Origin of the sequence: Idiomarina sp. UBA3162, assembly GCF_002364475.1 — a bacterium.
GTDB lineage: Bacteria > Pseudomonadota > Gammaproteobacteria > Enterobacterales > Alteromonadaceae > Idiomarina.
The window spans coordinates 57,672-99,683 of sequence record NZ_DEYI01000046.1 but is presented as its reverse complement, the minus strand read 5'-3'; the positions used below and the strand labels follow the sequence as shown (position 1 = coordinate 99,683).

Below are 42,012 nucleotides of genomic sequence, written 5' to 3'. Positions count from 1 at the left end.
ACTTCAAATAGAATGACCCCAGCCGATTGGCTGGGGTTTTTTTATGCCTGCTCGCCGGAGTACGTCGCGCATCCTGCGCGACCATCGACACCGCCCCGTGCGCCCAAGGCGCACGCTACGACGGCGCCACGTACGTCGCGCATTGTGCGCGACAATCCACATCGCCCAGTGCGCAGAATGCGCACGCTACAAGTAAATCGAACGTTATATCCTAAATTCGCTGCTTTTATTTCTATATATTCATACTATTATCTATGTATCGTGCAATGGCACAGTAGCGAAATAGTGAGGAAATATGAAAGAAACAGGGTCGAAAGGTTATGATGCCCTCATGATCATCATTCACTGGATGAGTGCCCTGCTTGTATTTGGGCTGTTCGCACTCGGTTGGTGGATGGTAGACCTCACCTATTATTCTAATTGGTACACAACAGCACCTTGGTGGCATAAGTCCCTCGGTTTGTTGGTACTCTTCATTACTCTTTTTAGAGTTGTTTGGCGGCTTATAAAAGGCACCCCGACAATCGATGGTTCTGCATTTGAGAAAAAAGCTGCGAAATTCGGTCACTTACTACTCTACATCAGTCTACTCGCGGTTGTTTTTAGCGGTTATCTAATCTCGACCGGCGAAGGTAAACCTATCAGTTTTTTTGGTTGGTTTGACGTACCCGCGTTGCCGTTTCAGATAGAGCAACAAGCCACATTGGCAGGAACTATTCACGAATATGCTGCTTACGTATTAGTGATCCTAGCGCTAGGTCATGGCGTTATGGCATTAAAGCATCATTTTATTGATAAACGCTCAACACTTATTCGAATGATAAAACCTTAAGAGGAAACTAAGCTATGAAAACACAACTATTAGCATTATCTGCCATTGTAGGCAGCGTATTAGCGGCTCCCGCAGTAGCAGACGACTATGTGATTGATACTGAGGGTCAACACGCCTTCATTCAGTTCAAGATCAAACACTTAGGTTATAGCTGGTTGCTAGGTCGCTTTAATGACTTTGAAGGCAAATTTAGTTACGACGAGGCAAATCCGGGCAATGCCTCGGTCGAAGTGACAATCGACACGGCAAGTGTGGATACCAACCACGCGGAACGCGACAAACACCTCCGTAGCGACGACTTTTTAAACACGGGAGAATATCCTGAAGCGAGCTTTGTCAGCACACGTTACGTGCCTGATAGTGATGATGAAAATGAAGGTACGCTGTACGGCAACTTTACGCTGAATGGTGTAACCAAGGAAATTGCTATCGAAGTAGAACAGGTTGGTGCCGGTGAAGATCCTTGGGGTGGTTTCCGCCGCGGTTTCGAAGGTGAAGTCGACCTTACGTTGGCCGACTACAACATTGATTACAACTTAGGCCCTGAAGCCAAAGAGGTTGAATTGTACCTTTCTATCGAAGGTGTCCGTCAGTAATTAACTTGCTTTAGCGGTTAGTGCTTGCTTATAAGCATTAGCCGCTAAGCGGTTATCGCCTAACGCAGCGTATGCGTCACCCATCCGGATGTAATCGTCCTTATTACACGCATTCAAATCGCTCAGTTTCTTTAACGCCCGCTGGGCCAGCGAATAGTCTTTGTTACCCAACGCTAGCACAGCAAGTGCGCGGATATATTGACTGTCGTTAGGCTTCCGCTTCAAATGAGACTGAACCCAATCGATGATGTTGGGATCGGTGCCAACTAGCACATGCTCGTTAACACAATCGTTTAAGTTAAGCTCACCACGTTCTAAACCATTTTTGACGACCTTAGTACATGCACTATGTTGGCCATAGTAGTTCAGCGCTTTAGCATAGGCTAAACGGATAGCCGGGGTGCTACGTTGTGTTCGGCTAAGGCTCTTCCAGTCTTTAAATAATGCCTTGGCATCATTACGCGCAATACGGATAAAGTGTTGCAGATAGACTGATAATACCAACTGGTCAAAATCAACTTGTGTTAGTTGTGATTTCTCACGGATTTGATTGAGGTGTGGCTGTAAATCATCTAGGCGCTTTTCCCCTTTATAAAGCTCAATCGCCTGTGTCCAAAGATGTGGTGGGAATTCGCCTCGGTCGAGTTGGGTTTCAACTTGTTGAATCGTTAGCCCTTGATGATCATCGTTGCGCTGAACTGCGCTATGTACGGCCAGAAATTCGCTTGCGGGCTCGAAGTCTGAACCTGCTGTATCGAGCCAGTATTTTGCTTTGCCAGGCTCACCGGCTTTGTTTGCAGTGAAGGCTAATAAAGCCGCCAAATTTTCCGAGCGCTGCTGCTTATAAAGCAGCTCAAAGTCGACTAATGCCGAAGTATAATCGTGTTTTAACATCGCGAGGAGCGCGCGCTTTTCGCGTTGCTTTAGTTTGCGAGCTTTTCGTCGCGAGAACCATTGCCCACCTGCACGCGTTTTACCTAGTAACGCCTTAATAGCAGCAATGACTAGGCTCAATGCCAATATCGCGATTACCAAGAAAACAACCAAGCCAATAACCGTGCTTTCTATTGTGTAGCCAGCAAAATTAATTAACAGATAACCAGCGTTGCCAGCAGAGATAGGCCCTAAAATAGCGCCCGCAATTAAAACGACTAGGACGTACACCCACCATCTCATTGTAAACGCCCTCCTAACTGACTCGCTGCCACAGAAAGAGATGACACCTCTGGCAGCTCCGCTGCTTGTTGAATACCATCTTCTAACTGCGCTAGCTTGTTCAGTACGCGTTGTTGCGCAGGACTAGCAGCTTTTATATCGCTAATTAATGCGCTCGCTTCGTTCAGCTTGGTTTTGGCTAGTTCAACTTGACCTTTTAATGCCGCATTCTCTGCAACGCTCAGAATGAGATCGAGTTGTTGTTGTTTTAGCGTGATGGTTTCGTTAGATATAACGGGTTCTATAGGCGCCGACGACTTTTCAATACGGAAAAAGTTATCCATAAAGGCGTGCCAATTGTATGCGAGATGCTCACGCCAGTTAGTTGGTTCGGTTGCTTGCTCACTTTCAATTGAGAAGTCATCGGTTGGTGTTTTATTCGATAGCGAGAGCGCTTGGCGTTTTAAAGCGGCAAGTTCAACCACCCATTGGGTTGCATCGCTTTGTTGGTATTCCAAAAGGGCTTGCTTGTCTTCTTCAATCGCCTGACGAATTTGTAAGGCACCGGATGACTCAATGCCTGCTAACTGCTGACTCGCTACATCAAGCAGTTGAATAGCGGTTTGCGCATCGGCATTAAAAATGGCCGAACGAGCTGCCGCCGATAAGGTTTGTTTAACCTCAAACAAACGCCACTCGCGTATTCGTTCTGCCTGTTGTTGAGGTAGTTGATTAGCTAATTGTTGTAAGGTTTGCTGTTGTTGGTTCAGCTTGATCTCTAGCTGCTGAATACGTTGCTCTAGCTGATCGACTGAGCGATTATCTGAGTTCTGCTGAATTTGCTGTTTTGCCTGCTGGAGCTCAGCTTGTAGCTGCTCAAGCTGCTTTTGTGCTCGCTGCATTGTCGCTTGCTGAGCATATTCAATGGTTGGCTCTTGAGCCTGAGTCGTTGGTGATGACTCCGACCAAAATGGTAGCTGTTTATAGGGTTGTTTAAAGTAAATCCAAGCGGCGAAAGCTACTAGAGCAAGCAGTACGATAATATAAAGGATACCTTTGAACCGCGAACGCGCGTGACCCGACGAATCATCCGAATTTAATGAAGTGGTCTGTTCAGCGTCATGTATTTGCTTTGCAGTTTCTTGAGCTTCGTTGTTATCTTTATCCATGTTTTATAATCGCCTCAATCATCTTGCTCTCAGTTGCACTGCCAGTCACAGTAATGGTATCTGCTGCAACAAAAGGTATTAAGTCTCTTAATCGTTCACTAGGTACAATCCAATCACAGCGAGACAACCAGCTCCCGGCTTCGCGCGGCAAGCTGGATAAAAAGTAACCTAACTGTTCAGCACTTGTCACTACAATTAGATTAACCGTATTCATCCACTGCGTCACTTGTCTATCGTCATTTAATACGCGTTTTACTCGTCGGTATACATCAATACTATCGACTTTAGCACCGCGAGCTCGCAATGTATCAAATAGCAAATCGCGGCCCTTCTCACCCTTGATAATCAACCAGTGTTGATTATCAACGTCTAGCAGTTCAGGCAAGCCCAGTAACGACTCGCTGTCATGTTTAAAGGTGGGACAACGTGTCGAGGTCCCGAACGTATTAGCGGCCAGCCGAGCAGTCGTCGGACCCACTGCAAACATCGATGTTGCTGGATGAAAGCTAAAGCCTGACTGAGCAGCAAACCTCACTGCGTTCTTACTAATCCAAATAACACCGTCATAGTCATTAAAGGTTTTCGGTTTTACCGAAATGGGTTCAATGTCGATAAAACTGTGTTGGGTAAATTCAATAGAAGAGCGAGACAGCGCATCAATAACACGCTGTCGTGAATCATCGGGTTGTAATATCAGCGCCCTAGTCGTGCTGGTCATACACCGCCTTCAAAATTTTACCTGCACCCCGTGCGAGAAGCTTCTCGGCGAGTTCGATACCTAACGCTTCGGCTTGTTCGATAGGCCCTTCAATTTGCTCTCGAATCACCTCGACGCCGTCTGGGTCACCGACTAGCCCTCGTAAACTGAGATGTTCACCATCGACCACAGCAAACGCGCCTATAGGTACTTGGCAACCGCCTTGTAGTCGGCGGTTCATCGCACGCTCGGCTAATACGCGATAGCGCGTGGTAGAGCACTGAAGTGGCTCGAGTAGCGTTTTTATCTTGTCATCATCGCTACGTACCTCAATACCCAATACACCTTGACCATTTGCGGGCAAGGAATCTTCAACCGGGATAAAGGAAGTAATACGTTCGCCGAGTTCTAATCGAATAAGACCTGAAGCCGCTAAAATAATCGCGTCAAATTGCCCTTCATCGAGTTTGCGCAAGCGCGTTTGGACATTGCCGCGTAAATCTTTGATTACGAGATGTGGGAAACGCTCTTTAACCTGACAACGACGGCGCAGGCTGCAGGTGCCAACAACAGCGCCTTCTGGTAATTCATTCAATGATTGGTACTGATTAGAAACAAAAGCATCGCGCGGATCTTCACTTTCGCAGATGGTATGAAGTTCTAACCCTGGTGGAAACTCAACGGGCAAGTCTTTCATCGAATGTACGGCGAGGTCGGCCCTACCCTCTAACATCGCAGCTTCAAGCTCTTTTACGAATAGGCCTTTGCCACCGATTTTAGCTAATGGCGTATCAAGGATAATATCACCGCGTGTGGACATCGGTACAAGCTCAATCGTGAGCTCTGGATAGAGCGATGCTAAACGCGCTTGTATATGTTCTGCTTGCCACATGGCGAGTTTACTTTTTCGCGTGGCAATTCTGACCGTCTTTGACATGTCTACCCCTTACTACTTAATGACATTTCGCTTTGGTGGTGCGATGATAGGCGCCACAAGCATACTCAATATAAAGATATAGTTTAGCGATGTTTAAGCGAAATGTAACCAAGCCATTGATTCAACTCTGCGTCATTTTGACCAGTGTATGCGCGCTTGCGGCCTGCGGTCAAAAAGGACCTCTACAACCAGCGCCTATGCCAGAGAAAAACGAACAGCAGCCACAGCAACCACAACAACCAAGTAATGCCGATGAGTCAGTTAAGTTATAAAGCAGCACAACTTCATATCGAATCTGTCGCTCTGCCAACCTTAGCCGAGCGATTCGGTACGCCACTTTATATTTACTCGAAAAGTCAGATTCTTGCGAACTGGGAAAAGTTTCGTGCCTTTTGGCCGAGCCAACATAAGTTGTGCTACGCGGTGAAAGCAAATAGTAACTTGGCTATCTTACAACTGCTGGTCAAGCAAGGAGCTTGGTTCGATATTGTTTCGGGCGGTGAGCTGAAGCGCGTGCTTGCAGCAGGCGGGAAAGCTGAGCACGTGGTGTTTTCGGGCGTGGCCAAGTCAGAAGCAGAGATTCGGTTTGCATTAGAACAAGGTATTGGGTGTTTTAACGTTGAGTCTGCAGCAGAGCTCGAACGTATAGAGCAAGTTGCGCAAGCGCTGAAAACGCGCGCACCAGTGTCGTTGCGCGTTAATCCCGATGTCGATGCGAAAACACATCCCTATATTTCAACGGGCCTAAAAGCTAATAAGTTTGGCATCCCGATGGATGACGCGATGGCGGTGTTTCGTAGAGCTCATACGCTTAACCATATCGAACTATTAGGCGCAGACTGTCATATCGGTTCACAAATTATGACCGACGCGCCATTTTTGGATGCTGCAAAGCGCATGTTTCGATTATTAGAGCGCTTGAGAGACGAAGCGATTGAGCTTTCTCACCTCGACTTAGGTGGCGGTTTTGGTATCGACTATCAAGGTAAACAAACATTGGACGTGCAAGGCTACCTTGAGAGTGTCATTGAACTGGCGAAAGACTACCCTCAACTCACGTTAATGTTGGAGCCTGGACGTGCCGTTGTTGCCGACGCAGGTGTTTTGCTCAGCCAAGTTGAGTACACCAAACAGTCGGATGATAAACGGTTTGTGTTGGTTGATGCGGGTATGAACGATCTGATGCGTCCTTCGCTTTATCAGGCATGGCACGATATTCTACCTGTTAATGAGAGCAATAGTGTTGCCGATGCCATTGTGGATGTTGTGGGTCCGGTATGTGAAACAGGATGTTTTTTAGGCCATGCGCGACACCTCAATGTGCAAGCGGGCGACCTGATTGCGGTTAACCATGCAGGCGCTTATGGATTTACCATGGCCTCAAACTACAATACACGCATGCGCCCAGCAGAAGTACTGGTAGAAGACGATCAAGTATGGTTAATTCGTGAGCGTGAAACGTTTGATGATCTGATCCGCGGTGAGCGGCTTATCGCTGAGGAGTAGAACGATGTTACTGCAGTTCTCTAAAATGCACGGATTAGGTAATGATTTTGTTGTGATTGATAACGTCACACAGAACTTCTATGTGAACCCTGAGCAAATTAAGCAGTGGGCAGACAGAAACCGTGGTATTGGCTTTGATCAGCTCTTATTAGTCGAGCCGCCCTATGATCCTGACCTCGATTTTCACTATCGCATTTTTAACGCGGATGGAAGCGAGGTCGCACAATGCGGTAATGGAGCGCGATGCTTTGCAAAATTTGTTAAAGCGAAGGGTTTATCAAATAAAAACCACCTAAAAGTGAGTACCAAAGCCGGCACTATGGTGTTGCATATAGAAAAGGATGGTCAAGTAACCGTCGAAATGGGTGAGCCCATGTTTGAGCCAGCCAGTGTCCCTTTTAAAGCTCAGAAGCCCGAGCATACTTATGTATTGAGAGTCGCCAATGAGACTGTGTTGTGTGGTGTAATGGGGCTTGGAAATCCACACTGCGTTATCGAAACTGATGATGTAAATACCGCGCCGGTCGCGTCTTTAGGCGAAAAAATTGCTCAGCATGAACGCTTCCCTGAAAGCGTCAATGTGGGCTTTATGCAGATTGTCTCGCGTCAACACGTCAATTTGCGAGTGTTTGAGCGGGGCGTTGGCGAAACTCAAGCCTGTGGTAGCGGTGCTTGCGCGGCAGCGGTCATCGGTATGCAGCAGGATAAGCTCGATCGTCAAGTCAAAGTCTCTCTGCCCGGTGGCGACTTAATGATTCGTTGGCAAGCGGGTCAGGCGGTAAAAATGACAGGGCCTGCAACACTTATTTTTGATGGACAAATGGTGATATGAACAATAACAAACAAGCGCTCGATACGCCTGTCATTGATGACTCGCTGATCCGCGCCTATTTGGAAGAGAATCCGGATTTCTTTGAGCGACACGATGATTTGCTCAATAGTTTAACGGTCTCACACGAACGTAAAGGCACGGTATCTTTAGTTGAGCGACAGCAGCAAAAGCTACGTGAACGTGTTAATCAACTCGAAGAGGAAATTACTGAGTTAATGATTAATGCACGCCGTAACGAGGCGATTTTCAAAGCATATAGCGAATTATATGTGCGACTATTGAAGTGCCGTACGCTACAACAGGCTATCGATGCCTTACGAAATACATTTGAAGAAGATTTAGGCTTGTCGGCGTTAACGCTTAAACTATTCGACAGTCCAATAGAAGTCAGTGATCAGCTGGTGTTTGCAGCCGATACTCACCGCCAGCTGTTAAGCAAACGCTTTGACGACAGCCCCATTTATCTTGGGCGATTGACTGAACAAGAACGGAGACTACTGTTTCAAGATGAGGCGGTGCATTCGGTGGCGCTGATGTCGCTGGGTGAACAAGGTGAAGTGGGGATGTTTGCGGTAGGCAGTGGTCAGGCTGACCATTTTGAGCCAGCGATGGATCCGTTGTTAATTAATCAATTGCAAGCTTTGCTAAGCGCACTATTGCCACGTTTACTCGTAGAAAATGAAGCTGCGTGACATTCAACAGCGGTGGTTACAACAACTCGAGGGTGAGCGCGGGTTAGCTCAACTGACGATTAAAAACTATAATCGTCTGACCGGGATTGATATTGAACTCCTCGAACGACAAGGTATCGAGGCGACAGAACAATTGACGCGCCCCGTATTTGAACGTCTGCTAGTAGGTTGGCGTCGCGAAGGCTTAGGTGAACGCTCTATTGCCCTTAAGCTGTCAGCGTGGCGCACCTTCGTGCAGTATATGCTCGATTACCAACATCTAAGCGATGACCCTCTGAGTGGCTTGAAAGCACCTAAAATTCCTAAAAGGTTGCCTAAAAATCTCGATGTCGACAGTATCTCCCACCTTTTAGAATTACCTCTTGATGACGAGATAGCGATCCGAGACTCGGCGATGATGGAACTATTATATTCGAGTGGTTTGCGTTTAGCTGAGTTAGTGAGTTTGGATATGGATAGTATCGACCTCCGCTATGGGCAATTACGCGTTGTGGGTAAAGGAAGTAAGACACGGATTGTGCCCGTGGGTAAGGTCGCCATCAAAGCCATTCAACGCTGGTTAAAAGTGCGCGCTACGTGGTTGGCTACGCGCCCAGAAGTTGCATTATTTATAAGTCAGCGTAATCAACGCATAAGTCAACGTACCGTACAGCAACGGCTCAATTATTGGGGAAAACAGCAAGGGGTGGTGGGTAATTTACATCCACACAAACTGCGTCACTCTTTTGCTTCACATATGTTGGAATCCAGTGGCGACCTAAGGGCCGTACAAGAACTACTTGGCCACGCAAACTTGTCGACCACACAAGTCTATACACATTTAGACTTTAAACGTTTAGCAGAAGTTTACGACTCGGCTCATCCACGTGCAACTAAGGGTAAGAAGTCTTAATGATACGTTTCCATCGACGCTTTCATCTGCCAAAAGTCATTAGTTTCGATTTAGATGACACTTTGTACGACAACGTTCCGATTATTAAACGTACTGAGGAGCGCACCCATTCGCTTATTACTGAACGTGTTCCCGCGACGCGTGAGTGGGATATTGAACACTGGCGGCAGCGCCGGTTAGATTTAATGCAGCGCGATGATGACCTAGCTGACAATATGACTGCGCTACGTCGTGCCACCTTGCTACAGGGGTTTCGTGAACTTGAGATCGATGATGCGGAAACGATAACTGATGAGATTATGGATGCGTTCCTCGCTTTTCGTAGCGACTTTAGTGTCAGTGAAGACGTTCATGACTTGCTCGATCGGCTGGCATCGCGCTATCGCTTAGTGGCTGTAAGTAATGGCAATGCCGATGTTAAGCGTGTGGGAATCGGGCACTACTTTAAACTTGCGTTACAACCGACGCATGACTTCCGTGGTAAACCCAATACCGACATGTTCGAGTACGTAAAGCAGGCAATGAATTGTGCCCCCGAGGCTATTCTGCACGTCGGTGATTCGCCACAGTCAGATGTTTTTGGCGCTCACCGCGCGGGAATGCAAAGTGTTTGGCTAACCAGTGGCTTAGGGCGTTCGCACCAGTTGCGAGTATTGCCAACGGTGACCATCGATGAGTTACAGGAGCTTAGCGCGTTACTCCTGTAAGATAACTGGTTGCTTATACAGTATTGGATCATTACACTGAGCCTCATTCAGTTAGCCAAGGAGTCATGCATGAGCACGCACCCGTTAATTTCCGGTTTAAATGAGAAGCAAGCCACGGCGGTAAGCGCTGATGATCGGCCTATGCTGGTATTGGCTGGCGCCGGGAGTGGTAAAACTCGGGTTTTGGTGCATCGAATTGCTTGGCTCATTCAAGAACGTCGTTATTCTCCTTACAGTATTTTAGCCGTAACCTTCACTAATAAGGCCGCCTCGGAAATGCGAGGTCGCGTCGAGCAACTCTTGGGTTCATCGGTTAGAAATATGTGGATAGGCACGTTCCACGGTCTGGCTCATCGCTTGTTGCGCGCACACTATATGGATGTAGGCCTACCACAAAACTTCCAAATATTGGATAGCGACGATCAGCAGCGTTTAGTTAAGCGCTTAATTAAGTCAATGAATTTGGATGAAAAGCGCTGGCCCGCCAAGCAAGCACAATGGTACATCAATGGTAAAAAAGACGAAGGTTTAAGGGCACAACATATTGAAACCTTTGATCCCACCGAGCAAACCTTGAAACAGATTTATGAGGCGTATCAGGAAAGCTGTGACCGTGCCGGTTTAGTTGATTTTGCTGAGCTGCTTTTGCGTGCGCACGAGCTATTGCGTGATAACAAAACCGTGCGCGAGCATTACCAAAAACGCTTCCGTCATATCCTCGTAGACGAGTTTCAAGATACTAACTCGATCCAGTATGCATGGATTCGTTTGCTTTCTGGGCAAGATAATATCGTCACCATTGTCGGTGATGATGACCAGTCAATTTATGGATGGCGTGGGGCTCGCGTCGAAAATATTCAGCAGTTTTTAGACGATTACCCTACAGCGATGACGATTCGCCTCGAGCAGAATTATCGTTCGACCGGAAATATATTGCGTGCCGCGAATTCAGTGATAGCAAATAATTCAGACAGGCTTGGCAAAGATCTTTGGACAGAGGGTAATGAGGGCGAGCCTATTAGCCTCTATGCTGCGTTTAATGAAATGGACGAGGCGCGCTATATCGTGGGTCGTATTGAGGAATGGCGCGATCAAGGTGGTGCTCTGCAAGATGTCGCGCTGCTGTATCGCAGCAATGCGCAGTCACGCGTGCTGGAGGAAGCGCTGCTGCATGCGCGTCTCCCTTATCGAATTTATGGTGGCTTGCGATTCTTCGAACGGCAAGAAATCAAAGATGCACTCGCCTATTTACGTTTAGTTAGTAACCGTGATGATGATGCGGCGATTGAGCGCGTCATTAATACACCGACGCGCGGTATTGGCAATCGTACTTTAGACATTATTCGGCAGACGGCTCGAGAGCAGAAGAAGTCTCTCTGGCAGGCGGCTATCCAGCTTGTAGATGAAAAGCAACTGGCGGGTCGAGCGCGAAATGCAGTGGCGAGCTTTATTGAACTTATCAATACCACTGACGATGAAACGGAAGACTTCACTTTGGGTCGTTTAAGCAATGAAGTGATCTCGCGCTCTGGCTTATTAGCAATGTACGAGGCCGAAAAAGGTGAGAAAGCAGAGACACGTGTTGAAAACTTAAAAGAGTTGGTCAGTGCCTGCGAAAACTTTACTCAAGACGAGACTGAAGAAGACCTTACACCACTTAATGCCTTTCTAGCGCATGCCGCATTGGAAGCCGGCGAAGAGCAAGCCGATGAATACCAAGATGCGGTTCAGCTGATGACGCTACACAGTGCGAAAGGGCTCGAATTTCCGATGGTCTTTATGACTGGCGTTGAGGAAGGCGTATTTCCTTCGCAACAGTCGATGGATGAGCCGGGTCGCTTAGAGGAAGAACGTCGGTTGTGCTATGTCGGTATGACACGAGCGATGCAAAAGTTAGTTATCACATACGCCGAACAGCGGCGTATTTATGGACAAGACTTTTTCCACAAAGTGAGCCGTTTTATTAGCGAAATGCCGGCAGATGCACTGCATGAAGTGCGCTTGCAAACTCAGGTGCAAAAGCCAACAAGCTATGGACGCTTCAATACCGGTGCAAGTCATGAGGCCTTTGAGCAAACTGGGTTTTCATTGGGACAGCGCGTGCGTCATGCGAAGTTTGGTGATGGAACCGTGCTTAATTATGAAGGCACAGGCCCGCAGAGTCGTATCCAAATTAACTTCGACCAAGTCGGCACTAAGTGGCTTGTCGTCGCCTATGCCAAACTTGAACCATCTATCAGTTAGTTGATCGACATACGCGTTATACGCGTAATCCATAATACACTCTCATTAATGAGGAAGTCGTTATGAAACGCAGTGCAAACGCAGTTTGGAAAGGAAGTATTAAAGAAGGTTCAGGTGTTGTATCAACTCAAAGTGGCACCTTGGATGAAACGCAGTATTCGTTCAAAAGTCGTTTTGAATCAGGCAAAGGTACTAATCCAGAAGAGTTGATAGGTGCTGCCCATTCAGGCTGCTACGCCATGGCTTTTTCGCTGATGCTCGGCGAAGCCGGTTATGAGCCTAACTCGATTGATGCAAAAGCTGAAGTGAGTTTAGTTGAAGCCGACGGCGGTTTTAAGGTCGATAAAATCCACTTAACGGTGCAAGCCGACATTGAAGGTATCGGGCAGGACGAGTTTGAGAAGCTCGCTGAAGAAGCCAAGAAGGGCTGTCCTATCAGCAAACTTCTCAATGCAGAAATTACGATGGAAGCTACGCTCAACTAATCGGTTCCTGCACCGCTGACTTTTTCAGACGGCGGTTTCGCTGGCGCTGTATCACCGAGTCGAAGGTATATAGCGCCAACGCACTCCATATGATCACAAAAGTAATGAGCTTGCTCTCCGCTAATGGCTCGTCATATAAATTCACGGCAAGAATAAACATCAGGCTTGGCGCGATATATTGGAAGAAACCGAGCGTTGCATAACGGATGCGTTGCGCAGCAGCCGTAAAGCAAAGGAGCGGTATTGTCGTAACTAATCCTGCGGCCATCAGCAACAAGTTAAGTTGCCATGAATTCGCGGTCATATCAGCACTGGTTGAATCTGCGAAAAACAGTAAATATCCCAGCATTACCGGCACAAGCAATGTCGTCTCTAACCACAGGCCCGAAATCGAATCTACAGGCAGACGCTTTCTTATCGCCCCATAAATCGCAAAACTGCTCGCTAAAGCCAGCGCTACCCAAGGGACTGAGCCAAATGTTACGACTTGTATTCCCACACCAACAATGGCTAACCCAATGGCAAATAGCTGTAACCGCCTCATCTTCTCTTGGAAGAAAGCCATGCCAATGGCGACATTGAGTAGTGGATTAATATAGTAGCCCAAGCTCGCATCTAACATATGGTTGGCATTGACGGCCCATATAAATAGAAACCAGTTACCTCCTAATAGACAGGTGGCAACGGTGAGACGAAACATCATTTTTGGTGAACGGATAATCGGCTTCAAGCGATGGAGTCGTTTTAAGCCTACGATGAGAATAAAAACTAATATAAACGCCCAAATAATTCGATGTGCCAGAATTTCGAACGCCGGCACCTGTTGGACTGATTTAAAATAGATGGGCGCGAAACCCCAAAATGAATAGGCGGCCAGTGCGAAGAAAACGCCCTGACGCGCTCGAACAGCATCTTCGGTCATGATGTTACCTAGTGATTATCCGACGAGATAAGTGCCTGTACCAAAGGCGATATGCGTACCATCTTCATTATGAAGTTCCATTCGTGCTACGGCAACCTTGTTGCCAGAACGGATTATCGATGCATTTGCAATAAATTCTTTACCCCGACCGGGACGCAGGTAGTCGACACGAAGATCAATCGTGCCACAACGACTCAAACGTTCCATCAGGTAATGCTCTGAAGGCTCCTGTAAACGTTCAATCATGCCAGCGATGGCGACCAATCCTCCGGCGGTATCAAGAGCGGTTGCGGTTACACCGCCGTGTAACATACGTTGTGGAACATTACCCATGAGTGGATCTTGCCAACGAAACTTCACTTGGCCGCGCTCGGGGGTGAACTCGGTAATTTCAAAGCCAAGTAACTTTTGAAAAGGTACTTGTTCGTTCATAAAAGCAGATACGCGTGTGAGAATTTCTTGGGTATTCATTATTTATCATGGTGCAAAGAGACTAGGACGCTTACAATAGAGTGATGCGAATCATTAAGTCAATAACAGCTAGCCGATTTTATTATGACGTTAAGTGAAGCTCAGCCGACAACATCTAGCTTGCAGCAGACGCTCGCCAAGGTATTTGGTTACACCGAGTTCCGATCTGGCCAAGAGGCGGTTATCGAACACTTGCTCTCGGGTCGAGATACCTTAGTACTGATGCCAACGGGGGGTGGTAAATCGCTCTGCTATCAGCTACCGGCTGTGCACGAGCCTGGACTGACCGTGGTTATTTCACCTTTGCTGTCGTTGATGCAAGATCAGGTGGAAGCGCTTCAAGCGATGGGGGTTGCTGCTGAGGCACTGCATTCAGGCCTCTCTTCTGAGCACGCATTAAGTGTTTTAAGACGCTTACAAAACGACGAAGTATCTTTACTGTATGTCAGTCCAGAGCGAGCCTTGCAGAGCGCCTTTATTGAGCGATTACAGGCGTATCAACCCCGGTTTATCGCGATAGATGAAGCGCATTGTATTAGCCAGTGGGGCCATGACTTTCGTCCAGAATATGGTCAATTGGGACGCTTACGAGATGTTCTTCCCCATGTTCCGTTTATGGCGCTAACCGCTACAGCCGATGCGGCAACGCAACAAGACATCATCGAGCGGTTAGGGCTGAGACAGCCATACTGTCACCGTAGCTCCTTCGACCGACCTAACATTCGCTATGTAGTACAGGATAAATATAAGCCTTTTAAACAAGTTAAAGACTACGTACGCAAACAAAAAGGCGCGGCGGGTATCATTTACTGTGGTAGCCGAAAGAAAACTGAGGATATTGCTGAAAGTTTGCAAGATGCGGGTGTTAGAGCAGCCCCCTATCACGCGGGCCTGGCGAGCGAACTTAAAGAGACGACGTTGAGGCAGTTTCTGCGCGATGACTTAGATGTAGTGGTTGCAACGGTGGCGTTTGGTATGGGTATTAATAAACCCAACATCCGCTATGTCATACACTTTGATATCCCGCGTAGCATTGAGTCCTATTATCAGGAAACCGGCCGAGCCGGTCGGGACGGTTTGCCGGCGGAAGCGTTACTATTGTACGACCCAAGTGATGCACAATGGATACGACGCATTCTAGATGAACATGATAATGAGCATCGAAGTATCGTCGAACGTCAAAAGTTTTCTGCAATGCAAGCGATGGCAGAAGCTCAAACTTGTCGACGTTTAGTCCTGCTTAATTACTTCAATGAGTTCTCGGAAAAAGAATGTGGTAACTGTGACTTGTGTCTTGACCCACCTACACGCTTTGATGCGCTTGAGGACGCGCAAAAAGCCTTGAGTTGTGTTTATCGTGTTGGGCAGCAGTTTGGTATTTCTCATGTAGTCGAAGTATTACGTGGCTCAAAGAATCAAAAGGTACTTGAGCATCATCATCATGAATTAAGCACTTATGGTCTCGGGCGTGAGCAAACTCACGAATATTGGTATTCGATTTTACGGCAGTTGATTCATCGCGGCTTTCTAGTCCAAGACATTCGTCGTCATGCGGCTCTACAATTAACCGAGGAAGCGCGTCCCATACTGCGCGGTGAGAATACTTTAGAGTTGGCAAAGCCTCGACTCAACTTAACTTCTAGCCAAAGTAAAATCACTGATCGTGGTGACTACAACAAAGTATTGTTTAGGCGCTTACGTAAATTACGAAAAGACATAGCTGATCGAGAGAGTGTGCCACCTTTTGTTGTATTCAACGACAATAGTTTGGTAGAAATGTGTCAGAAATATCCAACATCAGCACCGGAAATGCTGATGATAAGTGGTGTTGGACAGGTGAAATTAGAGCGTTATGGCGAGGCGTTTATCGATGAGATCGAGGCGTTTCTGACGCTAAGCTCTGAGAAGGATGTGCTCGATGGATGAAGTTATCATACTAACCAAATTGCCTGACAATGATACGGACAAAGAAATTAATGCTTGGTTAGTTGATGTGACCACGGTAATTGATGCCACTGTTAAAGAGCACGAGTGCAGTGCAGATTTATGGAGCTGGCGCCTCGCAATATTAGGAAAACATTGGCTATTACATTATTCGTCGTTGTGCGAGGCGGCGTGGTTATTGCCACTTGAGGGAACAGAGCAATGGGTCGAGGAACGAATAAGGGATTTATAACATCATGAAATTCGCTAAGCAGAGCGGGTTTTTGTTGAGCATTTTGACTGTGTTGCTGTGGCTAGGAAGCGCCACGGCAAATGATATCGTTACCGTCTCCGCGCAAACTGATCGTTTGACGCTATCACAACATATGACATTCCGAGTATTGCCTGCAAATACGTCATTGCAGCAGTTGGATATCAATCGGGCCCGTTACTGGCAGTCATTCAACGCTTTGAAAAAGAGCGCTCAGGCTAACTTGGATACCACGGTTTGGGGACTGGCGACGCTTTACAATCGCAGTGCCATAAACCAATCCTTTGTGATTGATCTGGGTGGTTCCTACATCAAATATGCACAAGTATTTGTCATCGATCGCGATAATGAGGTAATTGACTCCGCCGATGTGCGTTTTAATGATGGCTTGATTCAACGCCCTTACCTTGCGCAGCAGATGATGTTACCTATTGAGGTACCAGCACGTTCCACTGTGCGTTTATTGGTATCGGTCGAAACACCACCGGAATACGTAAATCCGATAAAGCTTTGGAATCCCGGCTCACTGCAGTTGCACCTACAGCAGAAACAAACAGCACTTGGTATTAATGTCGGCTTAATGGTGCTGATTGCTGTTGCGGCATTCAGTATGACACGAGGCAATCGGCGTCGATTGCAACTGAGCATTGCCTTTGTGTGTGTCAGCTTAATTTTAGTCGTTCTATTACACAGTGGCCTATGGATTACTTACTTTTCGCCGCTAAAACCCAGTATTGCCCAATTATTAATGCCCTATTCACAGCAATGGCTTTTGGTCATGATGAGTTGGGCCAGTGTGGAATTGTTTAGTCGATCCGCCCGGCAATCCAATATCGTTCGCTTTTTGATGTTACTCACGGTCGTATCGCTGTTGAGTGCTATCGCTCAGCCTTGGTGGTCCGCCTTGCGAAGTCCTTGGTGGCTTGCTGTTCAAAGTGCGCTGCTAGCGATTACCGATATTCTAGCCGTCTTTTTTGTGACATCGAGTAGAGCAAGGAACCGAGCGTTTTGGGAGGCATCGCTGCTTACCACGCTAACGCTACTCGCATTACAAATTATTTGGCCGACAATGGCTGCCACTTGGATTGGGCAAAACACCATTGTGGTTTACTGTGCCATGACCGCCGTATTGCTCGCGCTTTTAATTGCCAACTTCGAACGTATTTCTGAGCAGTTGGGACATAAAGTACATCGATTGAAGTCGGCGAACCGTTCAATACGCCGGCGTATGCGACTTTTTCAACAGCGCAGCTCTGAAGGATGGTTTGAGCTCGACCGCAAAATGCAGTGGCTTCGCACTAACAAACCCTTTTTATCAATGCTTGCTTGCACTAATAAGCAGATGCTTGCCCAGCAATGGCCTACGGCCGAAGATTTATTCGGCGATGCCGCGTTAAGCTGGCGTGAGCCTGGACGTTCAGAACCGTGGCAACAGCTAATTAATATTACTTTGATGAGTGGTCAGCGGCGTTGGTTTTCTGTCGCTATCTATCCCGATGGCTTGGGTCATGCGATGGATGTATCTAAGCAAGTGGATGCAGAGATGCAACTGAATTACTTGGCTAAGCATGATTCGTTAACAGGGCTACTCAACTTTGATGAGTTTAAGCGACTTTTTCAAACACAGCTCGATAAACAGAAGCCATGCACGGTGATGTTAATCGATATCAAAGGCTTTGATGTATTATGCGATCAGGTGGGTGGGCATCATCGTGATCAGGCATTGCTACAACTGATCCTGCAGATGAAGCAAAAGGCACCGCAAAATGTTCGGCTGGCGCGTTATCCGATGAATGGTGTCGCTATACTAGGTCCAGAAGATGAGCAGTCTGTGTTTGCGCTGTGCTATCAGTTGGTTCAAATTGTCCGCGAATTTAGATACAGCACTGAGGGACGGGTCTTTCAATTCACTGCGAATGCAGGCATGGCCGTTGCTCGGGATGCACAATTACGGATTGCAGAGCGTTTGATTAGGCAAGCCGAGGATGCGGAGAAAATAGCTCAACAACTTGGTGACTTTAAAGTATATAGTGCGACCGCTGACGACCATCGACGGTTACAAACAAGAGAAGAGCGGCGTTGGGAAGATCGGTTGCGCAACGCGCTGGTGAATCAAGACTGGCAAGTATTTCGCCAACCCATTCTTAGTGCATCAATAGAACATGATAAACATTGCTATGAAATTTTGCTGCGTTTGCCTAATGATGACAGCTTAGAGCCAGACGAAGCTATTGCACCTCAACAGTTCTTACAAGCTGCTGTGCAGGCAGGTATTATGGGTAAAGCGGATCGTTGGCTGTTTCGAGAATTAATCGAACGGTTTGAGGAGCAACCGTTTGAAGCTACGCGGACTTGGCGATGTCATGTGAATTTGTCGCAACAAAGTTTGGAAGATAATGACTTTATAAACTTTATCGAGTCGATGGTAGCGCATTCAAACATTCAGCCAAAACAATTGATGTTTGAAGTCGCAGAGCCCATCGCTAACGAGCGCTTTGAACAGACCTACAGACTCTTTAAACAATTGCATCAACTAGGCTTTGGCACCGCCATCGATCAGTTTGGTACCGGATTTAATAGCTTTCGACTACTTAAATCGTTACCACTTACTCAAATCAAAATTAACCGCTTTTGGGTACAGAATATGCTGCTCGATCCAACCGATGCGGAACTTGTCGATAGCTGTATCCGTTTAGCCAAAATTAACCAAGTTGAAGTGACCGCTGTCGGTGTTGAAAACGATGAAACGCGCGCGTTACTGAGTCAAGCAAAGGTCGATTACATACAAGGTTTTGCGTGCGGTAAACCAACCCGCTGGTAGGCACTTAAAGAAAAAGGGCAGCGTCTGCTGCCCTCTGCTCAACTAATGTTATTTTGCCCAGGGAAAACAAAATAGATTAGCTTTCGCTTTTAACTCGATTCTCGAGTAGCTCTTTTGGCGAACTACCAATATCGATACGTTTGGGTTTCATCGCCTCGGGAATTCGTTTAACCAAGCCAATGGTTAACAGCCCATTTTTAAGTGCTGCACCCGTTACTTCTACATGCTCGGCAAGACTGAATTTTCGCTCAAACGCTCGATTGGCGATGCCGCGATGCAGAAACTCGCGCTGTTCGCTTTCTTCTGCTTTCTTGCCGGTAACACGCAATACACCATTTTCGACTTCGATTTCTAAATCGTCGTCTTCAAAACCGGCGACTGCGATAGTAATCGCATATTGGTTATCGGCCACACGCTCAATATTGTATGGAGGATAGCCGCTCGCACTGGTGTCAGAACGAAGTGCTGCATCGAGTAGTGATGCCATACGATCAAAACCTACGCTGCTGCGATACAGAGGACTTAAATCTATAGTAGCCATAGTCATTCTCCTTAGAAGCAATAACTTTTAAATTTTCAATTAAAAAGGCACAAACCGTTGTCGCCTTTGCTGAGGGTGACTCTCTTCGAGACCTCACCCTTAACTACTAAATAGGGCCCGATCATATCGAGTTCAAGTGTTGCAAGAAAAAAATTGCATCTTTGTAATCAACCCTTTTAAATGAAACTAAGATGAACTAACGAGTACAGCTGTGGACGAGAAGCTTTGGCGATGGATTGAACTGAACGAATACGAAACGCCCAGTGTGCCGACAACGATGTTGGCAAAACGATGGTGGCATAAGACGCTGCAGACGCTCAGACCGACCCGCGTCGAAGTATCCACTGCAAACTCGGCAGAGGAGGAACCGAAGGACGGCGAATTCAAGTTTGATGAGCAACCTTTATTGGATTCGCTAAACACGCTATTGGACCAGCAAAATCAAGGTGATCCACGTGTTACGTGGCTAGTACTCGCACCGGCATCTCCAGTTTGGAGTGTGATAAGAAAATGGGCTAGTCAAAACGGCTGGCAACGCGTGCCAATGCCTCAGCGCGACTCATTACTGACCTCGCATTCATTTGAAGAACTCAATCTGCCGTCTGAGCCTTGGGTGATAGACGATTTGTCGTGCGGTTTCGTCAGGCATCCTCTCGGTATGCGTTGGCTGCAAGCCTTCTTGAGAAAAACGCTGCATACGCCGACTTCGCCGGGGCTTGTCATCTGTGGTAGCTGGTTATACTACTACTTAGAAAAGACTCACGGTGGACTTAATCGCCAGGCGTTAACGTTACGACCTTTCGATACCGCATCTATGGTGAGTAGTCGTCTTGCTGTGAGTCAAGCGCATGCTAGGCGTTTGCTTGCGGTCAGTGAGGGTCATCCGGGCATTGCGGCGGCTTATCGTAACGCCTTTGCTGTTTCGGCGGAGCAAACTGAAATTGTACTTGAAATGCCTCGGGTGCCAGCCGCTCATGGGGAAACATCAACGTTTGTCATTTATGCACTGCTCTTACACGGTGGGCTTAGCACGTTTTTGTTAGGAGAAGTGCTCAACAGTATTGCGCCCAACCTTATTGAGCACAGTTTAAACTTATTGCGTAGTCACGGAATTGTGAGGTATCAGGATGAGCAGTGGTCGGTCACTGAACTGGGTTATCCAGCCGCTAAGCAGTTTTTAGCACAACGCGATTTTAATTGGACATCGTGTTAGGGGTAGGATTTTATGGACACAGGAAAAATTTCCGACTTGTTTAAGACGGTTGATTCAAACGCAGCGCTGCGCGTTGTTACGATCATCCTAATCGCGTGGCTTATTGTCTTTTTAAGTCAGCGATTACTGCCTCGTTTAGCCAACTTACTTCATAGTAAACAGCGCCTGTACACGCTGGCGCTGATTCCTTTGATTCGCTTAGTTGTCGTGATCGTTGCGTTAGTTATGCTTGTGCCCATTTTTATAGAGCCGACGCTAAAAAATATGGTCGCTGCCTTGGGTGCGCTTGGTTTAGCTATTGGCTTTGCGATTAAAGATTATGTGTCGAGTTTGATAGCGGGAGTCGTCGCGATTCATGAAATGCCTTATCGCCCTGGCGATTGGGTTACCATTGACGGCGTCTATGGCGAGGTTACTCACATAGGGCTGCGTACCGTCGAGTTGGTCACGCCCGATGATACGGTCGTTGCGATGCCACACGAGAAAATTTGGCAACATGCGGTGCTTAATGCCAATAACGGTGGACCGTCGTTGATGTGTGTTGCAGAGTTCTTTTTGACCCCGGAATCTAACGGGGTGATGGTAAAGGAGGCATTGGAGCAAATAGCGTTAACGAGCCCTTATCTACAAATTCACAAACCTGTCGTGGTCACTGTAAACGATGAGCCTTGGGGCACCCGATACCGGCTGAAAGCATACCCTGTCGATCCGCGGCAGCAATTTAAATTTATCACTGACTTAAGTCTGCGTGGCAAACAGCGTTTAATCGATCTGGACATACAGTTTGCCAAAGTTGAAACCGCTAAAGTGAATTAATTCGTTAGAGCTTTAATCCGTTTTTGAGTGAATACTGTAAAACTAAAGACTCAATTAGTCAGCAGGGCGCGCATCGATAGAGCTGCGGAACCATCATTTATGAACTCAAACTACGAGCATGTATTAATACTTGAAGACGATGCAGTCACCGCCGCGCACCTCTCTAGTACCTTGAGCAAGCATGGCATTACAACCGTTACGCGATTCGAAAGTGGTTTCGATGTGTTGCACGAAGTTGAACACAACAAACACCCTGACTTGATTCTTTGTGACTTACGCTTATCGGATATGGATGGCCTCCAGTTTGTGCGCTTTTTAACAGAAACGCATTATGAGGGCGACATAGGATTTATCAGTGGTAATGATAGCCGTGTGCTAGACGTGGTGCAGCAGCTCGCACGCTCCTTAGGCTATTCGGTATTAGGTGGAATAACCAAGCCAGTTACCCCGAATCAGGTTGTACGTTTGCTGATGGCGCGCCCCATTAACGAGCCAGAACAACAACCTCACTCCATTTATTCACTCACGGCTAATCAGATTATTAAAGGTGTTAGAACCGGCGCACTGCTACCCTATTATCAGCCGAAGGTTGATATTATCGACAACCGTGTGATTGGTTTTGAATCACTTGCGCGCTGGCGTGATAGAAAGACAGATCAAATTTTGTCGCCGGCTACGTTTATACCTGTTGCTGAGCGCTTTGGTATTATCAGTGAGTTGAGCTTAACGTTTTTAAAAGCGGTATTGAGTGATTTCAAACACTTCGATGCTTTCGATGAACAGGTAACCGTTGCAGTTAACTTTAGTATCGATAGTCTCAGTGATCGTCATTTGCCGGATATGTTGCTCGATCTTTTGCGTGAGTATAATGTATCCCCTTCTCGCATCGTAATTGAGGTGACAGAATCTCGGCTCGCTAACGAACGCATCAATGTTTTAGAAGTATTAGCGCGGTTACACTTAGCCGGCTTCAGGCTCTCAATCGATGATTTTGGTACAGGTTATTCATCTCTTTATCGTCTTAAGCATACGCCGTTTGAGGAGTTGAAGTTAGACCGTTCGTTTGTACAAGACGCTGTTAGAGACAACTCAGCTAAAGCGGTGATTCGCTCCTCGATGCAATTGGCCAAGGAACTAAATATGCAGGTCGTTGCCGAGGGGGTCGAAACGGAAGCTGAGCAACAGTTAGTGAATGAAATGGGTTGCGGTGTCATGCAAGGCTTCCGCTTTGCTAAACCACAACCCATTGAACGGGCTTTTAATGTTGAGTGGCCTCTTCATCAAGTGTCTCAGGTAGAAAGCCACCTGACTGGTGACGCCAGAGTTTAGCGTAGAGGCCATCTTGCTCAAGTAGCTGCTCGTGACTACCTTGCTCAATAATCTGACCTTTATCCATTACGATCAGTTTATCCATCGCAGCGATAGTGGATAAACGATGCGCGATAGCAATGACGGTCTTACCTTGCATCAGTTGATACAAGTTATCTTGAATAGCGTTTTCGACCTCAGAATCGAGCGCTGATGTTGCTTCATCTAAAATGAGTAACGGTGCGTCTTTAAGCATTACCCGTGCTATGGCAATACGCTGACGCTGTCCACCCGAGAGTTTAACGCCGCGTTCACCAACATGAGCATCGAGTCCCCGTCGTCCTTTTGAGTCCTCGAGTTGGTCGATAAACTCATTGCAATGCGCGCGTTTTACCGCGAGTAACAGCTCTTCTTCGGTGGCGTCGGGGCGGCCATAGAGGATATTGTCGCGCACGGAGCGATGCAGTAGAGATGTATCTTGCGTGACCATGCCAATATTAGCGCGCAGCGTGTCTTGCTGCACTTGGCTAATATTTTGACCATCAATCGTAATGGCACCTTTTTCTACATCGTAAAAACGCAGTAATAAGTTAACCAACGTCGATTTGCCCGCCCCCGAGCGACCGACAACGCCAATTTTTTCACCCGGTTTAATGTCTAGATTGAAATCTTCCATTACACCGGAGCCTTTTCCATAGTGAAAGCTGACATGGTTAAACCGAATGTTACCGTGCGGTACGTTTAACGGTTTGGCATCGGGTTTATCAACAATACGCTGGGGAACGGCGAGTGAGCCAATACCATCTTGTACGGTGCCGATGCTCTCGAACAGCGTTGATAGTTGCCACATGACCATTTGTGACATACCGAACAAGCGCAGTACCAAACCAATGACAACCGCCACGGCACCCAAGGTGACCCAGTCGCCTCTCCACAGGACGATGGCGGTCGCAGCAGAGCCGAATAATAGTCCACAGTTGATAAAATATAGAAAGCCGTAGAGTTGCGTGACGAGGCGCATTTGCGCATGGACGGTGGTTAAAAACTCGCTCATCCCCTCTTTAGCAAACCGTGCTTCACGTTGTGCATGGGAGAACAGTTTGACGGTTTGGATATTGGTGTAGGAATCGACAATACGTCCCGTCATCACCGAGCGTGCATCTGCTTGTAAAGCGGAAACCTGTCCCAGTTTTGGAACATAATAGCGCAACAAGATCCCATAAAGTACGAGCCAAATTGCGAGTGGTAACATGAGACGCCAATCGGCGGAACCAATAATAAAGAACATGCCAATAAAATAGACCACCACGTAGTTAATGATCTCAATAAACGACATGATACATTGTCTGACAGCTAACGAGGTTTGCATCAGCTTGGTTGCGACGCGGCCAGCAAACTCATCCTGATAATAGCTCATCGACTGCTTCATTAAGTAACGATGTCCCTGCCAACGAATGCGCATAGGAAAGTTGCCGAGCAGTGTTTGGTGAGTCAGCATGGAGTGCATCCAAACCAACAAGGGTAGTCCGACAAGTACGAGTGCGCTCATCCACACTAAAGGTATGAACTGATCTTGAAAAATCGTTTCGCGATCTTGCTGTGACAGCCAATCGACAATTTGCCCTAAAAAGCCGAAAAGCCAAACTTCTGCGATGGCTATTCCAGCCATAAAGATCGCAGTCATCAGCAAATAGGGCGTTGAACCTTTAGTAAAGTGCCAGCAAAACGCAAAGAAGCCTTTCGGGGGCTGCGTTGGCTCTTCCTCGGGAAACGGGTTGATACGATTTTCAAACCATTTAAACAACATCGATTGAACTCCAGAAAAATTATTGACCGAGGTAGCGGCTGCGTTCTTGACGCCATGCTTCAGTTTGGATGATAGCTAATAGCTCACGGTTGATCGACTCGCGTAGCGGACTGCCTTGTGGCAGTACAAACCCATAATCTTGCGAAATTACGCGCTCGGGTAATACCCGTACGTTATTATACGACTGCGTACGAATCAGGTAGCGAATGATAGGCTCATCATAAACCACTGCATCGAGTTGACCGCGGTCTAGCTTGGCTAAGGCTGTGTTTAGATCGGTCACAGATTCAAAGCCGATATTTTTATCTTCTAACCAGCGCGCTGTCGCTGAGGCGCCAATGGTCGCCACACGCGCATTGCCTAAATCTGCAACATTGGAGACTTTTGATTGAAACTGAGAAACGGTTAACGACGAAGCGATGCTTGCAGTAAAGCTAGAAATAATGATGACGCAAGTAAACATCCAAACTAGGCTGACTGCGCGTCCACCCAAACTGCGCGGTGATTTATCACCGTAGCCCACGGTGGTCATGGTCACGGCGGCCCACCAAAAGCCTGACCCCAAGCCTTTTAGTGGCTGGTCAGAGAACTCTTCAGCATTTTCTTTGCGCTCGAAATACCAAACTAACGCCCCAGCGACAAAGAGCACCAGCGATAAAATCATAATAATGTATAGGAAATCAAACGACACAAAGCGTTTAGTCATTGCCCACCACGTTGACTCATTATTGACGGGGACAGCAATAGCCAAACCGCCATTGATAAACGGTTGACTGAAGTCTAATCGTGCTTCGCGTTCCGATGTGATGGTGAGTGCACCGAGACCGAGATCGTAGTCGCCACGTTCGACACCGTTGATAACCTCATCCAGAGGCAATGGATATAATTCATAATTGACGTTTAACCGATCCGCAATATCTTGCCATAGCTGAATCGCCAAGCCTTGATATTGCTGATTACTCTGTTCAATCACAAACGGAGCGTTCACGCGCACAGCAATTTGTAACGGTTCCTCTGGTTGCGCTGCAGCCTGTTGCTGTGCAAACACAGGTGAGGTGATCAGTAAGGCGATAAACGCGAAAACAAAATGACGCATGTGAACGTACCTTATTAGTTAATACAAATTAAAGATTAGCAGTTATGATTACATAAAAATGTGTCATACCGATTGATTATTTGAATACTTTGGAAAAATAGTAAGAGGACTGTTCTATGCGAAAACTGATTTATATCTTGGCAGCTTGTAGTGTGTTAATGACTGGCAGCGCTCTAGCGCAACAACAAAGCTACCAACACTTTAAGCCGAAGCCGTCTGAAAACTTAGCACAAGCGCTCGCTAATATTGATGAATATAACGCTAAGCTTAAATCTCTAACGGAAGGCGAAATGACCGCTCAGGATTTAGCCAAAGTGCATGAAATTACCTATACGCTGGAAGTTGCGCTGGCGCGTCTGAGTAAAGAGCTTGATGTTGCAGCGAATTCATTGGAGCAGGTCCACTTAGGTTCAGAGGCTATGAACCAAGCGCGCGTGAAGGGGTTTGCGAAAGACTACTTACGCACGCTCGACACAATAACCTCCGCTAAGAAAAATTAGCGTTCATGAGAAACAGGCGGATAGATGCTTAACCCAGAACTCAGGTGCGTGTTTAAGTGCCTGAGTTCCGATTGAAACCTCGCAAATAGCCTTTTCATCATGTTCGGCTCGTGGTAAAGGTAACACGATGATCCCCTGTTGTTGGGCATAATGAACAAGTTTTTCAGCCGTTATTGTCGCGTTATATGGGAGACGAATATGAAACATAGCCGCTTTGGGCTGTGAGGGAATGATTTCGAAGCCAGCGGCGCTTAGCAAGTCCGTCAGGGTTTTAGTGAATTCAACGAAATCAGGCATCTTCAACAGATAACTCTCTAACCCTTTGCGAGCGGAAAGCACCTCAGGATACAGTGTAATGGGATTTCCACCGGCGCGGCGTGACCATACACGTGCAGGTTCCATTAATTCATCGGTACCAATAAGAGCGGCCCCAAATATACCGCCTAAATCTTTATAAAAGCTGACATAAATACTGTCGAATAACTCCGCTATCTGCACCAAAGAGCGTTGGTAATATTCGGTCGCTTGCCAAATACGGGCGCCATCTAAGTGCATACGTACGTTGTGCTGACTACACCATGCGCGCATCGAAAGCAGATCATCCCAAGAGGGCATGGTGCCGCCTATTTCACGCATCGGCGTCTCAACAATAATCGCAGTCACTTGCTCCGGGTTAAGCGTGGCGACATCGACCGCCGTGAGCGAGCGCTGGGCTTCACCCATAGAGTGTATTGATAGCCCCCACAACTGTTGTATCGCATCATGTTCATGGAGTCGTAAGTGGGACGTGGGATGCAAACCAACGCCGTATTTGCCACTGGTTTCGCTATAACACTTCATGGCGACACATTGTGCGAGTGTGCCGGTTGGTAAAAAGAGCGCTGAAGGTTTATCGAATAATTCGCAGATTTGCTTTTCAAACTCACTGACAATGCCACCCTGTCCATAGCTGTCGCGAATATCGCTTTCTTGCGCATACTCGCTCAGTTGCACCAATTCATTTTTTAGATTGGGTTGTTGGTGGCGGTGAATAACCGCGGAGGCGGTATCTAATTGTGAGTGAAATTCAGATTTTAAAGCGTCAGGTATGTGCATCTTTTATTTCATATGGACTTTGCCGCCAATCATTTTATACGCGGGTGTGCCGCGAATCATCGTTTCCCGCGCGAACTCTTGCCCACAGCCTGGGCAGTGACATGGGGTTTGCGTGTGATCCTCGACTATCCGTTCGATAAAACATTTGACCAGTGCACCTTTGCCACCTTTGCGATATTTAAATAAGGTGGTTTTACATTGCAAACACGAAATCTGTACGGTGCGAACGGGACCTTTTTTATTTGGCTTAGCCATATCTCCCAATAGGTTGCGTAGGTTTTAGCTAATATTAGCAACTGAGGAGGTCGGTTGGCTAACGAAAGCCTATAAAACACCCAAATCAATTGCTTTGAGTACCGCGCGGGTGCGGTCATGAACGCCCAGTTTAGCCATAACCGACGAGACTTGGTTTTTTATCGTCCCAGTCGATTTAAACAAGCTATCGGCGATTTCTTGATTACTGAGTCCTGCCGCCATCAGTCTTAGAACAGCGAGTTCTTTATCGGTTAACGGCTCTACCAATGTGGGAGTGGTCTTAGCGCTATTGTGGTTTAAGCTGTTCACGATACGTTCGGTAATCGCTGGCTGTAGCCAGGTACCTCCATTAACGAGTGTACGAATCGCATCGACCAACGTTTCTAGAGAGACATCTTTAAGTAGATAGCCCTTTGCACCTGCTGCAATGGCTTTAATAATTAATTCGTGATCATCAAAGGTCGTTAGAATTAATATAGGTAGCCGAGGATGTGTCTGGCACAGGCGCTTTGTCGCCTCAATGCCGTCCATACGCGGCATACGAATGTCCATCAGCACGACATCCGGTTGTACTGAGTCGATCACGTTAATGGCTTCCTCACCATCGCTCGCCTGCCCACAAATCGTCAGCGCATCACTTATGGTGAGCAGACTTTCTAATCCTTGTCGAATAAGCGTTTGGTCATCGACAAGTAGCACCTTGATCATAGTGCTTGCTCCTTAGGCAGTGTTGCAGTGATGGTTAACGTTGGCTGTTCATTAATGTTTAATTGCCCATTTAGTTCTTTGACGCGTTCGGCCATGCCCCGCAGGCCATTGCCGGGCTGCAATGGTCGCTTTATTGTGCCTGAATCAGCGATTCGCATCTCGATATCTTTTTGACTCGATAGCTCGATAAGCAGCGTGTTGCCGTTGGAATGTCGGAAAAAGTTAGTAATGGCTTCTTTTGCAATCAGTAATAGCGTCTCGGCCGTAGCAACATCAGTCACGATAAGGTCGTCTGCAATACGAAAAGTGACCTGCTTTTCTTGGCTGTTGAGTTGTAAAGCGAGCAAAGCGCTTTTAACATCGATTGCAGCCGTGCTGCGTATATCGTTAACCGCTTCGCGGACATCGGCAAGTAACAGTTTGGCCACTTGCTGACTGCGCTCAATCAGTGCTTTTACTTGGCCTTCCGACTTATGTTCGGCTACTTGCAATTGAATAGTGAGGGCTGTTAGGTGATGTCCGACTAAGTCATGGATATTTCGAGCGATACGGGTGCGCTCAGATTGTTTACTCGCCTCAGTAAGTAGCGTCTGTGTTGCGCGAAGCTCACGATTAATTGCTTCCTCTCGCTCGCGGGCTTGTTGCTCTTTTAGTTGGGTCGTCATCATCACGATAGAAAAAATTTCAAACGTCCAAAATAAAACGGCGCTGAGCCAAGCGCCTGATTGTTGCCAATGAACGTGATAAATGACACCAAAAATAATCGATAAAACAGCCATGAGTATGACTGCACGTAGCAACGACATAAAGTAGGGCAACTGCGCGGCCCAGATCACTAACAGAATCGCGACATAATTATGCGGGATAAAAAAGAAGGGGAAATAAATACAGGCTAGCTGTAGAGAGATAAGCCCGTACCGAGTATGGGGTTCATATGTGAATGGCTTTTGTCGTGTGGCGAGACTAAAGCAAACGATAAACCCAATCAATGCGAGGCCAGTTACGTAAGTTGAAATCGCACTCCAAGGTAGCAAACCTTGACGGTGAGTAAAGTAAACCGAGGTCGCCGAGACAACCAGCCAAGTGAGCAGACCTGCCCAACGATCAGCGCCCAGATGTGTGATATGTGAAATGTATTTTGCAATGTTCATATTGGCAGTATGCCGTGAATATCTTCCTTTAGAAATAGGCCGAAAGTCACCTTTTAAGTCATGACCTTTGTCACTCACAAAGAGCGCTTGAGTTGCTTAAGCTTTCAATCAGTGAACTGACGGAGAACACCCATGTTGCAATTACATTCCTTTCTTTTATATACGCATATCCTAGCAGGTGCATTGGCTATGGTTCTATTTGTCATCCCGATGGTGGCCCGTAAAGGCAGTTTCAACCACCGTAAGTATGGGCGCTTTTACACCTACACGATGTATGTGTTAGCCATTTCAGCCTTAGTGATGTCGGTGATGGTACTTGTGGCTCCAACCTACTTTAAGGGTCAGTTGATTAATCAATCGACCTCGCCAGAAGATACCCTAGCGACGGTACGCATGTTTTGGACGTTGCTTCTTTTTCTGTCATTACTGACCTTTACATCCATTCATCATGCGAACCGAGTATTGCAGACGAAAGGAAATAGAGCACCGCTACGAAAATGGCACTATGTTGCAATGCCGGTGTTATTAATGGTCGTTGCCAGTGTGCTTTTTGTGCAGGGTGTATTAATGGCACAACACGCATTGGTAAGTCCTTACTTACATTTTATTTTTGCTGTGCTAGGGATCGTTAACGGCTATCAAATGCTGTCTTATATATTTTCGCAAAGCGTAGCGAGCAATCGTTGGTTAATTGAACATTTAAGCTCAATGTGTGGTTCAGGTATCGCGGTCTACACGGCCTTCTTTGCCTTTGGTGCGCGGCATGCGTTGGCACATATCGGTCAGTGGCAGTTACTGTTTTGGGTTATGCCCGGTGTGCTGGGTGGCGTTGCGATTTATTTCTACAGCAAAAAGTATGAAACCTTAAACACGCGCAAAGGAGTCTAATATGAAAAAAATAATCTTCATGATAGTACTCTTTTGGAGTTGTTGCTCAAACGCGCAAAGGAGCGACATCGAGAAATTGCTGAACATGGAGCAATATGACCAAGCTGAGACAATTTCTCAGCAATGGATTCGGGACAAGCCAACGGATGCTAATGCCTGGTTCTGGCATGGGCGCGTCATGGCGGTACAGGCAAGTAATAGTTTTTTTAGTGCCTTCAGTTACGCGAATGAATCACTTGAAGCTTTCAAAAAGGCAGTCGAGCTGGAGCCCAGTAATCCGATGATGGTTATGGGGCTGGTCGGTTATTACCGAAATGCTCCAAGTATCGTTGGAGGTGGCGAAGCGCATGCAAGAGCGCTTATCAAGCAAAGTTACATTGGTTACCCGGAACGCTATGAATTTCAGCTCCATTATGGTCTTGTTCTTCAACAAGAGAAAAAATGGGCAGACGCGTTTCAGCTATTTGAAAAGATGATGTCTGCTGAACAGCTACCTGAGCGACTGATGGGGTATTACCAATTTGCTCGGACGAGTATTTTTTCGGAGTCACGAACCGCTGACGGTGCGAATGCGTTAAAAAATTACCTTCACGATATTGCAACGCTGCACAAGCCTAATGCATCGTTACCAAGTGCCGATTGGGCGCGTTACCGCTTAGCGCAGTTATATGCTCGTCAAGGTGCGCAGCAGCAATTTGATGCGTTAGTGAAGGCTCGTGATAATCATGAAGAAGAAGCATTGAGTGAGGCATGGCAATCACTGCTGTCACAGCGTCAATAAAAGCGGATACAGTTGCGACCAGCGAGCTTGGCACGGTACAAGGCTGTATCTGCATTTTTAATCAAACGCTTGCTGGTTTTAACAAGTTCAGAATCTGCAATGGGGGGCTCATAATAGCCACCAATGCTGACAGTCAGTATGTCTGCGCACTGTGATTTTGGATGCGTAATCGCAAGCCGATTGATTTGTTCGCTAATATTATTTGCCATTTTCAACGCACTACTCGCATTGGCCGCCGACATCAGAATGGCAAATTCCTCACCGCCATAGCGAGCAACGAAATCGGTTCCACGTTTAACCAGTTGAGCTAAGCTTTGGCTAACTGCTTTGAGTGCATCGTCACCTGCTAAGTGACCAAAATGATCGTTATAGGCTTTGAAGTCATCGATATCCAATAGTAAGACTGCGATACCCGTTTGTTGCCGTTTAGCGCGTCTTATTTCGTCGGCTAGACGCTCATCGAGTGCGCGTCTGTTGGCAACACCGGTTAAGCCGTCGATATTGGCTTGCTGAGTTAATTGTTGGTTGGCTAACTCAAGCGCGCGTTTAGTCTCAAGCAACGCGGCATGTGTACGTTCACGCTCGATGGTGTTCGCAATCATGTCAGCAATTAAACTCAGGTGCTGAATATCTTCCTCAGTCCAATGGTATTGTTGGCGCACCTTATCGCATCCGACGAATCCTAGTATTCGTCCTTTTGCCACTAGGCCAATGCACAATACCGATTTAATGTGCTCACGTTCAAACTCGTCGCGCTCTGCTTTAGCGGTGTCAGGCAGGAGCGATATGTCAGGGCATACAAATCGAAAGTCATTTCGCATGGTGGCGAAAAAATAGGGCAAATCGTGTTGTCCGACGTTCTGCAGATCGTCAATATGCCGTGAGAAGCCCTCGCGTACCCATTCGAACGTATTCGACATCGCTGAGAGATTTTCATTAAACTCAAAAATGTAGCATCTATCCGCTTGGCAATAATCACCATAGGCAGCAATGACCTCAGAAACACATTGGGATGTTTCTGAACCCTGACTATTAATTAAGCGGGTAGAGAGCTTCGAGAGCAGTTGATCAAATGCTGACATTTATTCTTGAGTTTTTGTATTTTGTTAACACTGCCTTAAGATTACAAAAGTTGCACGAAAAATCATCATTTTTTCCACTAAATCAATGAATGTCGTGATAAAAGCGCTATCGATTAGACATGAAGTGACCTAGGATAGGCAAAGCGTTGTCTTTAGTGAAAGGGTAAAAGGAGTTGAGTTTGGCTGACCAAGCGCCAGGGTTCATTGTTGCACATAGTCATCGGCTAGAAGACTTAACGGATATCGCAGTTAATTTTATTGAGCGGTTTCCTCTTGCACCACTTGAGCAAGAAACCATATTGGTGCAAAGCAATGGTATTGCACAGTGGCTGAAAATTAACCTCGCACAACACGCCGGTATTGCTTCGATGATTGATGTGACCTTGCCTGCGCGATTTCAGTGGCAAGCTTATCGAGCGGTCTTAGGCGATGATATCCCACGTACCTCGCCTTTTGATAAAGCACGTTTGAGCTGGCGATTATTACGCATACTCCCCGATATTCTGGAGCAAGATACGCGATTCGCGCCGCTAAAAAACTATATTGCTGATGATCTTGATAATCGCAAGCTGTATCAGTTAAGTGAACGCTTAGCGGATTTATTTGATCAGTACGCTATCTATCGTGCCGATTGGCTAGATAACTGGTTAAACGAGCGTGATGTACTCGATAACGACGAACCTGTTGCTAATGAGCATGCTTGGCAACCTGAGCTATGGCGTCGAGTAGCAAACGACATTGGTGCTGAACACTTGTGGAACAACCGCGCCACCTTACATCAGCAATTTATTAAATCTGCACGCGCTTTAAATCAACGCCCCGCCACGATACCACCTCGTATTATGGTGTTTGGGATATCGTCTTTACCTCAACAAATGTTAGAAGTGCTCGATGCCTTAAAACATCTCAGCCAGATCGTGTTGTGTGTGCATAATCCGTCAAAATTTTATTGGGCCGATATTGTCGATGGAAAAGAACAGTTAAAACAGGTGGTCAAAGCCAAGTCGCGGTTAGCTCACAAACCGGGTATGCCGTTGGAGTGGAATGACGAAGAGTTGCATCAACTTGCTCACCCTTTGCTGGCGTCGTGGGGTAAACAGGGCCGCGACTACATTCGTCTACTTGACTTATATGATGAGTCGGTTCAAAAGCAGGCCGACTTGGGTCATATGACACTGGAGCTGTTTGAATCGCATGCCACCGAGCATGTGCTAGGACAGTTGCAAGATGACATTCTCAACCTGAGGCCGCTGCACGAAACACAGCAACATTGGTCGCCGCTTTCAGTGCAGGATCAATCGGTCCAGTTTCATATCTGTCACAGTCCACAACGCGAAATTGAGGTGTTGCATGATCGTTTACTTGCTGCCTTTGCTGACGATCCCACCTTAAAACCGCGAGACGTTATGGTGATGTTGCCCGATGTCGATACCTATGCGCCTTATATTGATGCCGTGTTTGGACGGTATGCGCGTGACGGTAACAGCCAAGATACACGCGCTATTCCTTATACGATTGCCGATCAAACGTCGCGTCACCGAGCGCCCCTATTGATTGCGTTAGAACTATTACTTTCCAGTGATCAGCTTAGGTTTACCCAAACGGACCTGCTGATTTTGCTCGGCACACCGGCAATTCAGCGGCAGTTTGCTATTGATGACGATGACATCGAGCAACTGCGCGTTTGGATGAACGAGTCCGGTGGTCGCTGGGGATTGAGTGCACATCATCGCAAATTATTTTTCATGCCAGATGATGACGAAACTAATAGTTGGTGGTTTGCCATAAAACGCATGATGGCGGGCTATAGCATTGGTTACGCCGAAGTTGAACATGATTGGCAAGGCGTTGTTGCTTATGCCGATATTGGTGGTTTAGGCGCCGACTTAGTCGGTCGCTTTGGCTATTTCATTGAGCAGTTGGAACGCTGGTGGAGTCGCTCCTTAGAAGCGCGTAGCTATAAAGATTGGGTACCTGTAGCGGAATGGCTCATCGACACCTTTTTCGACACTGAAGAGGCTAATGATGCGCTGTTGAAAAACCAAATCGTAGACCAGCTATATCAAGTCGCCGAGCATGTAGATGAAGCGGATAACGAAACAGCACTTAACATCGCATTATTTCGAGAGTCGTGGCTATCGCGAGTCGATGAGCACAGTTTAAACCAACGCTTCCTTGCAGGCGCTGTGAATTTTGCAACCTTGATGCCGATGCGCGCCATTCCATTTAAGTTTGTTGCCATATTAGGCATGAACGAGAGTGATTATCCGCGAAATACGAGTCAGATTGATTTTGACCTGATGGCATCACGCTATCGGCCCGGTGACCGTTCACGGCGTGATGATGATCGATACTTGTTTCTTGAGGCGTTACTCTCTGCTCGTGACGTATTTTACGTAAGCTGGGTAGGTTTTAGCGCCCGAGATAACAGCGAACGCACGCCTTCGGTATTGGTTGCACAACTACGTGAACATTTACAGCAAGGCTGGCACAGCGATCTGGGTGAGCACACCCTCGCTCATAAGCTACAGCCATTTAATCGTGCTTATTTTGATGAAAGTACTCGTGTATTTTCTTACGCGAGTGAGTGGGCGCAGGCGCACGATTCCGGCTCGAATCAGTTGTCTTCAGATGCGGTTGCGATCGCTGATGACGTATCGGATGAACGTACGATAAACCTCAACGATATCAAACGCTTCGTGCAAGAGCCAGCGCGCTTGTTTTTTAACAGCCGATTGGAAACTTATTTTTCGGTTGATGCGGATGAAACGATTGATCGCGAGTCATTCCAACTCGATGCGTTGACAGAATGGAAACTGCTACAGCGGGTGGTGGATAAAACGCGCGACGCGATACGTAAAGAACTCGAACCCGAGCAACAGATGCACCACGAGTTAGCTCGAATACGTCGAGAGGGCGCGGTCGGTACATCGGTGATAGCGGATCGTCATCAACAGCACCTCCACCAGCAAGCCGAAGATATTTTAGAAACATACCGAGTTGTCGCCGAGGGTTACACTCGTCAGAATGTGACGCCGTATTGGATTGATGTGGAGTACAACAACGTCACTATCGAGGAAGGAATCGAGGGGCTGCACTGGGATGATAACGGACAGTGTGCTTGGATTATTACCACCGCAAGCCAGGTCGCCGCGAAAAAGGCTGACGATATTACCGATAGTGGGTGGAAGCATTTCGCACCCTATTATGTAGGGCACCTACTGCTAAATAGTCGGCAGCCAACAGTGACACACATCGTGTCCCGTGGTGGCTGCCACTTTAAGTTGCCGGCCATTGAGCCTGCTGTGGTTAACTTTCAGCTGGAAGCGATGACAAAGTTAATTTCATTAGCGTACCGCGAACCGGTAGCAATGCACCTTGATTTAGCCCGAACCTATTTAAAAACGATGAGTAAAGAAGGTGATGAAGCAGCCGCTGAAGCTGCAGCTTACGAATATTATGAGGTAGGTACATCACAGCGTAAACCGTTGGTAGAGACCGCGCAGTATTGCGCTCGCACGGCAGCGACGTTTAATGACATACGTGAGCAACGATACTTTAAAGCTTTTATCGATACGATATACCGCCCTATGTTTGAGTTCGTCGAAAAACAGGGAGGGAAAAAGTCATGAGCCAGGTATTACAGAACCCTTTAGACTTCCCTTTAGTGGGCAGCCGATTAATTGAGGCGAGTGCCGGTACAGGGAAAACGTATACTATTGCAGCGCTGTATGTTCGGCTCGTTATCGGTATGCGGGCTGATAGCCAAACTAAAGCCGGCTTAGAGGCGCCTTTGTTACCGCGCAATATTCTGGTGATGACATTTACCAAAGCCGCCACGGAGGAGCTGAGTGACCGTATTCGCGCACGCCTATCTGAGGCGGCACGCTATTTTCGTGATGTCGAAAGCGCGCCTAGCGACCCGTTTTTAAAGCACTTACGCGTGGCATGCGAATCTAAAGGTGAGTCACTCAATTATTTGGCGCGACTGCTTGAGCTTGCGTCCGAGTCTATGGATGAGGCGGCTGTAAAAACGATTCACGGCTGGTGTCAGTCGATGCTGAAAGAGCACGCATTCGCAAGTGGAAGCTTATTTACGCAACATGTTGAAACCGATGACGAAGAGCTCCGCCGGCAGGCCGCTGAGGATTACTTCCGCCGCTTTATCTATCAAAGTGATAGCGCAACGCAGGTTGCCTTGTTAGCCGTGTTTGATACCCCTGATAAGATTATGGCACAGCTATCGCGCGTGGATGACGCAGGCACGGCGCGGGTTGAAGATGATATTGCCGAACAATTACGTGTTGCAACACAACGTTATCAGAGCGAATTGAATTCACTCAAGCAACATAGTTGTTCTGCATTTGAGCGCCTGTTAGCCGACCTCGAGGGGGTTAAAGGTGTAGCGCAGAAAACCAAGCAGATACAAAAATTTGTTGACTGGTGCGCGAGTGATGCACAAACCGATGTGAAGTTCACTGAGGCTAATTGGCGAACGATCAGTGAAAACGATTTACAAACATTGCATGAGAAGAAGTTAGCAGGTGCCGAACTACCCGGTTATTGGCTTGAGGTAGCACAGTTCAGAGCTCAATTCGAAGCGGTTCATCAGGTTAAGCGCGGTTTTGATGAGCTGATTAATCGCCATGCCACGCATTGGGTTAGCGCCCGCTTCTCTGCACTACAAAGCCAGCGTGCTGAAATGAACCACGACGATATGCTGACAAGACTGCGTGATGCGCTGCGCGGACCGGACGGCGAGCAGTTGGCGACCACCATTAGGCAGCAGTACCCGATCGCATTGGTTGATGAGTTTCAGGATACCGATCCGGTTCAGTATGAAATCTTTAACCGTATTTATCGCCTAAAAGAGCCATTGCCAGACACGGGTATATTTTTAATCGGTGATCCCAAACAAGCCATCTACAGCTTTCGTAATGCGGATATTTTTACCTACCTAAAAGCGCGTCGTGATACAGCGGGACGACACTATAGCTTGGCAACCAATTTCCGATCCTCAACCCAGATGGTACAAGCAGTGAACCATTTGTTTGAGCGCGCAGAGCAATCGGATCGAGGCGCCTTTTTGTTTAAGCGTGCAGATGACAATGAACTGCCTTTTGAGCCCGTATCCGCCAATGGTGTAAAAACAACATTTAGACACCGGTTGCGAAGCCAGCAGTTAGCGCAAGCACCCGCGCTCTATTGGAGTGTGAGTGCTGAGCAAAAGCGGAAAAAGAGCACTGCGTTTAGTCATCTGGCGAATCATCACGCGCAGCTGATCGTTAATTTACTTAACGACGCCCAGGCAGGCTATTACGATGATAAAGGCGCTCTTCAGCAGCGTGTTTGTGCCAAGGATATTGCTATCTTGGTTAATAACTTCGCTGAGGCTGATGCGATTCGAACAGCGCTCTCAGTAAGGGGCGTTAAAAGTGTTTATTTATCCGAGCGAGAATCGGTTTATGCGCAACCGGTTGCGCGTGATTTACTTTATATTTTAAAAGCCTGTGCAGCGCCCCGAAATGCCAGCACACTGAAGACTGCGGTCGCGGCACCGTTGTTGAATTTATCTTTGGCCGAATTAATTCGGTTGCAGGAAGATGAGAACACCTGGGAAAGAACGGTCGATATCTTCATTGATTTTCACGAAGTATGGCGTAGCCAAGGCGTCTTAGCCATGCTTCATCGTTTAATGCATCACTTTCAGGTGCCAGCAACCTTACTGCAAGACAAAATCAACGGCGAACGTAAATTGGCCGATGCGCTACATATTGCGGAACTGCTGCAACAGAGCAGCATGGCGTTAGAGGGGATGGCCGCGTTGGTTAATGACTTTGCCGAGAAAGTTTATGAGCGGCAGAGCTTTGGCGCGAATAGTCGCACGCAGCGTGACGAACAACAACTTAGGCTCGAGAGTGATGACGATCTTGTTAAAGTCATCACTATTCATAAATCAAAGGGTCTGCAATACCCGCTAGTATTTTTGCCTTTTATAACTTACACGCCGCAAGAACAATATCGTATTAAGCCACCGATGACTTATCACGACGAACAGGGTGAGGTTCAGGTGCTCTGGTCAAAAGACGACTCCGCTAAGTCGCGTGTGTTAGATGAGTTGTTGGCTGAGGATCTGCGCAAACTTTATGTTGCTGTGACACGTGCACAACACGCTACCTTTATTGCAGTCGAGAATGTCGGGCAATTTGAGCATAACCCGCTTGCTTACTTGCTCGGTGACGACGCACTTACTGACGATCTGTATAAAGCCGCGAGCGAAGCTTGGGGACAGACAGGTGTGAGTGTGGTTTCCAAACTGGAAGACGACGAGCCATTGGAAGCGTTACACGAGCAAACCGCTGAACATCGAGCATTGGCCGCGCGTGAGATGCCTAGAACCCAACTGCTTGAGCGCTGGTGGGTGTCGAGTTACAGCGCATTGCGTTACCGGGCAGCTAATGAATATACACAGTCAGGTCCGCAAACCGCGGTCGAGATGAATCTTCTAGAGGAGGCAAACGCCCGCACTCGCGAGACCGATATTGAAGCTGAAGAAATCACTTATTTACCCAGTCATCTGCATCAATTTCCGAAAGGCGCGACCCCAGGAACACTATTACATAACCTACTTGAACAGTGCGCGATAGAAGGGTTTTCGACAGTGCTGGCTAAGCCTAAACTGGTCAGTGAAGTTATTGAGCGAGAGCTGCGAGGCGAAGCATGGGACGAATATCGTGAGATGTTAGGTCATTGGCTCTCGCATTACTTGGCATTGCCAATGGTATTCAGCGACAGTTTTCAACCCACGGCATTGGCTGATCTTACAAGCTATAAAGCTGAGCCGGAATTCTGGCTTCCAGTCTGTGAGCTTGAAGCTGTAAAGTTGGATACGTTAATCAACCAATATATTCATCCAGGCCAGTCACGACCGGGCTTGGAGAGCATTCAATTAAACGGCATGCTGAAGGGGTTTATCGACTTAGTCTTTGAGTATCAAGGTCAGTACTTTGTTGTTGATTATAAGTCAAATTGGCTGGGCGGATCGGATGACGATTACAGCGAAACGGCAATGACCGATAAGATATTAGCAAGCCGTTACGATGTGCAATATGTGCTGTATACCCTCGCTCTGCACCGGCAGCTTAAACAACGTTTGGGTGAGGAGTATCATTACGATACGCATGTTGGCGGTATTGCCTATCTATTTCTAAGAGGTAATCACGCAGAAACGGCGGGTGTTTATCGAGCTCGACCGCCGTATGAACTCATTGCTGAACTCGATGTTATGTTTAATGGAAAGGAGCACCATGATGTCGCATGACGCACTGAGTTACTTGCGCGGGGTTGCAGATGAATGGTTTGCGCATGAATGGATACGCGCGTTGGATCGTGCCATGGTCGACTTTCTATTCCGCAGCGGAGAAACTAATGCCGCTATGCTGGCGCTCGCCATGCTGACGTCGCATCAAGCGGGTCGCGGCTTAACCTCATTAAAGCTTGACGATCTAAAAACGTCGCCTGAACGCTGTTTGGCGTTACCACCAACGGGTCGAATACATGACGTCACCACACCGAGCCAGTTACTTAGTGAGTTGGGTGTGTTTGACACAGACTGGCGAACATCCGTTACGCTTAAAGGTGATGACCCATCCAGCAGTCCACTGGTTCTAACTCATAATAGCGACGGCGAGCGTTTGTATTTGCGCCGTTATTGGTATTGTGAACATTATAATAATCAAAACCTCACGATGCGAATGGAGAATCATCTTGAGGTGAATGAAGATCAACTTAACCAGACCTTGGATGCGCTATTTGGCGCCTCCACGGAGGCATTGGACTGGCAACGCATAGCCTGTGCAAACGCTGCTCGAAGTGGTTTCAGTGTGATCACCGGAGGACCAGGGACAGGAAAAACGTATACGGTAGTGAGGTTGCTTGTTGCGCTACAGCAGCAGTTTCAGCAAACACATGGACGATTGCTACGAATTAAGCTTGCGGCACCGACCGGAAAAGCGGCAGCCCGTCTCAGTGAGTCCATTAACCAAGCCCTGTCGGAATTGCAGAACAATTTACCGAAAGCGTTACAACCGTTACTCGCGAATATTCAGGTAGAAGCGTCGACAGTACATAAGTTGCTGGGAGTGATTGCGAACTCCAGACGCTACCGACATCATGATAACAACCCTGTCCGAGCTGATCTGATTGTGATTGATGAAGCGTCGATGCTGGATATCGAGATGATGACAGCACTACTACAGGCGGCTCCAATCCACGCTCAGTTGGTGCTGTTAGGTGACAAAGATCAATTGGCTTCAGTCGAAGCAGGTGCTGTTCTAGGTAATTTGTGTGAGGGAGCAGAAAAGGGGCGTTATTGGCCCGCTACGATTAACAGCTTGGTAAGTAACACCATACAACGCGACGCGCTAGCCAATTATCAAGATGAGAGTGGACCAAAGCGCTTGCAACACGTAGTGATGCTGCGTCAAACACGGCGCTTTGAGCAGGCTATTGCAGAAGTTGCTAACGCAATTAACGAACAGGATATACGTACGATCGAGCGACTCAGTGCTGCGCCAATGTCAGATCATGAGTCTAGCATTGTCACGTGGCTCATGTTGGAACACGATCATCAGAATAGTTTTGACGCATTGATAAAGCAGGGTTTTTCGCATTATTTAACTGCGCTCGAGGCTTGGCGCGAAGCCCCTGCCGAACAGCGCGACACTGCAGCAGTGCTTAAAGCATATGGGACATTTCAACTGTTAACCGGATTACGTAATGGACCTTGGGGGGCTCACGCATTAAACCGTTATGTCGGCGACGTTTTGGGAGTGGAAGCGGATCGTTGGTATGAGGGGCGTCCTGTTATGGTGACCAAGAACGACTATGGGCTACGGTTAAATAACGGCGATATTGGCTTAACTTTTAGAATGCCGGAAACCGGTCAAATGCGTGTCGCATTTTCCGATGTAAATGGCAAAATAAAGTGGGTATTACCGAGCCGATTGAATCATGTCGAAACAGTTTATGTGATGACAGTACATAAGTCTCAAGGCTCGGAATTCTCCCATGCTGTGCTTGTTAGTCCACAGCACGACTCCCCTGTTTTGACAAAAGAACTCCTCTACACGGGCGTGACGCGTGCAAAAGAAAAGCTCACTCTAGTGGTCAGTCGAAAGTCGGTTTTGTTGAACGCTGTATCAAAAAAAATTAATCGTTGAGCCGAATCCCTACGTATTTGTAAAGATTAAACTGTAAAGATGCATTTCTTTATCTATATTTAGGGAACTAAGACAAAAAGGATCTCTGTCACGAATGCCACACTCAACACGAAAGCTCGATGAGCGCATCTTATTTGATTGTATCGAACGGGATAACCAGCGCTCAATTTGGTTAAAGCGTGTTGAGTTAAACTCTGAGCCGCGAGCGGAAGAGCGTTTAAAAAACGATAACCGATGGCAACAGGTTGTTAACTCTAAGTATTTTTACCGTAGCGGAGACAAACATGGGCTTGTTTTGCCGCCTGGAGATTGGCTCGACGAGCTACGCTGGGATAATTTGATTGATGCACTCACTATCGCGGGGCGTATTGTCAGCGCGGTAAAACACACGCATCAGA

37 protein-coding genes (1 of these 37 cut by a window edge) are annotated in these 42,012 nt (G+C 47.3%); 23 read left to right on the top strand and 14 right to left on the bottom strand.

What is annotated here, in order from left to right:
• The first annotated feature begins 295 nt into the window (after nt 1–295).
• The gene (locus tag B2X00_RS05535) at nt 296–832 is read left to right on the top strand and encodes a cytochrome b (RefSeq protein WP_290486455.1); all 537 of its coding nucleotides are present in this window, start codon (nt 296–298) and stop codon (nt 830–832) included.
• A 14-nt stretch (nt 833–846) separates the two neighbouring features.
• Nucleotides 847–1,428, top strand: a complete 582-nt coding sequence (locus tag B2X00_RS05530; protein ID WP_006954690.1) for a YceI family protein — start codon at nt 847–849, stop codon at nt 1,426–1,428.
• On the opposite strand, the gene B2X00_RS05525 is transcribed toward B2X00_RS05530, so the two are convergent.
• The 4 genes from B2X00_RS05525 to hemC are packed head-to-tail and all read right to left on the bottom strand — an operon-like array spanning nt 1,429 to nt 5,386.
• Nucleotides 1,429–2,604 (bottom strand): heme biosynthesis HemY N-terminal domain-containing protein, encoded by a 1,176-nt coding sequence (locus B2X00_RS05525; protein ID WP_290486454.1) that lies wholly within the window; start codon nt 2,602–2,604, stop codon nt 1,429–1,431. It lies immediately after the preceding gene.
• Nucleotides 2,601–3,752 (bottom strand): uroporphyrinogen-III C-methyltransferase, encoded by a 1,152-nt coding sequence (locus B2X00_RS05520; protein WP_290486453.1) that lies wholly within the window; start codon nt 3,750–3,752, stop codon nt 2,601–2,603. Before B2X00_RS05520 ends, B2X00_RS05525 begins: the two co-directional genes overlap by 4 nt.
• The gene (locus B2X00_RS05515) at nt 3,745–4,470 is read right to left on the bottom strand and encodes a uroporphyrinogen-III synthase (protein ID WP_290486452.1); all 726 of its coding nucleotides are present in this window, start codon (nt 4,468–4,470) and stop codon (nt 3,745–3,747) included. The genes B2X00_RS05520 and B2X00_RS05515 overlap by 8 nt, the downstream gene beginning before the upstream one ends.
• The gene (gene hemC, locus B2X00_RS05510) at nt 4,454–5,386 is read right to left on the bottom strand and encodes a hydroxymethylbilane synthase (protein WP_290486451.1); all 933 of its coding nucleotides are present in this window, start codon (nt 5,384–5,386) and stop codon (nt 4,454–4,456) included. Before hemC ends, B2X00_RS05515 begins: the two co-directional genes overlap by 17 nt.
• An 89-nt stretch (nt 5,387–5,475) precedes the next feature.
• Between hemC and lptM the strand changes: the two genes are divergently transcribed.
• From lptM to B2X00_RS05470, 8 genes are all read left to right on the top strand, one after another.
• The gene (gene lptM, locus B2X00_RS05505; protein WP_290486450.1) at nt 5,476–5,658 is read left to right on the top strand and encodes an LPS translocon maturation chaperone LptM; all 183 of its coding nucleotides are present in this window, start codon (nt 5,476–5,478) and stop codon (nt 5,656–5,658) included.
• Entirely contained in the window at nt 5,639–6,892 is a 1,254-nt protein-coding gene (gene lysA, locus B2X00_RS05500; RefSeq protein ID WP_290486449.1) for a diaminopimelate decarboxylase, read from the top strand. The genes lptM and lysA overlap by 20 nt, the downstream gene beginning before the upstream one ends.
• Before the next feature lie 4 nt (nt 6,893–6,896).
• Nucleotides 6,897–7,724, top strand: coding sequence for a diaminopimelate epimerase (gene dapF / locus B2X00_RS05495; RefSeq protein WP_290486448.1), 828 nt, complete (start codon nt 6,897–6,899; stop codon nt 7,722–7,724).
• A complete protein-coding gene (locus tag B2X00_RS05490) occupies nt 7,721–8,416 on the top strand; it encodes a DUF484 family protein (RefSeq protein WP_290486447.1) in 696 nt (231 codons plus the stop codon). The genes dapF and B2X00_RS05490 overlap by 4 nt, the downstream gene beginning before the upstream one ends.
• Nucleotides 8,403–9,308, top strand: a complete 906-nt coding sequence (locus B2X00_RS05485; RefSeq protein WP_290486446.1) for a tyrosine recombinase XerC — start codon at nt 8,403–8,405, stop codon at nt 9,306–9,308. Before B2X00_RS05490 ends, B2X00_RS05485 begins: the two co-directional genes overlap by 14 nt.
• A complete protein-coding gene (locus tag B2X00_RS05480) occupies nt 9,308–10,015 on the top strand; it encodes an HAD-IA family hydrolase (protein WP_290486445.1) in 708 nt (235 codons plus the stop codon). The genes B2X00_RS05485 and B2X00_RS05480 overlap by 1 nt, the downstream gene beginning before the upstream one ends.
• Nucleotides 10,016–10,084: 69 nt before the next feature.
• A complete protein-coding gene (uvrD, locus tag B2X00_RS05475; RefSeq protein WP_290486444.1) occupies nt 10,085–12,259 on the top strand; it encodes a DNA helicase II in 2,175 nt (724 codons plus the stop codon).
• Nucleotides 12,260–12,321: 62 nt separating this feature from the next.
• A complete protein-coding gene (locus B2X00_RS05470; RefSeq protein WP_290486443.1) occupies nt 12,322–12,744 on the top strand; it encodes an OsmC family protein in 423 nt (140 codons plus the stop codon).
• On the opposite strand, the gene rarD is transcribed toward B2X00_RS05470, so the two are convergent.
• Both rarD and B2X00_RS05460 read right to left on the bottom strand, forming a co-directional pair.
• Nucleotides 12,737–13,666, bottom strand: coding sequence for an EamA family transporter RarD (rarD, locus tag B2X00_RS05465; protein ID WP_290486442.1), 930 nt, complete (start codon nt 13,664–13,666; stop codon nt 12,737–12,739). The two genes, B2X00_RS05470 and rarD, sit on opposite strands and share 8 nt — an antisense overlap.
• Nucleotides 13,667–13,681: 15 nt before the next feature.
• On the bottom strand, nt 13,682–14,137 hold the full coding sequence (locus B2X00_RS05460; RefSeq protein ID WP_006954664.1) for a thioesterase family protein: 456 nt from the start codon (nt 14,135–14,137) through the stop codon (nt 13,682–13,684).
• Nucleotides 14,138–14,221: 84 nt separating this feature from the next.
• Here B2X00_RS05460 and recQ point away from each other — a divergent pair, with 84 nt between their 5' ends.
• The 3 genes from recQ to B2X00_RS05445 are packed head-to-tail and all read left to right on the top strand — an operon-like array spanning nt 14,222 to nt 19,152.
• Nucleotides 14,222–16,063, top strand: coding sequence for a DNA helicase RecQ (recQ, locus tag B2X00_RS05455; RefSeq protein WP_290486441.1), 1,842 nt, complete (start codon nt 14,222–14,224; stop codon nt 16,061–16,063).
• A complete protein-coding gene (locus tag B2X00_RS05450; protein WP_290486440.1) occupies nt 16,056–16,313 on the top strand; it encodes a DUF3630 family protein in 258 nt (85 codons plus the stop codon). Before recQ ends, B2X00_RS05450 begins: the two co-directional genes overlap by 8 nt.
• A gap of 4 nt (nt 16,314–16,317) precedes the next feature.
• Nucleotides 16,318–19,152, top strand: a complete 2,835-nt coding sequence (locus B2X00_RS05445; RefSeq protein WP_290486439.1) for a bifunctional diguanylate cyclase/phosphodiesterase — start codon at nt 16,318–16,320, stop codon at nt 19,150–19,152.
• A 76-nt stretch (nt 19,153–19,228) separates the two neighbouring features.
• Here the strand turns inward: B2X00_RS05445 and B2X00_RS05440 are convergent, their stop codons facing one another.
• A complete protein-coding gene (locus B2X00_RS05440; RefSeq protein ID WP_071462190.1) occupies nt 19,229–19,693 on the bottom strand; it encodes an Hsp20 family protein in 465 nt (154 codons plus the stop codon).
• Nucleotides 19,694–19,904: 211 nt separating this feature from the next.
• Here B2X00_RS05440 and B2X00_RS05435 point away from each other — a divergent pair, with 211 nt between their 5' ends.
• The 3 genes from B2X00_RS05435 to B2X00_RS05425 all read left to right on the top strand — a co-directional run bounded on the left by B2X00_RS05435 (nt 19,905) and on the right by B2X00_RS05425 (nt 23,051).
• The gene (locus B2X00_RS05435) at nt 19,905–20,906 is read left to right on the top strand and encodes a hypothetical protein (protein ID WP_290486438.1); all 1,002 of its coding nucleotides are present in this window, start codon (nt 19,905–19,907) and stop codon (nt 20,904–20,906) included.
• Nucleotides 20,907–20,918: 12 nt separating this feature from the next.
• Complete coding sequence (locus B2X00_RS05430) at nt 20,919–21,722, top strand: mechanosensitive ion channel family protein (RefSeq protein ID WP_290486437.1); 804 nt, start codon at nt 20,919–20,921, stop codon at nt 21,720–21,722.
• Nucleotides 21,723–21,821: 99 nt separating this feature from the next.
• Nucleotides 21,822–23,051 (top strand): EAL domain-containing response regulator, encoded by a 1,230-nt coding sequence (locus B2X00_RS05425; RefSeq protein ID WP_290486436.1) that lies wholly within the window; start codon nt 21,822–21,824, stop codon nt 23,049–23,051.
• Here B2X00_RS05425 and B2X00_RS05420 read toward each other — a convergent pair.
• Together B2X00_RS05420 and B2X00_RS05415 are read right to left on the bottom strand one after the other, a co-directional pair.
• Nucleotides 22,981–24,834, bottom strand: coding sequence for an ABC transporter ATP-binding protein (locus tag B2X00_RS05420; protein WP_290486456.1), 1,854 nt, complete (start codon nt 24,832–24,834; stop codon nt 22,981–22,983). The two genes, B2X00_RS05425 and B2X00_RS05420, sit on opposite strands and share 71 nt — an antisense overlap.
• A 22-nt stretch (nt 24,835–24,856) precedes the next feature.
• On the bottom strand, nt 24,857–25,933 hold the full coding sequence (locus B2X00_RS05415; protein WP_290486435.1) for a transporter substrate-binding domain-containing protein: 1,077 nt from the start codon (nt 25,931–25,933) through the stop codon (nt 24,857–24,859).
• Nucleotides 25,934–26,049: 116 nt separating this feature from the next.
• Here B2X00_RS05415 and B2X00_RS05410 point away from each other — a divergent pair, with 116 nt between their 5' ends.
• Complete coding sequence (locus B2X00_RS05410; protein WP_290486434.1) at nt 26,050–26,433, top strand: DUF6746 family protein; 384 nt, start codon at nt 26,050–26,052, stop codon at nt 26,431–26,433.
• A 3-nt stretch (nt 26,434–26,436) separates the two neighbouring features.
• Here the strand turns inward: B2X00_RS05410 and B2X00_RS05405 are convergent, their stop codons facing one another.
• From B2X00_RS05405 to B2X00_RS05390, 4 genes are all read right to left on the bottom strand, one after another.
• Entirely contained in the window at nt 26,437–27,528 is a 1,092-nt protein-coding gene (locus B2X00_RS05405; protein WP_290486433.1) for a threonine aldolase family protein, read from the bottom strand.
• Between the two features lie 3 nt (nt 27,529–27,531).
• Nucleotides 27,532–27,783, bottom strand: a complete 252-nt coding sequence (locus B2X00_RS05400) for a hypothetical protein (RefSeq protein ID WP_006954641.1) — start codon at nt 27,781–27,783, stop codon at nt 27,532–27,534.
• Between the two features lie 69 nt (nt 27,784–27,852).
• The gene (locus B2X00_RS05395) at nt 27,853–28,491 is read right to left on the bottom strand and encodes a response regulator transcription factor (protein ID WP_290486432.1); all 639 of its coding nucleotides are present in this window, start codon (nt 28,489–28,491) and stop codon (nt 27,853–27,855) included.
• Nucleotides 28,488–29,642 carry a sensor histidine kinase gene (locus B2X00_RS05390; RefSeq protein WP_290486431.1) on the bottom strand — a complete coding sequence of 385 codons (1,155 nt, stop codon included), beginning with the start codon at nt 29,640–29,642 and terminating at the stop codon, nt 28,488–28,490. Before B2X00_RS05390 ends, B2X00_RS05395 begins: the two co-directional genes overlap by 4 nt.
• Before the next feature lie 132 nt (nt 29,643–29,774).
• On the opposite strand from B2X00_RS05390, the gene B2X00_RS05385 reads away from it, so the two are divergent.
• Together B2X00_RS05385 and B2X00_RS05380 are read left to right on the top strand one after the other, a co-directional pair.
• Nucleotides 29,775–30,530, top strand: a complete 756-nt coding sequence (locus B2X00_RS05385) for a hypothetical protein (protein WP_290486430.1) — start codon at nt 29,775–29,777, stop codon at nt 30,528–30,530.
• A gap of 1 nt (nt 30,531) precedes the next feature.
• Nucleotides 30,532–31,311 carry a hypothetical protein gene (locus B2X00_RS05380; RefSeq protein WP_290486429.1) on the top strand — a complete coding sequence of 260 codons (780 nt, stop codon included), beginning with the start codon at nt 30,532–30,534 and terminating at the stop codon, nt 31,309–31,311.
• Here B2X00_RS05380 and B2X00_RS05375 read toward each other — a convergent pair.
• Nucleotides 31,305–32,393 (bottom strand): sensor domain-containing diguanylate cyclase, encoded by a 1,089-nt coding sequence (locus tag B2X00_RS05375; protein WP_290486428.1) that lies wholly within the window; start codon nt 32,391–32,393, stop codon nt 31,305–31,307. The genes B2X00_RS05380 and B2X00_RS05375 overlap by 7 nt on opposite strands.
• Before the next feature lie 179 nt (nt 32,394–32,572).
• Here B2X00_RS05375 and recC point away from each other — a divergent pair, with 179 nt between their 5' ends.
• From recC to B2X00_RS05355, 4 genes are all read left to right on the top strand, one after another.
• Nucleotides 32,573–36,025, top strand: a complete 3,453-nt coding sequence (recC, locus tag B2X00_RS05370) for an exodeoxyribonuclease V subunit gamma (RefSeq protein ID WP_290486427.1) — start codon at nt 32,573–32,575, stop codon at nt 36,023–36,025.
• Nucleotides 36,022–39,714: an exodeoxyribonuclease V subunit beta gene (gene recB, locus B2X00_RS05365; RefSeq protein WP_290486426.1), complete on the top strand. Its 3,693-nt coding sequence runs from the start codon at nt 36,022–36,024 to the stop codon at nt 39,712–39,714. Before recC ends, recB begins: the two co-directional genes overlap by 4 nt.
• Nucleotides 39,701–41,614, top strand: coding sequence for an exodeoxyribonuclease V subunit alpha (recD, locus tag B2X00_RS05360; protein ID WP_290486425.1), 1,914 nt, complete (start codon nt 39,701–39,703; stop codon nt 41,612–41,614). The genes recB and recD overlap by 14 nt, the downstream gene beginning before the upstream one ends.
• A gap of 94 nt (nt 41,615–41,708) precedes the next feature.
• On the top strand, nt 41,709–42,012 hold the 5' portion of the coding sequence (locus B2X00_RS05355; RefSeq protein ID WP_290486424.1) for a diguanylate cyclase. It continues 4,601 nt past the right edge of the window; the window shows 304 of its 4,905 coding nt (coding positions 1–304); its start codon is at nt 41,709–41,711; its stop codon lies off the right edge, out of view.

Excerpts from the sequence above, each read along its gene's own strand:
- B2X00_RS05535 (WP_290486455.1), top strand. The coding sequence starts at position 296 with ATGAAAGAAACAGGGTCGAAAGGTTATGATGCCCTCATGATCATCATT.
- B2X00_RS05530 (WP_006954690.1), top strand. The coding sequence starts at position 847 with ATGAAAACACAACTATTAGCATTATCTGCCATTGTAGGCAGCGTATTA.
- B2X00_RS05525 (WP_290486454.1), bottom strand. The coding sequence starts at position 2,604 with ATGAGATGGTGGGTGTACGTCCTAGTCGTTTTAATTGCGGGCGCTATT.
- B2X00_RS05520 (WP_290486453.1), bottom strand. The coding sequence starts at position 3,752 with ATGGATAAAGATAACAACGAAGCTCAAGAAACTGCAAAGCAAATACAT.
- B2X00_RS05515 (WP_290486452.1), bottom strand. The coding sequence starts at position 4,470 with ATGACCAGCACGACTAGGGCGCTGATATTACAACCCGATGATTCACGA.
- hemC (WP_290486451.1), bottom strand. The coding sequence starts at position 5,386 with ATGTCAAAGACGGTCAGAATTGCCACGCGAAAAAGTAAACTCGCCATG.
- lptM (WP_290486450.1), top strand. The coding sequence starts at position 5,476 with ATGTTTAAGCGAAATGTAACCAAGCCATTGATTCAACTCTGCGTCATT.
- lysA (WP_290486449.1), top strand. The coding sequence starts at position 5,639 with ATGAGTCAGTTAAGTTATAAAGCAGCACAACTTCATATCGAATCTGTC.
- dapF (WP_290486448.1), top strand. The coding sequence starts at position 6,897 with ATGTTACTGCAGTTCTCTAAAATGCACGGATTAGGTAATGATTTTGTT.
- B2X00_RS05490 (WP_290486447.1), top strand. The coding sequence starts at position 7,721 with ATGAACAATAACAAACAAGCGCTCGATACGCCTGTCATTGATGACTCG.
- B2X00_RS05485 (WP_290486446.1), top strand. The coding sequence starts at position 8,403 with ATGAAGCTGCGTGACATTCAACAGCGGTGGTTACAACAACTCGAGGGT.
- B2X00_RS05480 (WP_290486445.1), top strand. The coding sequence starts at position 9,308 with ATGATACGTTTCCATCGACGCTTTCATCTGCCAAAAGTCATTAGTTTC.
- uvrD (WP_290486444.1), top strand. The coding sequence starts at position 10,085 with ATGAGCACGCACCCGTTAATTTCCGGTTTAAATGAGAAGCAAGCCACG.
- B2X00_RS05470 (WP_290486443.1), top strand. The coding sequence starts at position 12,322 with ATGAAACGCAGTGCAAACGCAGTTTGGAAAGGAAGTATTAAAGAAGGT.
- rarD (WP_290486442.1), bottom strand. The coding sequence starts at position 13,666 with ATGACCGAAGATGCTGTTCGAGCGCGTCAGGGCGTTTTCTTCGCACTG.
- B2X00_RS05460 (WP_006954664.1), bottom strand. The coding sequence starts at position 14,137 with ATGAATACCCAAGAAATTCTCACACGCGTATCTGCTTTTATGAACGAA.
- recQ (WP_290486441.1), top strand. The coding sequence starts at position 14,222 with ATGACGTTAAGTGAAGCTCAGCCGACAACATCTAGCTTGCAGCAGACG.
- B2X00_RS05450 (WP_290486440.1), top strand. The coding sequence starts at position 16,056 with ATGGATGAAGTTATCATACTAACCAAATTGCCTGACAATGATACGGAC.
- B2X00_RS05445 (WP_290486439.1), top strand. The coding sequence starts at position 16,318 with ATGAAATTCGCTAAGCAGAGCGGGTTTTTGTTGAGCATTTTGACTGTG.
- B2X00_RS05440 (WP_071462190.1), bottom strand. The coding sequence starts at position 19,693 with ATGGCTACTATAGATTTAAGTCCTCTGTATCGCAGCAGCGTAGGTTTT.
- B2X00_RS05430 (WP_290486437.1), top strand. The coding sequence starts at position 20,919 with ATGGACACAGGAAAAATTTCCGACTTGTTTAAGACGGTTGATTCAAAC.
- B2X00_RS05425 (WP_290486436.1), top strand. The coding sequence starts at position 21,822 with ATGAACTCAAACTACGAGCATGTATTAATACTTGAAGACGATGCAGTC.
- B2X00_RS05415 (WP_290486435.1), bottom strand. The coding sequence starts at position 25,933 with ATGCGTCATTTTGTTTTCGCGTTTATCGCCTTACTGATCACCTCACCT.
- B2X00_RS05410 (WP_290486434.1), top strand. The coding sequence starts at position 26,050 with ATGCGAAAACTGATTTATATCTTGGCAGCTTGTAGTGTGTTAATGACT.
- B2X00_RS05405 (WP_290486433.1), bottom strand. The coding sequence starts at position 27,528 with ATGCACATACCTGACGCTTTAAAATCTGAATTTCACTCACAATTAGAT.
- B2X00_RS05400 (WP_006954641.1), bottom strand. The coding sequence starts at position 27,783 with ATGGCTAAGCCAAATAAAAAAGGTCCCGTTCGCACCGTACAGATTTCG.
- B2X00_RS05395 (WP_290486432.1), bottom strand. The coding sequence starts at position 28,491 with ATGATCAAGGTGCTACTTGTCGATGACCAAACGCTTATTCGACAAGGA.
- B2X00_RS05390 (WP_290486431.1), bottom strand. The coding sequence starts at position 29,642 with ATGAACATTGCAAAATACATTTCACATATCACACATCTGGGCGCTGAT.
- B2X00_RS05385 (WP_290486430.1), top strand. The coding sequence starts at position 29,775 with ATGTTGCAATTACATTCCTTTCTTTTATATACGCATATCCTAGCAGGT.
- B2X00_RS05380 (WP_290486429.1), top strand. The coding sequence starts at position 30,532 with ATGAAAAAAATAATCTTCATGATAGTACTCTTTTGGAGTTGTTGCTCA.
- B2X00_RS05375 (WP_290486428.1), bottom strand. The coding sequence starts at position 32,393 with ATGTCAGCATTTGATCAACTGCTCTCGAAGCTCTCTACCCGCTTAATT.
- recB (WP_290486426.1), top strand. The coding sequence starts at position 36,022 with ATGAGCCAGGTATTACAGAACCCTTTAGACTTCCCTTTAGTGGGCAGC.
- recD (WP_290486425.1), top strand. The coding sequence starts at position 39,701 with ATGATGTCGCATGACGCACTGAGTTACTTGCGCGGGGTTGCAGATGAA.